48 protein-coding genes (2 of these 48 cut by a window edge) are annotated in these 57671 nt (G+C 43.4%); 21 read left to right on the top strand and 27 right to left on the bottom strand.

Features of this window, described 5'->3' with window-relative positions; translation table 11 throughout:
* Positions 1-7583 carry the 5' portion of a Calx-beta domain-containing protein gene (locus ACRHOZ_RS17045; RefSeq protein ID WP_431128102.1) on the bottom strand. Its footprint begins 2662 nt before the window's first position, so only the first 7583 of its 10245 coding nucleotides appear in the window; the start codon lies at positions 7581-7583; the stop codon falls past the left edge of the window.
* 450 nt (positions 7584-8033) lie between these two features.
* Between ACRHOZ_RS17045 and ACRHOZ_RS17040 the strand changes: the two genes are divergently transcribed.
* Both ACRHOZ_RS17040 and ACRHOZ_RS17035 read left to right on the top strand, forming a co-directional pair.
* Positions 8034-8582 carry a ClpP family protease gene (locus ACRHOZ_RS17040; protein WP_431128099.1) on the top strand — a complete coding sequence of 183 codons (549 nt, stop codon included), beginning with the start codon at positions 8034-8036 and terminating at the stop codon, positions 8580-8582.
* 269 nt (positions 8583-8851) lie between these two features.
* Entirely contained in the window at positions 8852-10210 is a 1359-nt protein-coding gene (locus ACRHOZ_RS17035) for an FAD-dependent oxidoreductase (protein ID WP_431128096.1), read from the top strand.
* 33 nt (positions 10211-10243) lie between these two features.
* On the opposite strand, the gene ACRHOZ_RS17030 is transcribed toward ACRHOZ_RS17035, so the two are convergent.
* Positions 10244-11023: a zinc ribbon domain-containing protein gene (locus ACRHOZ_RS17030; protein ID WP_431128093.1), complete on the bottom strand. Its 780-nt coding sequence runs from the start codon at positions 11021-11023 to the stop codon at positions 10244-10246.
* Between the two features lie 3 nt (positions 11024-11026).
* Positions 11027-12121, bottom strand: a complete 1095-nt coding sequence (locus ACRHOZ_RS17025; protein ID WP_431128090.1) for a Nif3-like dinuclear metal center hexameric protein — start codon at positions 12119-12121, stop codon at positions 11027-11029.
* A 47-nt stretch (positions 12122-12168) separates the two neighbouring features.
* Between ACRHOZ_RS17025 and lpxK the strand changes: the two genes are divergently transcribed.
* On the top strand, positions 12169-13167 hold the full coding sequence (gene lpxK, locus ACRHOZ_RS17020) for a tetraacyldisaccharide 4'-kinase (RefSeq protein ID WP_431128087.1): 999 nt from the start codon (positions 12169-12171) through the stop codon (positions 13165-13167).
* Here lpxK and ACRHOZ_RS17015 read toward each other — a convergent pair.
* The 9 genes from ACRHOZ_RS17015 to ACRHOZ_RS16975 form a co-directional block, all read right to left on the bottom strand.
* Positions 13164-15338: an ATP-binding protein gene (locus tag ACRHOZ_RS17015; RefSeq protein WP_431128084.1), complete on the bottom strand. Its 2175-nt coding sequence runs from the start codon at positions 15336-15338 to the stop codon at positions 13164-13166. The genes lpxK and ACRHOZ_RS17015 overlap by 4 nt on opposite strands.
* Before the next feature lie 44 nt (positions 15339-15382).
* Positions 15383-16393, bottom strand: coding sequence for a type I glyceraldehyde-3-phosphate dehydrogenase (gene gap / locus ACRHOZ_RS17010; RefSeq protein ID WP_431128081.1), 1011 nt, complete (start codon positions 16391-16393; stop codon positions 15383-15385).
* A 26-nt stretch (positions 16394-16419) separates the two neighbouring features.
* A complete protein-coding gene (gene lipA / locus ACRHOZ_RS17005; RefSeq protein ID WP_431128078.1) occupies positions 16420-17295 on the bottom strand; it encodes a lipoyl synthase in 876 nt (291 codons plus the stop codon).
* Between the two features lie 60 nt (positions 17296-17355).
* Positions 17356-17916, bottom strand: coding sequence for an RNA polymerase sigma factor (locus ACRHOZ_RS17000; RefSeq protein WP_431128074.1), 561 nt, complete (start codon positions 17914-17916; stop codon positions 17356-17358).
* Between the two features lie 30 nt (positions 17917-17946).
* The gene (locus ACRHOZ_RS16995) at positions 17947-18156 is read right to left on the bottom strand and encodes a membrane or secreted protein (RefSeq protein WP_420398927.1); all 210 of its coding nucleotides are present in this window, start codon (positions 18154-18156) and stop codon (positions 17947-17949) included.
* Between the two features lie 72 nt (positions 18157-18228).
* A complete protein-coding gene (locus tag ACRHOZ_RS16990; protein WP_431128070.1) occupies positions 18229-18987 on the bottom strand; it encodes an anti-sigma factor domain-containing protein in 759 nt (252 codons plus the stop codon).
* A complete protein-coding gene (locus ACRHOZ_RS16985) occupies positions 18984-19550 on the bottom strand; it encodes an RNA polymerase sigma factor (RefSeq protein WP_138839451.1) in 567 nt (188 codons plus the stop codon). Before ACRHOZ_RS16985 ends, ACRHOZ_RS16990 begins: the two co-directional genes overlap by 4 nt.
* A 192-nt stretch (positions 19551-19742) precedes the next feature.
* Positions 19743-20759, bottom strand: coding sequence for a UDP-N-acetylmuramate dehydrogenase (gene murB, locus ACRHOZ_RS16980; protein ID WP_431128067.1), 1017 nt, complete (start codon positions 20757-20759; stop codon positions 19743-19745).
* Positions 20759-21949 carry a pyridoxal phosphate-dependent aminotransferase gene (locus tag ACRHOZ_RS16975; protein WP_431128064.1) on the bottom strand — a complete coding sequence of 397 codons (1191 nt, stop codon included), beginning with the start codon at positions 21947-21949 and terminating at the stop codon, positions 20759-20761. The genes murB and ACRHOZ_RS16975 overlap by 1 nt, the downstream gene beginning before the upstream one ends.
* A gap of 149 nt (positions 21950-22098) precedes the next feature.
* Between ACRHOZ_RS16975 and ACRHOZ_RS16970 the strand changes: the two genes are divergently transcribed.
* Positions 22099-23436 carry an aspartyl protease family protein gene (locus ACRHOZ_RS16970; protein ID WP_431128062.1) on the top strand — a complete coding sequence of 446 codons (1338 nt, stop codon included), beginning with the start codon at positions 22099-22101 and terminating at the stop codon, positions 23434-23436.
* Between the two features lie 50 nt (positions 23437-23486).
* Here ACRHOZ_RS16970 and ACRHOZ_RS16965 read toward each other — a convergent pair whose 3' ends face one another.
* Positions 23487-23876, bottom strand: a complete 390-nt coding sequence (locus ACRHOZ_RS16965) for a DUF1573 domain-containing protein (protein WP_138839447.1) — start codon at positions 23874-23876, stop codon at positions 23487-23489.
* A gap of 198 nt (positions 23877-24074) precedes the next feature.
* Here ACRHOZ_RS16965 and ACRHOZ_RS16960 point away from each other — a divergent pair, with 198 nt between their 5' ends.
* Entirely contained in the window at positions 24075-26699 is a 2625-nt protein-coding gene (locus tag ACRHOZ_RS16960) for a valine--tRNA ligase (RefSeq protein WP_431128058.1), read from the top strand.
* Positions 26700-26846: 147 nt separating this feature from the next.
* On the opposite strand, the gene ACRHOZ_RS16955 is transcribed toward ACRHOZ_RS16960, so the two are convergent.
* The gene (locus tag ACRHOZ_RS16955) at positions 26847-29225 is read right to left on the bottom strand and encodes a TonB-dependent receptor domain-containing protein (protein ID WP_431128055.1); all 2379 of its coding nucleotides are present in this window, start codon (positions 29223-29225) and stop codon (positions 26847-26849) included.
* 219 nt (positions 29226-29444) lie between these two features.
* Between ACRHOZ_RS16955 and ACRHOZ_RS16950 the strand changes: the two genes are divergently transcribed.
* The 8 genes from ACRHOZ_RS16950 (at position 29445) to ACRHOZ_RS16915 (ending at position 38553) form a co-directional block, all read left to right on the top strand.
* Positions 29445-30446, top strand: coding sequence for a sensor histidine kinase (locus ACRHOZ_RS16950; protein ID WP_431128052.1), 1002 nt, complete (start codon positions 29445-29447; stop codon positions 30444-30446).
* Between the two features lies 1 nt (position 30447).
* Positions 30448-31152 (top strand): LytR/AlgR family response regulator transcription factor, encoded by a 705-nt coding sequence (locus ACRHOZ_RS16945; protein ID WP_431128049.1) that lies wholly within the window; start codon positions 30448-30450, stop codon positions 31150-31152.
* 170 nt (positions 31153-31322) lie between these two features.
* Entirely contained in the window at positions 31323-32711 is a 1389-nt protein-coding gene (locus tag ACRHOZ_RS16940; RefSeq protein WP_431128046.1) for a Gfo/Idh/MocA family protein, read from the top strand.
* Positions 32712-32831: 120 nt separating this feature from the next.
* Positions 32832-33329: a YybH family protein gene (locus tag ACRHOZ_RS16935; protein WP_431128043.1), complete on the top strand. Its 498-nt coding sequence runs from the start codon at positions 32832-32834 to the stop codon at positions 33327-33329.
* Positions 33326-34192: an RNA polymerase sigma factor gene (locus ACRHOZ_RS16930; protein ID WP_431128040.1), complete on the top strand. Its 867-nt coding sequence runs from the start codon at positions 33326-33328 to the stop codon at positions 34190-34192. Before ACRHOZ_RS16935 ends, ACRHOZ_RS16930 begins: the two co-directional genes overlap by 4 nt.
* Before the next feature lie 108 nt (positions 34193-34300).
* Positions 34301-36586, top strand: coding sequence for an FdhF/YdeP family oxidoreductase (locus ACRHOZ_RS16925; RefSeq protein WP_431128037.1), 2286 nt, complete (start codon positions 34301-34303; stop codon positions 36584-36586).
* Between the two features lie 33 nt (positions 36587-36619).
* Complete coding sequence (locus ACRHOZ_RS16920) at positions 36620-37891, top strand: sterol desaturase family protein (RefSeq protein WP_431128034.1); 1272 nt, start codon at positions 36620-36622, stop codon at positions 37889-37891.
* Between the two features lie 62 nt (positions 37892-37953).
* Positions 37954-38553, top strand: a complete 600-nt coding sequence (locus ACRHOZ_RS16915) for an RDD family protein (RefSeq protein ID WP_431128031.1) — start codon at positions 37954-37956, stop codon at positions 38551-38553.
* On the opposite strand, the gene ACRHOZ_RS16910 is transcribed toward ACRHOZ_RS16915, so the two are convergent.
* From ACRHOZ_RS16910 to rsfS, 6 genes are read right to left on the bottom strand one after another with little or no spacing between them, the layout of a single operon-like run.
* Positions 38550-38813: an acyl-CoA-binding protein gene (locus ACRHOZ_RS16910; protein ID WP_431128028.1), complete on the bottom strand. Its 264-nt coding sequence runs from the start codon at positions 38811-38813 to the stop codon at positions 38550-38552. The two genes, ACRHOZ_RS16915 and ACRHOZ_RS16910, sit on opposite strands and share 4 nt — an antisense overlap.
* Positions 38806-39471, bottom strand: coding sequence for a phosphatidylserine decarboxylase family protein (locus ACRHOZ_RS16905; protein WP_431128025.1), 666 nt, complete (start codon positions 39469-39471; stop codon positions 38806-38808). Before ACRHOZ_RS16905 ends, ACRHOZ_RS16910 begins: the two co-directional genes overlap by 8 nt.
* The gene (locus ACRHOZ_RS16900; protein ID WP_431128022.1) at positions 39461-40264 is read right to left on the bottom strand and encodes a phosphatidate cytidylyltransferase; all 804 of its coding nucleotides are present in this window, start codon (positions 40262-40264) and stop codon (positions 39461-39463) included. Before ACRHOZ_RS16900 ends, ACRHOZ_RS16905 begins: the two co-directional genes overlap by 11 nt.
* A gap of 4 nt (positions 40265-40268) precedes the next feature.
* Positions 40269-40877, bottom strand: coding sequence for an LUD domain-containing protein (locus tag ACRHOZ_RS16895; protein ID WP_431128019.1), 609 nt, complete (start codon positions 40875-40877; stop codon positions 40269-40271).
* A gap of 55 nt (positions 40878-40932) precedes the next feature.
* Entirely contained in the window at positions 40933-42879 is a 1947-nt protein-coding gene (gene ftsH, locus ACRHOZ_RS16890; RefSeq protein WP_431128016.1) for an ATP-dependent zinc metalloprotease FtsH, read from the bottom strand.
* A gap of 4 nt (positions 42880-42883) precedes the next feature.
* Positions 42884-43261: a ribosome silencing factor gene (gene rsfS, locus ACRHOZ_RS16885; RefSeq protein ID WP_136466322.1), complete on the bottom strand. Its 378-nt coding sequence runs from the start codon at positions 43259-43261 to the stop codon at positions 42884-42886.
* An 81-nt stretch (positions 43262-43342) separates the two neighbouring features.
* Here rsfS and ACRHOZ_RS16880 point away from each other — a divergent pair, with 81 nt between their 5' ends.
* Entirely contained in the window at positions 43343-44086 is a 744-nt protein-coding gene (locus ACRHOZ_RS16880) for a biotin--[acetyl-CoA-carboxylase] ligase (RefSeq protein WP_431128012.1), read from the top strand.
* A 1-nt stretch (position 44087) separates the two neighbouring features.
* On the opposite strand, the gene ACRHOZ_RS16875 is transcribed toward ACRHOZ_RS16880, so the two are convergent.
* Both ACRHOZ_RS16875 and pyrE read right to left on the bottom strand, forming a co-directional pair.
* Positions 44088-44480 (bottom strand): SRPBCC family protein, encoded by a 393-nt coding sequence (locus ACRHOZ_RS16875; RefSeq protein ID WP_420398949.1) that lies wholly within the window; start codon positions 44478-44480, stop codon positions 44088-44090.
* A gap of 9 nt (positions 44481-44489) precedes the next feature.
* Positions 44490-45128, bottom strand: a complete 639-nt coding sequence (gene pyrE / locus ACRHOZ_RS16870) for an orotate phosphoribosyltransferase (RefSeq protein WP_431128008.1) — start codon at positions 45126-45128, stop codon at positions 44490-44492.
* 7 nt (positions 45129-45135) lie between these two features.
* Here pyrE and ACRHOZ_RS16865 point away from each other — a divergent pair, with 7 nt between their 5' ends.
* Entirely contained in the window at positions 45136-45741 is a 606-nt protein-coding gene (locus ACRHOZ_RS16865) for an NUDIX hydrolase (RefSeq protein ID WP_420398951.1), read from the top strand.
* Here ACRHOZ_RS16865 and ACRHOZ_RS16860 read toward each other — a convergent pair.
* The 5 genes from ACRHOZ_RS16860 to ACRHOZ_RS16840 form a co-directional block, all read right to left on the bottom strand.
* The gene (locus ACRHOZ_RS16860; RefSeq protein WP_431128005.1) at positions 45725-47530 is read right to left on the bottom strand and encodes a M14 family metallopeptidase; all 1806 of its coding nucleotides are present in this window, start codon (positions 47528-47530) and stop codon (positions 45725-45727) included. The two genes, ACRHOZ_RS16865 and ACRHOZ_RS16860, sit on opposite strands and share 17 nt — an antisense overlap.
* A 43-nt stretch (positions 47531-47573) precedes the next feature.
* Positions 47574-47987 carry a response regulator gene (locus ACRHOZ_RS16855; protein WP_420398953.1) on the bottom strand — a complete coding sequence of 138 codons (414 nt, stop codon included), beginning with the start codon at positions 47985-47987 and terminating at the stop codon, positions 47574-47576.
* Complete coding sequence (locus ACRHOZ_RS16850; protein WP_431128001.1) at positions 47971-49809, bottom strand: PAS domain S-box protein; 1839 nt, start codon at positions 49807-49809, stop codon at positions 47971-47973. Before ACRHOZ_RS16850 ends, ACRHOZ_RS16855 begins: the two co-directional genes overlap by 17 nt.
* A gap of 189 nt (positions 49810-49998) precedes the next feature.
* A complete protein-coding gene (gene coaD / locus ACRHOZ_RS16845; protein WP_431127999.1) occupies positions 49999-50460 on the bottom strand; it encodes a pantetheine-phosphate adenylyltransferase in 462 nt (153 codons plus the stop codon).
* A gap of 31 nt (positions 50461-50491) precedes the next feature.
* Positions 50492-51466, bottom strand: a complete 975-nt coding sequence (locus ACRHOZ_RS16840; protein WP_431127996.1) for a D-alanine--D-alanine ligase — start codon at positions 51464-51466, stop codon at positions 50492-50494.
* A gap of 78 nt (positions 51467-51544) precedes the next feature.
* Here ACRHOZ_RS16840 and ACRHOZ_RS16835 point away from each other — a divergent pair, with 78 nt between their 5' ends.
* From ACRHOZ_RS16835 to ACRHOZ_RS16810, 6 genes are all read left to right on the top strand, one after another.
* A complete protein-coding gene (locus ACRHOZ_RS16835; RefSeq protein ID WP_431127993.1) occupies positions 51545-52132 on the top strand; it encodes a PASTA domain-containing protein in 588 nt (195 codons plus the stop codon).
* 2 nt (positions 52133-52134) lie between these two features.
* Positions 52135-53163 (top strand): RluA family pseudouridine synthase, encoded by a 1029-nt coding sequence (locus ACRHOZ_RS16830; protein ID WP_431127990.1) that lies wholly within the window; start codon positions 52135-52137, stop codon positions 53161-53163.
* An 87-nt stretch (positions 53164-53250) separates the two neighbouring features.
* Positions 53251-54012, top strand: a complete 762-nt coding sequence (gene yaaA / locus ACRHOZ_RS16825) for a peroxide stress protein YaaA (protein WP_431127987.1) — start codon at positions 53251-53253, stop codon at positions 54010-54012.
* Positions 54013-54185: 173 nt separating this feature from the next.
* On the top strand, positions 54186-56732 hold the full coding sequence (locus ACRHOZ_RS16820; RefSeq protein WP_431127984.1) for a phosphoenolpyruvate carboxylase: 2547 nt from the start codon (positions 54186-54188) through the stop codon (positions 56730-56732).
* Positions 56733-56828: 96 nt separating this feature from the next.
* Positions 56829-57554 carry a PLDc N-terminal domain-containing protein gene (locus ACRHOZ_RS16815; RefSeq protein ID WP_431127981.1) on the top strand — a complete coding sequence of 242 codons (726 nt, stop codon included), beginning with the start codon at positions 56829-56831 and terminating at the stop codon, positions 57552-57554.
* Positions 57554-57671: the 5' portion of a uracil-DNA glycosylase family protein gene (locus ACRHOZ_RS16810; RefSeq protein WP_431127978.1), read on the top strand. 566 nt of this gene lie beyond the right edge of the window; only the first 118 of its 684 coding nucleotides appear in the window; it begins with the start codon at positions 57554-57556; its stop codon lies beyond the right edge, outside the window. Before ACRHOZ_RS16815 ends, ACRHOZ_RS16810 begins: the two co-directional genes overlap by 1 nt.

Below are 57671 nucleotides of genomic sequence, written 5' to 3'. Positions count from 1 at the left end.
TTTACGCTGAAGCCCGCAACGGACACCCCGTTCCCGGCCCCGCCGTCGTTGTCACCTATCGTTCCCGTTGCATTCCCATCGATGATGGAGATAAGTCCCGTTGAAAGGTTGGAGATGGTTATGGACATATCCTCGCTGCTCTCGATAAGCGTGTCGTCAAGTATGGTGACTGTCACGCTGTGCTGCTCGCCCGCGTTACCCACAAATGCTATGTTCCCGGAGGCGGATGCCACTGTATAGTCGGAACCTGCAATGGCGGTCCCATCGGCAACGTCAAAGTCCACGTCAAAACCTCCCTGAACGTCGGCGTTGAGCGAGAGTACGAAGTCTGCCGTACCGGCGTCCTCGTTTACGCTGAAGCCCGCAACGGACACCCCGTTGCCCGCACCACCGTCGTTGTCGCCTATCGTTCCCGTTGCATTCCCATCGATGATGGAGATAAGTCCCGTTGAAAGGTTGGAAAGTGAGATGGACATATCCTCGCTGTTCTCAATCACTGTATCGTCAAGTATGGTGACGGTCACGCTGTGCTGCTCGCCCGCGTTACCGGCAAATGCGATGTTCCCGGTGGCGGATGCCACTGTATAGTCGGAACCTGCGATGGCGGTGCCATCGGCAACGGCAAAGTCCAGGTCAAATCCTCCCTGTACGTTTGCGTTGAGCGAAAGTACGAAGTCTGCCGTACCCGCGTCCTCGTTCACGCTGAAGCCCGCAACGGACACCCCGTTCCCGGCCCCGCCGTCGTTGTCGTTAATGGTACCTGTGGCGTTGGCGTTCAAAATACCTATAAGCCCCGTTGAAAGGTTTGAAAGTGCGATGGACAGGTCCTCGCTGTTCTCGATAATGCTGTCGTCAAGTATGGTGACTGTCACGCTGTGCTGTTCGCCCGCGTTACCCACAAATGTTATGTTCCCGGTGGCGGAGGCCACGGTATAGTCGGAACCTGCGATGGCCGTACCGTCCGCAACGTCAAAGTCCAGGTCAAAACCTCCCTGTACGTTTGCGTTGAGGGAAAGTACGAAGTCAGCGGTACCTGCGTCCTCGTTCACGCTGAAGCCCGCAACGGACACCCCGTTCCCCGCACCGCCGTCGTTGTCACCTATCGTTCCCGTTGCATTCCCATCTAAAATGGATATGAGCCCGGTTGAAAGGTTGGAGATGGTTATGGACAGGTCCTCGCTGTTCTCTATCAGTGTATCGTCAAGTATGGTCACGGTCACGCTGTGCTGCTCGCCCGCGTTACCGGCAAATGCGATGTTCCCGGTGGCTGAGGTCACGGTATAGTCGTCCCCTGCGATGGCGGTACCATCGGCAACAGAGAAGTCCACGTTGAACCCTCCCTGTACGTCGGCGTTGAGGGAAAGCACGAAGTCGGCCGTACCTGCGTCCTCGTTTACGCTGAAGCCCGCAACGGACACCCCGTTCCCGGCCCCGCCGTCATTGTCGTTGATCGTACCGACCGCGTTGGCGTTCAAAATACCTATGAGCCCGGTGGAAAGGTTGGAGATGGTTATGGACATGTCCTCGCTGTTCTCGATGATCGTATCGTCAAGTATGGTGACGGTCACGCTGTGCTGCTCGCCCGCGTTACCCACAAATGCGATGTTCCCGGAGGCCGAGCCCACGGTATAGTCGGAACCTGAGATGGCCGTACCATCGGCAACAGAGAAGTCCACGTTGAACCCTCCCTGTACGTCGGCGTTGAGGGAAAGCACGAAGTCGGCCGTACCTGCGTCCTCGTTTACGCTGAAGCCCGCAACGGACACCCCGTTCCCGGCCCCGCCGTCGTTGTCATTGATCGTACCAACAGCGTTGGCGTTCAAAATACCTATGAGCCCGGTTGAAAGGTTTGAAAGTGCTATGGACAGGTCCTCGCTGTTCTCGATGATCGTATCGTCAAGTATGGTGACGGTCACGCTGTGCTGTTCCCCGGCGTTACCTGCAAATGCGATGTTCCCGGTGGCGGATGCCACTGTATAGTCGCTGCCCGCAATGGCGGTACCGTCCGCAACGTCAAAGTCCACGTTGAACCCTCCCTGTACGTCGGCGTTCAGTGACAGTACAAAATCTGCGGTACCGGCGTCCTCGTTTACGCTGAAGCCCGCAACGGACACCCCGTTCCCGGCCCCGCCGTCGTTGTCGTTTATGGTACCTGTGGCGTTGGCGCCCACAATGGAGATGAGCCCTGTTGAAAGGTTGGAAAGTGCGATGGACAGGTCCTCGCTGTTCTCGATAATGCTGTCGTCAAGTATGGCAATGGTCACGCTGTGCTGTTCCCCGGCGTTACCCGCGAAGGCGATGTTCCCGGAGGCCGAGGCCACTGTATAATCGGAACCTGTAATGGCGGTACCGTCGGCAACGGCAAAGTCGATGTCAAAGCCTCCCTGAACGTCGGCGTTCAGTGACAGTACAAAATCTGCCGTACCTGCGTCCTCGTCCACGCTGAAGCCCGCAACGGACACCCCGTTGCCCGCACCCCCGTCGTTGTCGTTTATCGTTCCCGTTGCATTCCCATCGATGATGGAGATGAGCCCCGTTGAAAGGTTGGAAAGTGCGATGGACAGGTCCTCGCTGTTCTCGATAAGCGTATCGTCAAGTATGGTGACGGTCACGCTGTGCTGTTCCCCGGCGTTACCGGCAAATGCAATGTTCCCGGTGGCGGATGCCACGGTATAGTCGCTGCCCGCAATGGCGGTACCATCGGCAACGGCAAAGTCGATGTCAAAGCCTCCCTGAACGTCGGCGTTGAGCGAGAGCACGAAGTCTGCGGTACCCGCGTCCTCGTCCACGCTGAAGCCCGCAACGGACACCCCGTTGCCTGCACCCCCGTCGTTGTCGTTTATCGTTCCCGTTGCATTCCCATCGATGATGGAGATAAGCCCCGTTGAAAGGTTTGAAAGTGCGATGGACATATCCTCGCTGTTCTCGATCACTGTATCGTCAAGTATGGCAATGGTCACGCTGTGCTGTTCCCCGGCGTTACCCGCGAAGGCGATGTTCCCGGTGGCGGAGGCCACGGTATAGTCGGAACCTGCAATGGCGGTACCGTCGGCAACGGCAAAGTCGATGTCAAAGCCTCCCTGAACGTCTGCGTTGAGGGAAAGCACGAAGTCAGCGGTACCTGCGTCCTCGTTTACGCTGAAGCCCGCAACGGACACCCCGTTCCCGGCCCCGCCGTCGTTGTCACCTATCGTTCCCGTTGCATTCCCATCGATGATGGAGATAAGCCCCGTTGACAGGTTAGAAAGTGCGATGGACATATCCTCGGTGCTCTCGATAAGGCTGTCGTCGAGTATGGTCACAGTCACGCTGTGCTGTTCGCCCGCGTTACCTGCAAATGCGATGTTCCCGGTGGTGGACGCCACTGTATAGTCGCTGCCCGCAATGGCGGTACCATCGGCAACGTCAAAGTCCAGGTCAAAACCTCCCTGAACGTTTGCGTTGAGGGAAAGCACGAAGTCAGCGGTACCTGCGTCCTCGTTTACGCTGAAGCCCGCAACGGACACCCCGTTGCCCGCACCCCCGTCGTTGTCGTTTATCGTTCCCGTTGCATTCCCATCGATGATGGAGATGAGCCCCGTTGAAAGGTTGGAAAGTGCGATGGACAGGTCCTCGCTGTTCTCGATAAGCGTATCGTCAAGTATGGTGACGGTCACGCTGTGCTGTTCCCCGGCGTTACCGGCAAATGCAATGTTCCCGGTGGCGGATGCCACGGTATAGTCGCTGCCCGCAATGGCGGTACCATCGGCAACGGCAAAGTCGATGTCAAAGCCTCCCTGAACGTCGGCGTTGAGCGAGAGCACGAAGTCTGCGGTACCCGCGTCCTCGTCCACGCTGAAGCCCGCAACGGACACCCCGTTGCCCGCACCCCCGTCGTTGTCATTTATGGTACCTGTGGCATTGGCCCCCACAATGGAGATAAGTCCCGTTGAAAGGTTTGAAAGTGCGATGGACAGGTCCTCGGTGTTCTCGATAAGGCTGTCGTCAAGTATGGTGACGGTCACGCTGTGCTGTTCCCCAGCGTTACCGGCAAATGTTATGTTCCCGGTGGCGGATGCCACGGTATAGTCGTCCCCTGCGATGGCGGTACCGTCGGCAACGGCAAAGTCGATGTCAAACCCTCCCTGAACGTTTGCGTTGAGGGAAAGTACGAAGTCTGCCGTACCGGCGTCCTCGTTTACGCTGAAGCCCGCAACGGACACCCCGTTGCCTGCACCCCCGTCGTTGTCACCTATCGTTCCCGTTGCATTCCCATCGATGATGGAGATGAGCCCGGTCGAAAGGTTTGAAAGTGAGATGGACAGGTCCTCGCTGTTCTCGATAAGGCTGTCGTCAAGTATGGTGACGGTCACGCTGTGCTGTTCGCCCGCGTTACCGGCAAATGTTATGTTCCCGGATGCAGATGCCACGGTATAGTCACTGCCGGCGATGGCGGTACCATCGGCAACGTCAAAGTCCAGGTCAAAACCTCCCTGTACGTCGGCGTTGAGGGAAAGTACGAAGTCTGCCGTGCCCGCGTCCTCGTTTACGCTGAAGCCCGCAACGGACACCCCGTTCCCGGCCCCGCCGTCGTTGTCGTTGATCGTACCAACGGCGTTGGCGCCCACAATGGAGATGAGCCCGGTTGAAAGGTTGGAAAGTGCGATGGACAAGTCCTCGCTGTTCTCTATCAATGTATCGTCAAGTATGGTGACTGTCACGCTGTGCTGTTCCCCGGCGTTACCGGCAAATGCTATGTTCCCGGTGGCGGATGCCACGGTATAGTCGGAACCTGCAAAGGCGGTCCCATCGGCAACGGCAAAGTCCAGGTCAAAACCTCCCTGTACGTTTGCGTTCAGTGACAGTACAAAATCAGCGGTACCGGCGTCCTCGTTTACGCTGAAGCCCGCAATGGACACCCCGTTGCCCGCACCCCTGTCGTTGTCGTTAATGGTAATCTCTCCAGAGTTGTCATTAATAACTGGTGTATTGCTACCATTAGACAATTGGACGGTGAAAGCTTCTGTTGCTTCAATAATGTTGTCGTCATTTATTGGAACTGAAATTGAAACCAATTCCCCATGCGTTCCATTGAAATTCAGTGCACCAGAAGTTAGGCTGTAATCCAAGGATTCTACAGCTGTTCCATCAACAGTAGTATGATTTACTGTAAAACCTCCAATAACTTCACCTACATGGAATACTTCCAATGTGGCATTTCCTGCATCTTCATCCACAGTAATATCACTGATGTACAAACCAACAGGATCTCCATTTTCAGTAACAAAAATTTGTTGGGTATGATCAACGGGATTCCCTGTACAATCGGACGCAGTCCATGTCCTAACAATGGTGTAGGTAGTACTTGTATTATCTCCAATATAAGTTTCTGAAAAACTTACACCGGCATTTGTATCACAATTGTCATTTGCAGTGAGTGTTTCTGCACTTGGAATCGCATTGTAAGCAGCAACTGTGTCCGAAGGAAGCGTTTCCACGAAGGTAGGCGCAGTATTGTCCTCAACAGTAATTGTCTGTACATGCTCCGTAGTGTTTCCAGCACAATCCTCCACAGACCAAGTTCTTGTTATGGTATAATCGGAAGGACAGGAATCACCGTCTGTAATTTGTTCATCAAAGGTTACTGCAACGCTATTGTCACAGTTATCGGTAGCGGTTAATACATCTGCAACCGGTACGCTGTCACAGGAAACAGTGGCATCTGTTGGCAATGTCTCCACAAAGGTTGGTGCAGCGTTATCTTCCACCGTAATGACTTGTGTAAATGTATCACTGGTTCTTCCGCAGGCATCTGTGAAAGTCCAAGTATTAGTGTATGTTCCTTCCCCAGGACAACTTGGGTCTGCAACAAAGCTACCTGTAACCTTGTTCAAAGTAAAATTGCAAAATTCAGTTGCTGGTTCAAGGTTTTGGGCTGCGTTCAACGCATCAGTATCATCACAAGAGACAGTAGTGTCCAGTGCATTGGCCGCTGTTGACCAGTTTACCTGATTGGGTTCATTGATGTCTACCACAGTAGGATCAAAGTTACCGATGCCACAACTGTCCAGTGTTCCTGAACTTTGGGCCACTACTGGATTGGTATTGGTTACCCCACTAAAGGTTGCGGTGGCTTGCATGGCAAAGTTTGCGGAACAAGCTGTTTCCAAGAAATGACATTGGTCCTTGATCTGAACATTGAAATCCAAAGTATACAATGGATCTCCTACATCGGTATTGCCATCAGGAACAAAAAAGCGCAACTCCCTTGTGGAAGTATTAAAATTGTATGTTACTCCAGCGGGCAAAGATTCTGTATTCACAAAATCCACCTCTTGTGGAAGGGTGGTATAAATTTCCAGGTTTTGGATATCATCGTTACCAGAGTTTTCAACGCTAAGTGTCATTTGAACGTTGTCACCTGGGTTAAAACCTGTTCCGGAAGTTGAGGAAGTAAAGTTCAAGGCCCCAAGGCTGGGTTCATAAACTTCAACACTTAATCCGAGCAAATAAAGACCATAACTTTCTTGGTCTGAGGTAATTTTAAGGGTAGCTGATGTTTGGTTGTTGTCTATAAACTTGTTTCCAGTGTTCTGCAAATCAAAAACAGCAGCATCAAAACCTAGGGTGTTGGTACTGGCGGGATTTCTATCCGTGAAATCGGCCCCATCTATGGTAATCCGGCTATTAAAGAAGTTGTTACTATCCCTTATTGGGGTAGATATGTTGGACCAAGTGCTGTTGGTATCGAAGATTTGCAACTGGTCACCAGAGATATCCCTGTCGCCTTCAAAAGATCCAAGAACAATATCTGCATTTACATTTCCAGTAGGAACTGTTTGGAACCCGTTAAAATCAAATTCCACCTCTCCTTGTGTTTGTGTAATGTGCACATAGCCATCAAAAAGGGTGATGTTTTTTCCAATCATGCTCGGGTTTTCATAGACAAACACAATTTGCCATCCTCCCGAGGTACCTGTATGCGATCCTGTATGTGAATATAAATCACCTTCAGTTGCTTTCACATTGGCTACCTGGAAATTTCCATAAGGATTGGCCAAACCAACTACGTCTGATGTAATATCCTTGACACATATGTAAGGATCGTTTACGAAATGTTCATCTCTTCCTCTATATATTACTTCATCAGCGGTAATTGTGCTGTACGAAGATTGACCAGGGAGCATGAGCTTTACCTGGTTGTAATTCCAAACAGGTTCAGAACCACCATTACCTGTATTGTCATCAACAGAATACTCCTTGTCAGCCGCTGCCCAATACAACAAGACCTTTTTGAAATTCAAACAGCTAAGGCTTGGTTCCGGATTGGAGAAATTGGCGCTACTGGAATTAAAGGTGGAGGCATCCGAATCGATATCTACAAAAACATTGTTTGAGAAATCGTGGTTACCATCCGTTCCATTGTACGCATTTGTGGCATGACGTGAAAGTACATTATTGGCGATGATTGTCACATCTCCCTTAATGGTTTCTGAATACCTCGGGGTAAATGCTTTTTTAACCTGCCCCATCATGCTGAACGAGAACAAGAGTAAGAAAGAAACAATTACCGATTTAAATGTAGAAGTAGTTTTGCTCTTCATAGGTTTAGATTTGAGATGATCTGTTGTTGGATCGTCCAAACTTTATGAAAGCTTAACCTACTAGGATTGGGTCACTAAAAATGTGCTTTGAAGTAAATCGCTGTAGGTTAAGGTTTTCACTGTTGGATTGGAATTATTAAGATTTGGGTTCATAATTCGTTTCAAAGAAATGCAGGATGTACTGGAATAGGAAAGTTACACGATATAGGTGTTGGATAAATCGATGTACGACGCCTTTTTCGATAAGGTGACAAAATCATAGATAACTGTCAATCAGGTACTTATATCGCTAGTTTTATCGGTAAACGTGTGCAAATTATCGATGTGGGACACTTTTGCTGGCATTTTTTGCTCATGGATGGGAATCCGTTTAGATATGGATATTTCCTTGGGTTAAGGATTTTGGTACTTATAATTTGATTAATTTTGAAACTTTACAAAACACAAAGAATGAGTTCAAAAAAAGGTAAGGTTAGTGAATTGATCCAAGAGAAATTATTGGATGAGCGCAAGGTGTTTTTATGGGGAATGGTTGATGATGATTCGGCAAAACATGTTATTGATCGCTTGTTGTATTTGGATCTTCAAAGCAATGATGAAATTCAACTGATTATCAATAGCCCTGGTGGGTATGTAACCTCAGGTTTTGCTATTTATGATACCATAAAACAAATTAAAAGTCCAGTGTCAACCGTATGTTCAGGATTGGCAGCTTCCATGGGATCCATTTTACTTTCCGCAGGAGAGAAGGGAAGGCGATTTATCCAACCCCATGCAAGAGTCATGATCCATCAACCTAGCGGTGGTGCTCGAGGCCAGGCTTCCAATATTGAAATACAGGCCAAGGAGATAATCAAGACCAAAGAATTGGGTGCTAAAATTCTAGCGGATAACTGTGGACAGGATTATGACAAGGTGATGAAAGATTTTGATCGCGATTATTGGATGGGTGCCGATGAATCCGTGGAATATGGAATAGTGGACGGCATTTTGGAATAAGACTCTTCTTAAAAGGGAAAAAGTCCTTCGCAATAAATTGTGAAGGACTTTTTATATATAGAGACGCCGAAGCGGAATATTTACTATATATACGGCAACTATGGTGCCAAAAGTTCATCCCTACCCAAAAAAACTTTTCACCATAAATTTTTCTTCAAGAAAAAGACCTGTGCACATTAGGTGGCACTGGTGTCTAAAAGACAATACGGCATTGAATACTACCTATTTTCCGTACTTTTATAGTTTAACTAGAATAGGCCCACGGGCATATGACACAGACTCCAAAAAATATTGCCATCATCGGTTCTGGATTGGTGGGTTCCCTCTTAGCTATATTTTTAAGAAAAAAAGGACATTCGGTAACGGTATTTGATCGTAGACCGGATATCAGAACTATAGAATTTTCAGGTAGGTCCATTAATTTGGCCATGAGCAATAGGGGCTGGAAGTCGCTCCGCAAGGTAGGGCTCGAAGAAAGTATTAGGGAAATAGCAATTCCCATGGACAAACGGGCCATGCATGTCTACGACAAGCCTGTTTATTACCAGAATTACGGCAAAGATGGGGAAGCCATTTGGTCCATATCCAGAGGGATTCTCAATAGAAGAATGATCGATTTGGCGGAAGAGGCAGGGACGCAGTTTCGATTCAACGAAAAAGTGTGGGATGTGGATCTTCCAGAAGCCAAGATATATACCGGGGAAACCGTTAAAAGTGCTTGGAAGGAGTACCAATTTGACCTGATTTTTGGATGTGACGGGGCCTTTTCACGGGTTAGGCATAAAATGCAACGCCGTAGTAGGTTCGATTACTCACAGGATTTTATTGATGTAGGCTACAAGGAGCTTACCATTCCACCCAATCCGGACGGTACCCATAAATTGGGTAAAAACTCATTCCATATTTGGCCAAGAGGCCAGTTTATGCTCATTGCCTTGCCCAATATTGATGGGAGTTTCACCTGTACATTGTTTCTACCTTTTGAAGGGGACGTTTCTTTTGATAAGATAAAAACGGAGGAAGATGCGAAAACTTTTTTCGAAACCTACTTTCCCAACGTTCGGAAGGAAATAGAGAATCTTACCCAGGATTTCTTTAAGAACCCCACCAGTGCCATGGTTACCATGAAGTGTTATCCCTGGACCTATTGGAACAAGGTTGCCCTTGTTGGGGATTCTGCTCATGCCATTGTTCCTTTTTATGGACAGGGTATGAACGCTGGTTTTGAAGATATTTATCAGTTGGATGAGCTCATGGGTCAGTATGGTGATGATTGGGACCGCATTTTTGGGGAGTACCAAAAAATGCGCAAACCCAATGCAGATGCCATTGCCGAGCTCAGTTACCGAAATTTCATGGAAATGAGCAGTAAAACTGCCGACCCCATGTTCTTATTGCAAAAGAAAATTGAAAAACATTTTGCTGCCAAACACCCTGATAAATGGATTCCGGTGTATAGTAGGGTTACTTTTTCAGATAGGCCTTATGCAGAAGCACTGGCCATAGGGGACGAGCAAGAAAAAATTATGCAGGAGGTAATGAAACTTCCCGATATCGAGTCCAAGTGGGATTCTGAAGAAGTTGAAAAACAGATTTTGAAACTGCTCAACAATAAAAAAGCCACCTAAAAAGGTGGCTTAGTTTTTACTTTTCGGCCCAAATTAGATTTTGGTAAACAATTCTTGCATTCTTGCTTGCTCTTCCTCAGCCAATAATGGATCTACCAAGATTCTTCCACTGTGCTCATCAGTAATGATTTTCTTTCTGGAAGCAATCTCTACTTGAACTTGGGGAGGGATGGTAAAGAAAGAACCACCGGAAGCGCCTCTTTCAACAGGAACCACGGCCAAACCGTTTTTCACATTGTGGCGGATTCTCTTGTAGGCCTGAATCAAGCGCTCTTCGATTTTCTCCTCAAATTCCTCTGACTTCTTTAAAAGTGCTTTTTCTTCTTTTTCAGTTTCGGCCAAAATAGCGTCCAACTCACCTTTTTTATGCTTTAGGTGACCTTCTCTTTCGGTCAATTTTTCCTTGGTTTCGGAAATGACCTCTTTTTTCTGCTCTATTTGGGCCTTAAATTCTTTGATGTTCTTTTCAGCCAATTGAATTTCCAATTCCTGGAACTCTACCTCTTTGCTCAAAGAGTTAAACTCACGGCTATTGCGAACATTCTTTTGTTGTTCAGCATATTTTTTGATCAATGCCTTGGACTCCTCAATGAGATTTTTCTTGGCCGCAATCTCAAAATTTACGGTTTCAACGTCGGTCTTTAGCTTGTCCATTCTGGTTTTAAGCCCCAGTACCTCATCTTCCAAGTCTTGCACCTCCAAAGGAAGTTCGCCCCTAACATTGCGTATTTCATCAACCCTGGAATCGATAAGTTGTAGATCATATAAAGCTCTTAACTTTTCTTCCACGGTGTTTTCACTTTTGTTCGCCATATATTATAAATACTTGATGGGATTTGTAATGCTCTCCGATAAAGAGATTGCAAAATTAGGAATTTTTTTGATAAGATAATCAACCAATAAATCTTTTGTAAACTGCTCAGTTTCAAAGTGCCCAATATCGGCAATGACCAATCGCTTTTCGGCCTGATAAAACTCGTGATATTTGATGTCCGAGCTTACAAATATGTCAGCTCCAGACTTTAATGCCGCTTTAATGGCAAATGCTCCACTGCCCCCTAAAACAGCCACTTTTTTCACCTTTTTTCCCAACAACTCGGAATGCCGGACCACAGATGCATTCATTTTTTTCTTCAAGTACTGGAGAAATGCGGTTTCCTCCATTTCATTTTCCAGCGTACCCACCATACCCATACCAATGTCTTGATTAACGTTCTGAAGGGTAGTTATCTCATAGGCAACTTCTTCATAGGGATGGTTGGCAAACAGGGCATTCAGGATGGCTTTTTCCTTTTCAAATGAGAAAATTACATGGATTTGCACCTCTTTTTCATAATGTACTTGGCCAATGCTGCCCACAGAAGGGTTGGTTGAATCACCTGGTTTAAAGCTTCCGGTACCTTCCGTACTGAAACTACAATCGCTATAATTTCCAATTTCACCGGCCCCTGCCTTGAACAAAGCGGATTTAACCGTATCCACAGCTTCCAAAGGTGCATATGTGGTCAGTTTTTTGATGGTTCCTTGTTTCGGTATCAAGATTTTTGGGTTTTGGATACCAAGCACCTCGCAAATTTTGGCATTGACTCCCACTTTACTATTGTCCAATGCCGTGTGCATGCTGAAGATGGCAATGTTATTGGCAATGGCTTTGAGAACCACCCGCTCCACATAAGTACTCCCTGTTATTTTTTTTAGTCCTTTAAATATGATGGGATGAAAGCTAACAATGAGGTTGCAATTCTTGGAGATGGCTTCATCAACAACTGCCTCCAAGGTGTCCAAGGTCACTAATATACCCGAAACTTCTTGGTTGCGATCACCTACCAACAGTCCCACATTGTCAAAATCCTCGGCATGGGAGAGTGGGGCCAGTTCCTCCAGAACATTTGCGATTTCCTGTACGGTCATAGAGTTCTTCTTAATGGGCTAAAGATAAAATATTATATTTTCGCCCTATGCTTCAATTCCTCCGGAAAATAGCGTTTCCGTTTTCCATGATCTATGCGTTGATCGTCCATATCCGCAATTATTTGTTCGATTGGGGTGTTTTTAAGTCGATTTCCTATAGAACACCAACCGTTTGCGTAGGCAATCTAAGTGTGGGAGGAACAGGAAAAACGCCTATGATTGAATACCTCATACGCACTTTGTCAAACCACAAAATTGCTGTTTTGAGTAGGGGATATAAGCGAAAGTCCAAAGGATTTTTGCTGGCAACACCTTTTTCAACGGTTGCGGAATTAGGGGATGAACCTTTTCAAATCCATCAAAAATTCCCGAATGTTTTTGTTGCTGTGGACGCAGACCGAAGAAATGGGATTGCGCAATTGGAAGAATTGGTGCAACCGGATGTAATTCTTTTGGATGATGCCTTCCAACATCGAAAAGTAAAGCCCAAGTTTTCCATTTTGTTGACCGCCTACGGTCAGTTATATCCCAAGGACTGGTATTTGCCAACAGGTAACTTAAGGGATGCCAAGCGTGAAGCGCGAAGGACTGATATTATTGTGGTTACTAAATGCCCTAAAAACCTAGCTAAAACAGAAAAGGATACCATTACAAGTCTTTTGCGTCCAAAACCCCACCAACTGGTTCTTTTCTCCCATCTTTCTTATGCGGAAAAGCTTAAGGATGGCAAAGGTAACGAGCTTGCTCCTTCAGAATTAGGGGACCAGAATATTGCTTTGGTGACTGGAATTGCCTCGCCTGAACCCTTGGTTCAGCATTTAAAGGAATTAGGAATCGATTTTCAGCACTTGGCCTTTGGGGATCATCACAACTTTTCATCTGATGAGATTGAAAAGTTTAAGCAATACGATTCCGTACTCACTACGGAAAAGGATTTCGTTAGGCTTTCTGGAAAAGTTGAGCCTCTATATTACTTGGAAATAGCCCATGAATTTAATCTAGAAGATGGAAATCGGATGAAAGAAGTAGCTGGAAGCCAGCTCTAAACCAGGCCTTCCATTTTTTTCTTGAAGATGTTCTCCCCAATTTTCTGATAGAAAACTTCTGGTTTGAACGGTTTGGTTACTACATCGTTGCACCCAGCCTCATAGAAGCTGTCCAAACTATCATCCAAAGAAATGGCTGTTAGCGCAATAATGGGGATTTCGTCATCAAACTTTCTGATCTGTCTTGTAGCTTCCTCCCCACTAATACCTGGCATATGAATGTCCATCAGAATGGCGTTGTAGGTGTTGGCCTTCGCCAAATCAATGGCTTCATTACCATTGTTGGCAATATCGCAAGTAATTTCCTTTTTTGTAAGCATCTTTTTGGTAATCACCTGATTGATCTTGTTGTCCTCCACAACCAAGAGGTGCAGACCTTTAAAATCGAATTCCTCGGGATTGAGCTCAAAGGCCACCTCGTCCATTGCGTTGTTGTCGCATTTCAAGTCAAGCTCAAAGAAGAAGGAACTACCCTCGCCCAGTTCACTTTCTAGGTGGACCTTGCTACCAAATAACCCTAGAAGACTTTTCACAATGGTCAATCCTAGGCCGGTACCGCCATATTCCCTATTTATCTGAATAGATCCCTGCTCAAAACTGTCAAAGATGTTCTTTTGCTGATCTTCCGAAATTCCAATTCCATTATCCTTGACCTCAAAGTAAAGTTTGACCTCATCTTCCTCCTTGCGCAACATTTTGGCAATGACCTCAACCTTGCCATTTTTGGTAAATTTCAGTGCGTTGCCTACCAAATTCATGAAAATTTGGGAAATCTTGATGGGGTCACCCAAGAGCTGCTGTGGAATATTTGGGTCGTAATCCAGCACTAGAGTGGTTTTGTTTTCACTGGCATTTTGCTGTAGCGAATCCACCACATCGGCCAACACTTTATGTAATTTGAACTCAATATTCAACGGTTCCAGCTTATCCGCATCAATTTTATTGATCTGAAGGATGTCATTGATGAAATTCAGGAGGTAGTCCCCGGAGAATTTAAGGGATTTTAGATGTTCCTTTTGATGATCCGCCGGATTTTCCTCCAAGAGCAAGTGCGTAAGCCCTGTTACCGCATATAGCGGAGTTCGTAACTCGTGGGTCACAGTGGACAAAAAGTTGGTCTTGGCCTCCATGGCAGAAACCGCAGAGTCACGGGCAAGCTCCAATTCCTTGTTCTTGGTATATAATAAATCGTTGGTTTTTAACTTTATCTGGTTGTTTCGGAATAAGGAAACGGCCAAAAGCGAAATTATAGTCAAAAACGCTGATGTTAATATGGCAGTTATCTCAGAACGGTTCTTGGATTCGCTTAATTCCTCATTTTTGGCAGTAAGCTTGTTGATTTCGTTCATTTGGTGCTCAAACCGTATTTTATCGGCGGTCTTGGTCTCCAATTGTACCTTTTCAATATTGAAAATGGAGTCTCTAATTTTCTCAAGTACCTTGGTGTAGTTCAAGGCCTGGCTAAAGTCTCCCGTTTTTTCATAAATGGAGGACAAACTCTGGTTGGCTGCTTTTACTTCCTTGAAAAAACTGTGCTTTTCCGCCAGTTCCAATGCCGCCTGTGAGTGTATCACCCCTTCTTCCAAATCGTTGAGTTCCATGCTTATTTTGGCCAACTGCAGATTGGCCTTGGTAGCCAAATAGGCACGCTCCTTATCATCGGAATTGACAATTAATGCATGGAGATTTTTAATGGCATCCTCGTACTTTTCAATATTGGTGAAGATGTAGGCCTCCAAAAGCAGGATATTATTCCCCAAGTTACGGTTGTTGCTGAGTTTTCTGCTTTCCTCTAAAAGCTTGAGCGATTGAAAATTGTTCCCTTCATCATACCGCAGTGCAGCATCCAGATAATTATGAAATGCTTGTCCGTACGAATAGGAAAGATCCTTTAACAGGATACTGGCTCTGTCCCAATAAAAAATGGTGGTTTCCCGATCCCCTTCTTCAAGGAATAAACGGGCGTATTGATGGTAGGTGTCCAATAAAAGCTTGGCATCCTCATTGTTCTCTGCAATTTCCGCCGCCTGATCCAAGGTTTCCAGGGCTTTTTCAATCTTGTTCTGATGACGATGAACCATGAATTCATCGAAAATAGCCTGTACCTTTTCAGTGGAACTTATATCATTTTGACCAAACGAAATCTGGGTGCAAAGGAAAATGCACAGCATAAAGCATCTTAAAACGCCAAGATGTTTATATATCAGATTCGAGGTCAAACGTAATTTTTCTTAATAAACAAAGCTATTAAATCAATAATTCTGGAACAATATCCAGTTTCATTGTCGTACCATCCGATAATTTTCACCATTTTCCCAATAACGGAGGTCATCAAAGAATCAAACGTACAAGAATAGCAACTATTGTTTATATCGATGGAAACAATGGGGTCTTCGGTAAAATGCAATACGTTTTTAAGTTCGTTATTGGCGTAATACTTAAAAGTACTGTTTATTTCGGCAATTGAGGTATCTTTTTTCACATTGAAGGTAATATCCGTCAACGAGCCATTGGGAACAGGAACTCGAATGCCACAACCTCCAATAACATCAGATAAATCCGGAAAAATCCTGGTCAATGCCTTGGCAGCTCCGGTGGTCGTGGGAATTATGGACTGGCCTGCTGCCCTGGATCTCCGCAAATCTCTATGAGGTCTGTCGTGCAGACTTTGGTCAGATGTATACGAATGTATTGTAGTTATATATGCTTGTTCAATACCACACAGCTCGTTGACCACTTTGATCATGGGGGCTGCATTGTTAGTTGTGCAGGAAGCATTGGACACTATATCGTCCTCTGGCCCTATAAAGTCCTCATTGACCCCGAGAACTACCATTTTGATGTTATCTTCTACGGGTGGAACGGATAAAATCACTTTTTTGGCCCCATTTTTTATGTGAGACTCCAAATCCGATTTGGTTTTGAACTTTCCTGAGGCTTCCACCACAATATCCACTTTGTGCGCATCCCAAGCAATTTGGCTTGGATGATTGTGATTTAGAACGGCAATTCGTTGATTTTCAGTAACAATATGATTCCCTTCTGCGGTTATGTCTTTTGAAAACACACCATGAATGCTATCATACTTTAGAAGATGGGCCAAAGTCTTGGCATCTGTAAGGTCATTAATCGCTACCACATTGATATTGGGGTGCTGTTGCAGTAGTCTAAAAAGTGTTCTACCGATACGTCCAAAGCCATTAATGCCAATGTTGATTTGCTTCATAACAGGAGAAATGTGTAGGGTTGGTCTTAGTGGATATGCTTGTGGGCTTTATAGGAGGAACGTACCAAGGCACCACTTTCCACATGTCTGAAGCCCATTTCCAGACCAATTTCCTCATACTTTTTAAACTGTTCAGGTAAGATGAATTCTTTGACAGGCAAATGTTTTTTTGAGGGTTGGAGGTATTGCCCAATGGTGACCACATCCACATCAACTTTCCGAAGGTCTTCCATGGTCTGGATTACCTCCTCTTCCTGTTCCCCAAGCCCTAGCATAATTCCGGATTTGGTTCTATTGGCTCCATTTTTTTTCAGGTAATTGAGCACTTCCAAACTTCTTTCATATTTGGCCTGGATGCGCACCTCGCGTGTAAGCCTTTTAACCGTTTCCATGTTATGCGAAATCACCTCTGGGGCAACCGCTAGAATACGATCCAAATGTGTTTCGATACCCTGAAAATCGGGAATTAGGGTTTCCAAGGTGGTTTCCGGGTTCATTCTTCGGATTGCTTTCACGGTTTCGGCCCAGATAATGGATCCCATATCCTTTAGGTCGTCCCGATCCACGGAAGTAACCACCGCATGCTTAATATTCATGATTTTAATGGAACGCGCCACCTTTTCCGGCTCGGCCCAGTCCACACTTTCGGGTCTGCCCGTTTTAACGCCACAGAAACCGCAGGAACGGGTGCAAATATTTCCCAGAATCATAAAAGTGGCTGTGCCTTCACCCCAGCATTCACCCATATTGGGGCAGCTACCAGAGGTGCAGATGGTGTGCAAGTCGTACTTGTCCACCAAGCCCCGTAGCTGGGTGTATTTTTTCCCTGTGGGAAGTTTAACCCTTAGCCATTTCGGTTTTCCTTTTGGGGGGAGAACATTTTCTTGAGTGACTGTGCTCATAAAAGAAATTTGAAGTGCAAAGATACGAAACTGGGCAGGAAACCAAGCGCTTTGAACGCGCTAGTGCTTTTGGATAATCTCGGCCAAAAGTTTCTTGGCACGCAGCAATTTTACCTTAATGTTGTTGACAGGTTCATTGAGTTCCTTAGCGATTTCGGCATAACTCAATTCATTGAAATACCGCAGATTGATCACTTTCTGGTAATGGGGCTTCAATTTTTTGATATCACGTAGCAAATTGGCCAAGTTTTGCTCTATGATCAATTGGTCTTCAACGGAAGGGGACTCGTCCAGTACCTTCTTTACTTCATCACCATGACTGTCCATTTCATCCAGTAGGCTTCGCTTGCGTTTTCGGATGAGATCCACATGAAGATTTTTGGAAATGGTGATAAGCCAGGTCTTGAACTCATAGGATTCGTCATAGGAGTCAATCTTATCAAAGGCTTTGGAGAAGGTACGAATGGTGATATCCTCGGCATCGTTCTCATTTTTAGTCCGCGCCAATTGAAAGGCGTATACCTCGTTCCAAAAGGAATCCAACAACAAGCTGAAGGCCATTTGGTTACCATTTTTGGCCTTGTGAATGTTTTCCTTGATGGATTGCTCCGTTTTGTTCAAAAAATTGAGATTTACCAAGTAGGTTACGAGCTATTGCAGCTCAGGAATGGAATCCTTCTTGCATTCCTGCTCACTGGGAAGTTTACCACAATATCCACAGGCCTCTCCTTCTTTGTTCAGATACGGGTTTTGACTTGCACAGGTGCCTGCAAATTTGCCGTCTTTTTTGGACCAAATCTTTATTGCAATTCCAGCAAAGGCAAGTGCTAGGAGACCAATGGTCAATAATGCTAACTTCATATTCCAGCTTTTGCGCAAAGGTACAAAATACCCAGCTAAAGCGGTTACGGTTAACGTATTTTAAACAAATACTTAGTAGTTGATATTGGCTACAATATTCTTAACGGTAGGGGAAGTATTCCCACCTTCTGGCTCAATGGTAATATACCCAATGGCATTGTCTGCATAAGGAAGGGCCAAAAGCTTGTCCTTATCCTCAAATTGCTTGATTACACCAAGGTTTACCAGTTCACCATTGACTTCTGCCCACATCTGGAAGCACTTGTTTTCCGGTAGCTCTGGAACATTGCTCACATTGATGTAGGAAAGCTTCTTAACAGGATTGATGTAGGCCACTGCTTTAAGCTCCTTGCCTTCTTTTTTACCGTTAAGCCTGTATCTTTTGGTGGCGGGGTTGTTCAGGACAATAAATTGGTTACGAACATCCTCCAATTGGTTTTTCATATTCTCCTCCAGATACTTGATCTGGTTGGTCACCAAAGTATTTTCCATCTGCAGGTTTTGGTTTTGGTTCCAGAAGAAATAGGAGGCTCCTGCCAATATAAGAATGGCCACACTGGCGGCTATACCGTAACTAAAGAATTTGCGACTGACCGCTTTTTCCCTTTTTGCGCTGTGCAAAATGATTTCCTTAAGACCTTCAGGGGTTTTTCGGGCATACATTTTGGCAAATGTCTCCAAGTTGTCCTGCAATTGGTTATAGGTATCCCTAACCTCCGGATACATGGTTATATAACGCTCGGCTTGAAGCGTTTCATCCTTGGAAGTTTCACCCAAAAGATATTTTTCCAATATATCGGAATCCAGAAATCGTTGTACTTTTTCTTTCATGACAATAAATTTATTAGTAGGAGAAGGGCCATTGAGGTGCCGTAAATCTTACCAAGCTCCCTCAATCCAATTTTGAGCCTGGACTTGATCGTTCCCAGAGGAATTTCCAGTTCGTCACTGGCCTCTTGCTGTGTCATCCCCTGAAAAAACAGGGCCTCCAGCACTATACGATACTTATCTTCTATTTTATCCAAGTTCTCTTGGACATCCATAAATTCGGGCCTAATGCCACTTACTCCTAGATTATATACGTCAGAAACGTCTATTTGGACTTCCTTGTCCGCTTTATTATTGATACTTCTTAGTTTGTCAATGGCTGTATTTCGTGTAATTCGGAACAACCAGGTAAACAGTTTGGCTTTTGAAGCGTCATAAGAATCCGCTTTTTTCCAGATTTTAACAAAACTCTCCTGCAACACATCCTGGGCCAAATCCTCATCCTTAACCACTTTGTAAGCTACACCAAACAGCGTATCCCCATAATTATCATACAATAGCGAAATCGCCTTATCATCCTTTTCAGCAAGTAAGGAAACAATATGTCTTTCAATTAGTGTACTCATCTAGGGGCTGTTGGCTAAATTTTGGGGGCAAAAATCTAAAATAAGCTTTATCTCGTATATAAGGTAACGCTAAGTTAGAAAATCGATTATTCCACGGCGTTAAATTATTGCTTAAAGAACATACTTGTAGAAGTATTTAAATTTTGGTTAGTTTGGTTTGGTATAACCCCTGTTATTGATGCAATGCAGGGGTTATTTTATGATGTTTACCTCTGGGGTGATTTTAATCTTGAATTTTTTTTCCACCTCTCTCTGGACTTTTTTCGCTAGATCCAAAATTTCCTTGCCCGAGGCGTTTCCATAATTGACCAATACTAGAGCTTGCTTTTCGTGCACACCGGCATCGCCAAATCGCTTGCCCTTAAACCCACATTGTTCGATCAACCATCCAGCGGGAATCTTGAATTGACCATTGTCCACCTGATAAGAAGGAGCATCCGGATTTTTTTTCTTGAATTTTTCAAAGGTTTTCTTGGAGATCACGGGGTTCTTAAAAAAACTTCCGCTATTTCCAATTTCCTTGGGGTCTGGAAGCTTACTTTGTCGAATGGCAATAACAGCATTGGAAATATCCTGAATGGTGGGGTAGATCACCCCATTTTTCTTTAATTCCTCTTCTATGGCTCCATATCCTGTGTTCAGTTGGTGATTTTTCTTGGTCAGCTTTAAGGTTACCGAGGTAATAATGTACTTTCCTTTACCTTCATTCTTAAAAAAAGAATCCCGATAGCCAAAATTGCAAGCTTCTTGGTCAAATGCCACCAACTCCATAGTATCAATTTCCATGGCCGCACAACTCACAAAAACATCCTTGAGTTCCACACCATAAGCACCAATATTTTGGATGGGGGCCGTCCCCACATTTCCTGGAATCAGTGAAAGATTTTCCAAACCTCCAAAACCGTGCTCAAGAGTCCAAAGAACGAGTTCATGCCAGTTTTCCCCAGCCATAACCTTAATCTGTACTTCTTCATCGGTCTCCTCCACCACAGAAATACCCTTGAGGTTGATGTGCATTACCAAAGCATCAATATCCGCAGTAAGCAATACGTTGCTACCGCCACTTAGAATAAACTTGTTGGGATATGCCTTTAACTCCAGGACTCGTTGCAACTGGGCCAAGCCATTGATTTCCACAAAAGAGCGTGCGGCAACATCAATACCAAAGGTATTGTAATTTTTAAGGGATATGTTCTCCGCAATGTTCATTAATTAGTGTACTCTTTCAAGGCCGCACCTAAAATACGGACTGCTTTGACCAATTCTTCTTGTTCCAGCACATAGGCTATTCTAATTTGGTTTTTTCCTAATCCTTCCGAAGCATAGAATCCTGCTGCGGGGGCAACCATAACCGTGGCTCCGTCCATTTCAAACTTTTCCAACAACCATTGCGCAAAATCGTCTGAATTGGAAATAGGCAGTTCTGCAACACAGTAGAATGCGCCTTGGGGAACGGCCACTTTGACCCCTTCAATTTTTTGAAGTTCGGACACCAAAATATTCCTACGTTCCACATATTCGCTGATTACGGCATCAAAATAGGACTGCGGGGTGTCCAATGCAGCTTCACTGGCAATTTGTGCAAAAGTGGGAGGGGATAGGCGGGCTTGGGCAAATTTTAAAGCCGTCTGAATAACCTCTTTGTTTCTGGAGACCAGGCATCCAATACGTGCACCGCACATGCTATAGCGCTTGGAAACCGAATCTACCATAACCGCGTGGTTCTCTAATCCTGGCTCCTGAAGAATGGAATAATGTTCTCTACCATCATAGGCAAATTCTCTGTACACCTCGTCTGCAATGAGAAACAGATTGTGTTTTTTCACCAGCTTTGCCAATTGCTGGATTTCTTCCTTGCTATACAGATATCCCGTTGGATTTCCTGGATTACAAATAAGAATGGCCTTGGTTTTGGGCCCGATCAATTGTTCAAACTCTGCTATTGGTGGTAAGGCAAAATTGCTCTCAATGCTGGATACAATGGGAACAACCTTTACACCTGCCGCCGTGGCAAAACCATTATAATTGGCATAAAAGGGTTCTGGAATGATGATTTCGTCATCTCCATCCATAATGGTGCCCATAACAAAGGAGAGCGCTTCAGATCCACCAGTGGTCACAATAATGTCACTCGCATTAACCGATATGTCGTTTTTGGCATAATAATCTGCAATTTTCTCACGGTAGATCTCAGAGCCTTCCGTCATGCTATAGGCCAATACCTCAATGGTATGGTTCCGTACGGCATCCAAAGCTACTTGGGGCGTCTTGATATCAGGTTGCCCAATATTCAAGTGGATGACATGGGTTCCCCTTTTTTTGGCTGTTTCGGCATATGGAACCAATTTACGGATGGGAGAAGCTGGCATTCGCCTCCCTTTTTCAGAAATAGTTGGCATGCATTAAATTTTAGGCAAAAATGAGAAAACCAATAATCGCAAACAACACATTCATGTAATATTTAAGGGGTTAGGGGAATGTTAAATTAGAATAAATATCTGCATTAATTTGTATATTTAGTAAGCATAACCTGTTATTAACTAGGAATTTGAAAAGAAACCTGCAACTTTTTACACTTCTTCTAATGCTGATGCCTTTCTTGGTTTCGGCACAGGGCTTCAAGTTGCCCAAAAATCAGAAGTTTCAAAGGGTTGGTTTTGAGATGGTGAACAATTTGATCATCATCCCAGTCGAGATAAATGGTGCTGAATTGACGTTTGTCCTGGATTCAGGGGTTAGCAAACCCATTTTGTTCAATCTTTCCGATCAGGATTCCATCCAAATCAACAATGTATCGGAAGTGACCATAAGAGGCCTTGGTGATGGCGAACCCATGAAGGCTTTGAGTTCCATGGGAAATACCTTCAAACTTGGCAATGCCACGAACCATAATCAGGATTTATATGTTGTTTTGGACAAAGGGATAAATTTTTCCACCTCCCTGGGCATTCCCGTGCACGGGATTTTGGGATTTGATTTGTTCCGTGATTTCGTTGTGGAAGTCAATTATGGCACAGGAAATCTGAAATTACACAATCCTAGACTTTATAAACCTCCCAAAAACAGCAAAAAGGCACAGACCATACCCATTTCCATTGAGCGGAAGAAAGCCTATGTGGAAGGAACAGTGCTGATGAAGGATGAAGACAATGTGCCCGTAAAACTTTTGGTGGATACTGGGAGTAGTGATGCATTATGGCTGTTTCACCAGCCCGAAAAGGGATTGGAGATTCCTGAAAAGAACTATGAGGATTACCTGGGACGTGGACTCAGTGGTGACATATTTGGTAAGCGAACCAAGATAAGGGGTGTAAAAATTGGGGATTTTGAACTGAAGGATGCCAAAGCTGCCTTTCCCTATAGGGAATCCTTCGGATATATTAAGAATTTGGGTGACAGAAATGGCAGTGTGGGCGGCGAAATATTAAAGCGATTCAATATTATTTTTAACTATAGGGGTGGAACGGTCACGCTTAAGAAAAATGCCAATTTTAGAACACCGTTTCAGTATAACCTTGCTGGGATTGCCTTGCAGCATAATGGGTTGCGCTATATAGCGGAAAGTATCGCCGATTTCAATGGAGTGGTAAGAAATGATGATGCCAACTTTGGAAACGTTCAGATTTTGTTGGAAAATAAAACCAGGCTTAGTTTGGTTCCAGAAATTATCGTTTCAGGGATTAGGGCTGGAAGCCCAGCGGCAGAAGCTGGGTTACTGGAAGGAGATGTGATTTTGGCCATTAATGGAAAAAGTATCCACCGGTATAAACTCCAGGAGGTGCTAAAAATGCTCAACGAACGGGAAGGTAAACGCGTGAGGGTATTGATAGAGCGCTACAACAGGGATTTGTTGTTTTCCTTTGTCCTTAAAAACGTATTTGAATAAAATAAAAAAGCCCCGATTTATCGGGGCTTTTCTTCTATAAGTTATACGCTTTATTTGGCGCCTTCCGCTTTCACGGTTCCTTTTATTTTCAGCACTTTGGTTGGCGTGTCCGCATTGGAAGTAACCGTAATGGCCTTTCTAATGGGTCCAACCCTTTTGGTATCGTACTTTACTTCAATTTGTCCTGTCTTGCCAGGTAAGATTGGTGCTTCCGGCTTTTTAGGGATGGTACACCCACAGCTGGATTTTACATTACTGATTACCAAAGGCGCGGTCCCTGTGTTGGTAAATTCAAAAACCCGAACACCGTCACTTCCTTTGGCAATTTCACCATAGTCAATGGTCTCGCTCTTAAATTCAATCTTAGCTGTAGCATCCTGGGCATAAATTCCTAGGGAAAGTAGCCCTACAAACAACATGAGTACAGTTTTTTTCATCATTTCTAGTTTTGGGTGAACTTCAAATTTAGATGTTTTCACACCTGCATCCAAAATTCTTTTGTTATGTAATAACGTTACTTATTTTTGTTTCGTATTTCGAGATTGGCCCTCAGCCGAAGAATAGTGTTAATTTAACATGGCGACTCTCCTGCAAAAAATCCAATCCGATTCCTTTAAAGACAAAAACTATACCGAAAAATGGAAATTCCATCAAAATATGAGCCCAAAAGGGTAGAGGAGAACTGGTATTCGTACTGGATGAAGCATGATTTTTTTAGCTCAAAACCTGATGATAGAGAACCTTATACTATAGTAATCCCCCCGCCAAACGTAACAGGGGTGCTGCACATGGGGCACATGCTGAACAATACCCTTCAAGACGTATTGATCCGTAGGGCGCGTTTACTGGGCAAAAATGCATGCTGGGTGCCAGGAATGGATCATGCTTCCATTGCCACCGAGGCCAAAGTGGTGTCCAAATTGAAAGAGGAAGGTATTGACAAAGCTGATTTGTCCCGTGATGAGTTCTTAAAACACGCTTGGGATTGGACCAACGAATATGGTGGGGTTATCCTTCAACAGCTAAAGAAATTGGGCTGTTCCTGTGATTGGGAGCGAACAAAATTCACGATGGATGACGATATGTCAGCCTCCGTAATCAAGGTTTTTGTGGATTTATATGAAAAAGGCTTGATTTACAGGGGTTACCGGATGGTGAATTGGGATCCACAAGCAAAAACAACACTTTCTGACGAGGAAGTAATCTATGAGGAACGTCAAGGTTCCCTGTACTATCTGGAGTATCCTATTGAAGGCTCTGATGAGAAAGTGACCATCGCAACCACCAGACCTGAGACTATTTTGGGAGATACCGCAATCTGTATCAACCCAAACGATGAAAGATATAGTCATTTAAAGGGTAAAAAGGCCATTGTTCCTATTTGTAACCGGGTTATTCCCATTATTGAGGATGAATATGTGGACATGGAATTTGGTACGGGATGCTTAAAAGTTACCCCCGCACACGATGAAAACGATAAGAATTTAGGGGATAAGCACAATTTGGAGGTAGTGGATATTTTCAATGAGGATGCTTCTTTAAATTCCTATGGTTTGCACTATCAAGGCAAGGATCGATTTGTGGTTCGAAAGGAAATCTCCAAAGAACTGGAGGAAAAGGGATTTTTGGTAAAAACAGAACAGCATACGAACAAGGTGGGTACCTCGGAGCGTACCAAGGCCGTCATTGAACCTCGACTTTCCGATCAATGGTTCCTAAAAATGGAAGGTTTGGCAAAACCTGCCCTTGAAGGGGTTCTTAAGACAAATGATATCAAATTGTACCCCAAAAAGTTTGAAAATACCTATCGCCATTGGATGGAAAACATTCGGGATTGGAACATTTCCCGTCAACTGTGGTGGGGTCAGCAGATTCCGGCCTACTATTTTGGTGATGGTAAGGATGATTTTGTAGTGGCCGAAACCAAGGAGGAAGCCCTCCAAAAAGCCCGAACCAAGAATCCAAAAATCCAAGAATCTGATTTACGGCAAGACGCTGATGTATTGGATACCTGGTTCTCTTCCTGGCTATGGCCCATAAGCGTGTTTGGAGGTATTTTGGAACCGGATAACAAGGATATTGGTTATTATTATCCCACAAGTGATTTGGTCACAGGACCGGATATTCTGTTTTTCTGGGTAGCTCGTATGATTATCTCAGGATACGAGTACCAAGGCAAACGTCCCTTTGAAAATGTATACCTAACAGGCTTGGTAAGGGACAAGCAACGTCGAAAAATGTCCAAACAGCTCGGAAATTCGCCAGATGCATTGAAGTTAATCGAGGACTTTGGAGCCGATGGTGTCAGAGTGGGACTTTTATTGAGTTCTGCCGCAGGAAACGACTTGATGTTTGATGAAGCACTTTGTCAACAAGGAAAAAACTTTGCCAACAAGATTTGGAATGCCTTCCGATTGATCAAAGGATGGGAAATTGCCGATTTGGAACAGCCTGAATCTGCAAAAACGGGAATTGATTGGTATACGGCCAGATTCAACCAAGTTTTGGCAGAAATAGAGGATCATTTCTCCAAATATCGTATTTCAGATGCCCTTATGGCCATTTACAAACTGGTGTGGGATGATTTTTGTTCTTGGTTGTTGGAAATTGTTAAACCCGCCTACCAGAAACCCGTTGATCGAGCAACCTATAATGCGGTCATTCATTTGTTCGAGCAGAATCTAAAGATTTTGCATCCGTTTATGCCATTTTTGACCGAGGAAGTCTGGCAGCATATCACAGAACGAACTCCAGAGGAAGCCCTTATTATTTCCAGCTGGCCCAAGGTGGAGAATACAGATGCTACCTTAATCTCCAATTTTGACTTTGCTGCTGAGGTGATTTCCGGTATTCGTACCATTAGAAAGGAAAAGAACATCCCTCAAAAAGAGTCCTTGGAACTTTCTATGGTCAATAGTGAAAATGTGGGGAGTCAAATGGACAGCATCATTACCAAACTGGGGAATATTTCCCAATTGGATACAGTGAACTCCGGCCTGGATGGAGCCTTAAGCTTTAGGGTAAAGAGCAACGAGTACTTTATTCCCATGGGTGGTACAATTGACATAGAGGCCGAGATTAAAAAACTTACTGAGGAGCTTAATTACACCCGAGGATTTTTGCAATCCGTACAGAAAAAGTTGGGTAATGAGCGGTTTGTGAACAATGCTCCTGAAAAAGTAGTGGCCATGGAAAAAAAGAAAGCGGCGGATGCAGAGGCCAAGATTGAAACCTTGGAAAAGAGTTTGGCCAGTTTGGAGTAATTTCTTGAATTTGTTTTGATTTTATTTGCTTGGTACTTGGTACTTGGTACTTGGTACTTGGTACTTGGTACTTGGTACTTGGTACTTGGTACTTGGTACTTGGTGCTTGGAGTCAAGAGTCTAAAGTCTAAAGTCTATAGTCTAAAATCATCTCCTTCTTCCGCCTGAATACTGCATGGCTTCACCCTTGCCAAACCCATAACTAAAACCAAAGGCTATAAAACGCCCTCGTAAACGACGGCTATAGGTTTCAAAATCTACCTGGGCGATTTCATTTTCACTGATTCGGGAGGCAAAAACATCCCTTACACTTAGGTTAAGGATGGCTTTACCTTTCATCATTTTTTTGCGTAGTCCCATATCCATAAAAGCATATCCGTTGGTTTCACCTTGGAATGTCCTGTAGCTGGACCGATAATTTCCAGTCACCTCCATATCAATATCCGCTGGAAATTTCACTTTGGACATTAGCTTGGAAGTCCATCGGTCTGCATTAAAATCAAATACCGTAGTTTCAAACGTACCTTCACGAGTAAATTGAAAATAATTGAAATCCGCGTTCAAGGTCAGCCATTTTGCAGGGCTGTATTTGGTGTTGAATTCAATACCGGTGGTTTTGTTGGTTCCGATATTTTCAGGTCTTCGTGTGGTTACGTTGTTCTCAAAAGTGGACACACGTTCAATTACGTCCGTGGTATATCTGTGATAGACACCAAGATTTAAGGCTGTTTTTCCCACAAAAAAGATACCCGTAAGTTCATAAGAATCGGTGAACTCGGGCATTAGGTTGGGATTCCCCTGACGGATGTTAAAGTTGTTTCTAATGTTGAAAAACGGATTCAAATCCCAAAGCCGGGGTCTATAAATACGCTTGGAGTATCCTGCCTGCACGGACACCTTCTCTGAGAATTTGTAAGAGGAGTGAGCGCTTGGAAATAAATTGGTGTAATTCTGGGAGTTGTCTTCCCCTGTGTTGGTCAATAAGGTGTTCAAATTGGTTTGCTCCAGTCGTATTCCAGCCTTCAATCCCCAAGTTTTGCCTTCATAGGCTCCTGTTCCGTAGGCACCCAAAACCTTTTGGTCAAATTCAAAATTGTTGGTCAACCCCGGGTCTGTCACAAATTCGCCATTGATCCAATTTTGTACCTCATAATCGTTGCTCACATCGTTGATTACGTATTGTGCTCCAGTTTCCAAGGTCCATTCTTCAGTAAAAGGCTTGGTGTAATCCAACTTGAACGTAAAAACGGCTTCTTTGAAATCCGTTCGAGTCAATTGTGAATCATCATTGTTTTCTCCGGAAATAGTGGTGTCTATAAACTCTGAGGATTGATCTTTCCCAAAGAAATTCCCCAAAGCACTGAACAGTAAAGTGTGATCCTCATTGCCCTCAAAATCCTTTTTGTACTGCAGCTCATACCTGAATTTGGGATTGGTGGCATCCGTGACCTCGGTGCGCTCCCATTCAGAAGTTACGGTTTGGTTACCTTCCAAGGTGGCAAAATTGGTAGTAGAGGGCTGATCTTCGATTTCCAAGGCAAAATTTCCAGACAAAGTCAAGACGCTGGTAGGATCAAAATAATAGTCCGTCCCCAATACAAAGTTGTAGTAGGTTTCATTCCGAAATTCCTCACCAGATGATATTACCGAGGTATTGTTCACCAAATCGGTATTTCTACTTTCCACTTCGTTCGGCCCTTCGCGGTAACCCGCACCCAATTGTGTAAACAGATTGAATTTTTCGGTCCGGCGATTCAAGCTAATCCCAACACTATGACTATCTGGAGCACCAGTATTTACAGAAACCGATCCGTTTAAACCTTTTCGTTGTTCCTTTTTGATAACAATGTTGATGATTCCAGAGGTGCCTTCGGCATCATACTTGGCTGAAGGATTGGTGATGACTTCCACCCGATCGATCATATCTGCGGTAATGGTGCCTAGAGCGTTGCTTTCATCACTGGATATGATAGAAGGTTTTCCGTTGATAAGTACCTGGACTCCCTGACTCCCACGCAAACTGATCTGACCTTCAATATTTACATTGACGCTGGGAACATTATTAAGCACTTCCAGCGCACTTGCCCCGGTACTGCTCAAGTCCTTGCCAACGTTGAACACACGTTTGTCCAATTTGAACACGGTTTTTGAGACTTCGCCCTCCACAACAACCTCTTCCAATTGTTGGGCGTCCTCGCTGATTTGGATGGTTCCCAAATCGATTCTACCACCAGCTGATGCCTTTGGCTCCACAATTTTCTTCTGATATCCGATAAAACTAATTTCCAGGTAAAAGTTCGTAGCATTGGTTTCCAAAACAAACGAACCATCTTCCAAGGTGGTGGTTCCTGATATTCCTTGTTTGGTAGTGTTGTCCGCAACCATTACAGTGGCGTAGGCCACGGGTTGACCACTGGATCTGTCCACTACCTTACCTCTAAAAACGGTTGTCTTTTGCTGTGCCGGACAAGATAAAATGCCGAAGGTCATAAAAAGAATGGAAAGGAATATCAATCTGGATCGCATAATCAACTCAGTATAATTTGAAATAGTATTCCAAAGATGCTACGGAATCTCCATGGTCGACCTTTAAATTCTGCGAACAACCGAGTTGATACCGTAATCGACAGACTTTTCAAATAACGGGCTAGGATGCCGATTGCAGACCTAGTTGGGTTGTTGGCAGGATTATTTTTCTTTTGTTACCTTATGATGGATAGTTTTGGTGAATTTAAAATTTCAAACTTGATTCCACGTAGAGAGCTTATTTTTCAGGTCATCCTCCATATACTGGTCTTTGTGTTCTACTCATATGACCGGCGCCATCCGGAAATTGACATTTATGAGGTGACCTTTTTCTTGACCTATGTGGTGGCTGGGATATTGATTAACTATTATTTGATGCCTAAGTTCCTGTACCAAAAGAAGCACTGGAAATTTTTTGGCAGTGTGCTGTTGGTCATTATAGGGTTGATATTACTGGAGGAGCTGGTATTGGAACAGATATTTTTCCCCGGAACCAGACGGGCTAGGGCTTTCCCAGGTGTATATTATGCTTTATTTGAGGTAGTTCCGGTTATAGCCATCCTTAGCGGATTTAAGTTTGCATGGGATGCGTTGCAGAAGCAGAAACAGATAGATGAGTTAAAAAGCACGGTCAAAGAAAGCGAGCTTCAATTTCTCCGATCTCAGATCAACCCGCATTTCTTGTTCAACAACTTAAACAATCTGTACTCCTACGCACTTGAAAACTCCCCTAAAACCCCTGAGATAATTTTGGAAATGAGTGGGGTATTGCGGTATATGCTTTATGAGTGCAAGGAGAAATTTGTTCCGCTGAAAAAGGAAATTGAGCAATTGGACAACTTTATCAAATTGTATAAACTGCAAATTGAGGATAGGGGCAAGGTTCGCTTTGAAGCGCATCGGATAAAATCTGGATATAAGGTGGCCCCCTTAATTTTGATTGTTTTTATCGAAAATGCTTTCAAACATAGCCAAGCGGGTCAGTCGTCCAATATTTCCATTGACATCAATGTGAGCCAAAAAGGAAATCAATTGCAATTTTCCTGCAGGAATAATTTTGAGGAGGCAAAGGAACTGGATACTTTGGCCAATGGTATTGGACTCAGCAATGTTAAAAAGCGTTTGCAGTTGTTGTATCCCAACCGACATGAACTTGAGATCAGGAAAGAGAGCAACCAATTTTCGGTGTTGTTGACCATGGAGTTGGAAAAATCGGAATGAGATGAAGTGTATCATTATTGAAGATCAGCCACCTGCCCAAAGGATTTTGAAAAAATTCATTGAGGATGTGGATGCATTGGAGTTGAAAGGTGTTTTTTCAGATGCCTTACAAGCCATGGAATTTCTCAATTCGGAACCTATCAACCTCTTGTTTTTGGACATCCATTTACCTAAGATATCAGGATTGGATTTTTTAAAATCCCTGCCCAATCCCCCGCATGTTATACTCACCACGGCCTTTTCAGAGTACGCTCTGGAAAGTTACGATCTCAATGTTGTGGATTATTTATTGAAACCCTTCTCTTTTCAACGCTTTTTAAAAGCTGTGGCCAAAGTCCCCGTCGTTAACGCAACCCATGTATTGACGGGTGACAAAGAAATGGCTATGGCACCTAAAAGCCACATCTACATTAAGTCGGGGTATGAACATATCAAAATTCATCTGGATGATATTTTGCATATTGACTCCGATTCGGATTATACCGAGGTTATAACCCTGGAACGGAAATACTTATCCAGTGAGCCATTACGGTTTTGGTTGGAAGCCTTACCAGGTACAAATTTTATCAGAACGCATAAGTCCCACATCATCAATACGGATAAAATTGATAAGATCATGGGCAATCAGATTTATTTGGAAGGCGGGCATACCATTCCCATTGGCAGGGCATATAAAGAGCATTTTTTGAAAGTTATTCTTAAATAGGGCCAATAAACTCAGTTTTAGTGGGCTTTACATATCCAATTCAGCCTTAGAAATAGCTCATAATCTAGCGTACAATAAAGTATTTTGACCAATAAGATGGAACAAATGTCATTTTTTCATACATTCGATATATAAAAGTGTTAACGTTAACATTTTAAACCAAAAGCACCATGAAAAACTTTGATCGCCGTAATTTTCTTAAAAAGACCTCGCTGTCGGCAGCAGCCATTTCAGTAATGCCCAGCTACTTAAAAGCTGATATGGAAAGACCTTCCCAAGCTACGTATATGGGTGATTTTGCTGCCCCCAAATTGGATTTGATTAGGGCGGCATTTATTGGAGTGGGTGCACGAGGGGGCGATCACTTAAAGTTTTTTGCTGCATTGGATGGTACCGAAGTGGTTGCCATTTGCGATTTGTATGAAGACTTGGTCGATCAAAAGATAGGATGGGTAAGGGAAGTTGCCAGTAAAAAAAGACATAAGAATATTGCCAAATACTCGGGAGACGAAAACCAATGGAAAAAAATGTTGGTAGAGATCAAACCCGATGTGGTTTTTATAGCTACGAACTGGTTAAGTCATGCCCCCATGGCCATCGAAGCTATGAATCAGGGTGCCCATGCCTTTGTAGAGGTTCCCATTGCCGTAGGTTTGGACGAGATGTGGGATATTGTTGATGCTTCGGAACGAACCCAGAAGCATTGTATGATGATGGAAAACGTGAACTACGGTCGAGATGAACTCATGTTTCTAAATATGTGCAGACAAGGTGTGCTAGGAGAGATTTTGCATGCCGAAGCTGCCTACATCCACGAACTTCGAGGGCAGATGGAGGAACAAAAAAGAGGAACAGGCTCTTGGAGAACCTATCACTATGCCCATAGAAATGGAAACCTATACCCAACCCATGGTCTGGGGCCGGTTGCACAATACATGAATTTGGGAAGAACAGATGACAATTTTGGAAGTTTGGTCTCCTTTTCCACACCCGCCATAGGAAGAAGCGCTTATGCTAAAAAGAACTACCCAGCGGATCACAAATGGAACCAATTGGACTATAAAGGAGGTGATTTGAATACCTCAATCATTAAAACCACTTTAGGTAGAACCGTAATGGTGCAATGGGATGAAACCAGCCCCAGACCGTATAGCAGATTAAACCTTGTCCAGGGAACCAAGGGTACTTTGGCTGGTTTTCCTACCCGCGTAGCTTTGGAAGGTGGTGTGGAAGGAATAACCAAAGACCATCATTCTTGGGCGCAGGGCGACCAATTGGCTGCGGTGTATGAAAAATATGATCACCCCTTGTACAAAAGATTAAACGAAAGCACCAAAGGCAGTGGACATGGCGGTATGGATGGTATCATGATGTATCGCATTGTGGAATGTTTGCAAAAGGGATTGCCATTGGATCAAAATGTTTACGAGGGATGCTTCTGGAGTGCCGTAGCTCCCTTGAGTGAGCGTTCTGTGGCCAGTGGCGGCGCTCCACAACCTTTTCCGGATTTTACCAGAGGTAGTTGGAAAAGTACTGATCCGTTGACTATCGTGGAATAGCTTTCCAGGTTTTATACTTCAAGCTTTATCTGATTTCAAAATGTAGTTGATCGCATAATTTTTAGGGTACAACTGTAACAGTTGGTATTTGGGATGTGTCCAAATCATAAAGCAATTAATATGATAATTAAAAGACACATGTACGTAATCTTGGTCATTGGCTTTGGAATGACCACAAGTATGAAATCCCAAAAACAAAAAGTTATGCAAACAACAATTTCAAAAGAAGAACAAGCAGTATTGGGTGCAGTGGCCTCCATGACAAAATCGTTCAATAATGCGGATATTGAAGGAGTCATGTCCAGTTACCAGGAAGGAGCCTTGGTGGTTTTTGAACCGGAAATGCGTGTTACCAATAAAAAACAGCTTCGGGAACTATTTTTGGCAGCCTTTGCCATTAAGCCACAATTTGAATACCCCAACGGCCATGAGGTCTTTGTGAATGGAAATTCGGCCACACATATTGCACCCTGGATCATGAAGGGTACCGCTCCAGATGGGACAGCGGTCACCCAAAGTGGACTTTCCGTGGCCCATCTACAGAAACAATCCAATGGCAAATGGTTACTTATCTTTGATAACCCACATGGAAGTTATCTCATGTCCAAGAAACCATGAAAGAGGATTCCAAAGAAGACAGTTCAGAAGAAAAACTGATATCAAAGGCCTTATCTGGGGATAAGGCCTCCCTGGAATTGTTGATTACCAGAAATCAAGATTGGATTTACAATGTAGCATTGACCTTTGTTGGTGATGCGGATGAGGCGGCCGACCTTACCCAAGAAGTGCTGATCAAAGTGATAACCAAATTGGACACCTTTGAACAACGCAGCAGCTTTAGAACATGGATGTACCGTATTTTAAAGAACCATTTTCTGAATATGAAACGGGGAAGGCATGAGGTAAATCCACCAACTTTTGAACAATTTGGTGAAGGGTTGGACAAATTGCCCGACGAATCACTTTCCAGTTATACCTATGAGGTTGAGGAGAAATTGTTGGTCAATGAGGCCAAGATAAGTTGTATGAAGGGCATGCTGTTGTGTTTGGATAGGGAACAGCGACTCATATTTATCATAGGGGAATTGTTCGAATTTCCAGATTCCGTGGGTAGTGAGATTATGGAAATGAGTAAACAAAACTTCAGGGTTAAACTTCATAGGGCCAAAAAGCAATTGTACAATTTTATGGACAATAAATGCGGCTTGATCAATAAGTCTAATCCCTGTAGGTGTCACCGTAAAACAGCGGGTTTTATCAAAATGGGTTATGTGGATCCAAAGGCGCTCCACTTTCAAAAAGATGTTGTTGCCAAAATCAATGAAGTGGTAGGAAGCAAGGTGGATACCTATTCCAACGAAGTGTTGTCCGAATATCAAAAACTATATCAACAACATCCATTTTTAAGAGCGCCTGATAAACTTGCCTCGATCAAAAAGTTACTTTCCACGGATAGCATCAAGGAGACTTTTAACCTATAAGGGAGTTACAGCCACTGATTCTTTCGTAACAAGGAAGGGTTTGGCTTTTAGAACCATTAAAAAGAAGTGCGCAATTCCTATCTTTAGGCATACAGCTTTGGATGGATTATGGAAAAAAAGGAAAAGCGCAATATTTCGGTTACGGGAGACATCTCTTTTGCAGATTTAAAGGTATCTGAACCTAAGGCATTTGCTGCAGGAATGCCCGCCATAAAGGTGGCACTGGAGCATGTGAACAAGGAGTCAGGCCTATTTCGCTCTATCAAGACCTTATCCAAAATGAACCAAAAGCACGGATTTGATTGCCCCGGATGCGCTTGGCCCGATCCAGATAAACCTTCCAAACTGGGGGAATATTGTGAAAATGGGGTCAAGGCCATTGCCGAGGAAACCACATTTGAGCGCGTAAATCGTGATTTCTTTCAAAAATACTCGGTGGAAGAACTATCCACATGGACGGACTTCCAAATTGGCAAAAGTGGAAGGATTACCGAACCGTTTATACTTAGACCTGGTTCCATTTATTATGAGCCCATTTCATGGGACGATGCCTATATTGCCATTGCGGAACACTTGAAAACGCTGGACAATCCCGATGAAGCGGTGTTCTACACTTCAGGACGGTCCAGCAATGAGGCCGCTTTTCTTTATGGGCTTTTTGCGCGAGCCTTTGGAACCAACAATATGCCAGATTGCTCCAATATGTGCCATGAATCCAGTGGGGTGGCACTATCCGAAACATTGGGTATTGGGAAGGGGTCTGTGGTTTTAGAGGATTTTGATGAGGCTGAAGTGGTGATCGTCATAGGCCAAAACCCAGGAACCAACCACCCAAGAATGTTGTCCGCACTGCAAAAATGCAAACAAAATGGTGGAAAGATCATAACAGTGAATCCACTTTCCGAAAGTGGGCTGAATCGATTTAAAAATCCGCAAAAGGTCAGCGGCATTTTGGGAAAGGGTACCACCTTGACTGATATTTTTCTGCAGGTTAAAGTCAACCAAGATGTACCGCTGCTAAAACTGATCATGAAACGATTGGCGGAAAAGCAGAAATCTGACCAAAAGATTTTCGACTTGGATTTTATTTCAACCAAGACCCACGGGTACCAAGAACTTTTAGCAGATTTGGAACAGCAAGACGAGTTGGATTTACTCAATCGCTGTGGGGTGGATTCCGATAAAGTGGATCAGGCAGTTGAGGTTCTGGCCAAAAACTCAAAAATTATCATTTGTTGGGCCATGGGGCTAACCCAGCACAAAAATGGGGTGGACAACATCAAAGAATGTGTTAATCTATTGCTCCTCAAGGGCAGTATCGGCAAAAAAGGAGCGGGTACATGTCCCGTTAGAGGTCATAGTAACGTGCAGGGGGATCGCAGTGTGGGTATTATGCACCATGTTTCCGAATCTCTTAATAATGCACTAAAGGACGAATTTGACTTTGAACCACCATCAGAGGAAGGATTGGATACGGTCAATGCAATTCAAGCCATGTACGAAGGTAGGGCCAAAGTTTTTGTGGCCTTGGGAGGAAACTTTGTGTCCGCTGCTTCAGATACAGCCTATACCGCAGAAGCATTACAACGCTGCACACTAACGGTTTCGGTAAGTACCAAATTGAATAGAACACATCTTACGGCTGGGCAAACTTCATTGATACTGCCTACTTTGGGAAGAACGGAGCAAGATCAAGGTAGGTTTGTGACCGTGGAGAATAGCATGGGAAAAGTACATCAAAGCAAGGGGAGATTAAAACCGGCGAGTAAGCATCTAAGGAGCGAACCCGAAATCGTGGCCCGACTTGCGGATGCCTATTTTGGTGGAAAGTCAGGCATTGATTGGAACGAATTAGGGTCAAACTATGATTTGATCCGTGATAAAATTGAAAAAGTTTTGAGCGGTTATCACAACTATTCCAATAGATCATCAGGTTCTGGATTTTATTTGCCCAACAATGCCCGAGTGGCGGATTTTTCCAAATTACCTGGAGGGAAAGCGCAATTCTCCGTTTGCAGACTTCCGGATATTGAATTAAAAGCGGATGAATTTCTGTTAATGACTGTTCGCAGCCATGACCAGTTCAATACCACCATTTATGGCATGGATGATAGATATAGAGGAATCTACGGCGAGCGTAGGGTGGTTTTTATGAATCAAACGGATATGCTTCAAAAGGGGTTTCATTCGCAACAGGTAGTGGATTTGGTGAGCAATTACAATGGGGTAGAAAGAAGAGCCCAAAACTTTAAGGTCATACCCTATGACATTCCATCCCAAAACCTCTGTGCCTACTTTCCCGAGACCAATGTCCTGGTTCCCATTGATCTATATGCTGATAAAAGCCAGACGCCAGTAAGTAAATCTGTGGTGGTAAGGGTAGAAGCGGTATAGCTTATTTCTTTCTGGTTTTATATCTTTAGAGTTATGGAAACCTACGCTACAGCCTTATTATATGCCATTCCCTTTTTTGTAGGTTTGGTACTTTTTGAAGTCATTTATGGGTATTTTGTAAAGAATCAGAAACACAATGTCATGGACACGGTGAGCAGTCTGAGCTCTGGTCTAACCAATGTGGTGAAAGACTCTCTTGGGCTGGGTGTGGTCTTGGTCACTTATCCCTATTTGCTGGAACATTTGGCCCTGATGGAAATCCAGACCACCTGGGTAGTTTGGGTGCTTGGATTCTTGGCCCTGGACTTTGCTGGGTACTGGAACCACAGATTGAGTCATCGCATCAATTTCTTTTGGAACCAACATGTAATCCACCATAGCAGTGAAGAATTTAATCTGGCCTGTGCCTTGCGTCAGTCCATCTCCAATTTGCTGGTTTATTTTCCGCTATTAATGATTCCGGCTGCATTATTAGGGGTACCGCACAAAGTGGTGGCCATTTTGGGCCCGCTACATCTCTTTGCCCAATTCTGGTATCATACCCAACATATTGGCAAAATGGGCTGGTTGGAATACATTATAATTACTCCATCGCAACACAGGGTGCACCATGCCATTAATCCTGAATACATTGATAAGAATTTGGGACAGATTTTTAGCTTTTGGGATCGGATGTTCGGTACTTTTCAAGAAGAAATGGAAGAAGTGCCTCCCCAGTATGGCGTTTTAAAGCCTGCCAATACTTGGAACCCCATCTTGATCAATTTCCAACACCTTTGGAGACTGATTAAAGATGCATGGAGAACCCAAAGTTATTGGGACAAACTTCGAATATGGTTTATGCCAACAGGTTGGCGTCCCACAGATGTTGCAGAGAAATATCCCATCCAGATTATTGATGATGTATACAATTTTCAGAAGTACATGCCAGCAGCTTCTCCTGCATTAAAGGGATATTCCATTTATCAATTGCTCGCCAATACGGGCTTGATGCTCTTTATGTTTTACAACTATGCTGAAATTGGATTCGATGGGCTGTTGTTGTTCGGAGCCTTTGTGTTCATTGGAATTTATGGCTATACATCGCTGATGGACAAGGCATCTTTTGCCATTTGGATTGAATTTTTTAGAGCTTTGGCAGGACTACTCTTCATTTACTTTACAGGGGATTGGTTTGGACTAAATGCCTATTTGTTCTTTGGTAGTTATTTGGTAGGGATTTATTTTCTGAGCACGATAGCTGGTGCAGTCTATTTCGCCTATTTTGAAAACACATCTCTGGATAAAGAACAATTGGCAGTTTAGTTTTAAGGGTGTACAATGAAAAGGAACTTTCAAGCGTTTAAGCTTGATAACTCCAACCAACTATGACCCGACAACAACAGCTGGCTTTTTGCAAGATTTGCACACACAGAAAAAATGATTTTGAACGCGGTATCCTTTGTGGGATAACCAATGAACTTGCCGATTTCGAAAGCGAATGTCCCTCTTTTGAAAAAGACGAAAATCTTTCACCCAGAAGTTTTGGAAGCATGTATTCGGATGAGGTTCATTTGCCAACGGCCAGTGCTGGCAAGCGGTTCATCAATTATCTTATAGATTACCTTTTTATTGTTGGCCTCGGCGCACTTGTGGGTGGGTTAATTGGACTTGTACTGAATTATGTGGCTCCTGAGAAGCTATATCTCTTGGATCAGGACAACAAGTTGGTGGACTATGCCCTGGGCGCTGTCCTGCTTTTAGTGTACTACACCTTTTTTGAAGGATTTACGGGAAGATCCATAGGAAAGTTCTTTACCAAGACCAAGGTGGTTTTGGAAAATGGTGAAAAGCCTACTTTCAATGATATCTTGGTGCGTAGTTTCTGCCGCATTATTCCTTTTGAAGCATTTTCTTTTTTGGGAAAAGATGCCATAGGATGGCATGACACTCTTTCAAAAACCAGGGTAGTGGAGATACAGGACTAGTTTTCCCTTAACTCATTGTCCACGAGCTCGATGTAGTTGCGCATGGCTTCATCCGCACCAATATTTTGTGCTTGGATCAGGGCATTGGCCTTAAAGGCATTGATCAAAGGGGTTTTACTTCCAGGATTGCTGAAATTCTTATTGGCTATTTTGTAATAGGCGTACAGTTTGAGGAGCAAATCGGCAGGCATGGGTTCGGTATAGCTGTTTACAAAAGCTACAGCCTCTTCAAATTGCTTATGTAATTCCTCATCAGTCATCCTGCTTTCTTAGCGATGCAATACATGTTTTGGCGCCTACTACTTTTTGATTTAGTTTAACGGTGATATCACAATCCAGGGGCAGTAATAAATCCACCCTAGAGCCAAACTTGATAAATCCAGCATCTTGCCCCTGGGTCACTTGTTCTCCTTCTTCCGCATAATTCACAATACGACGTGCCAAGGCTCCAGCTATTTGGCGATACCCAATCTCACCAAATTTAGGGGTATGCAGAACCACGGTGGTACGTTCGTTCTCGGTGCTGGATTTTGGATGCCATGCCACCAAGTATTTTCCTGGGTGATATTGGGAATAGGTTACGGTGCCGCTGGCGGCATATCGAGTTACATGCACGTTCACCGGCGACATAAATATGGAGACTTGCTTGCGTTTTCCCTTAAAATATTCAGGCTCGTCCACTTCTTCAATAACAACCACCTTACCATCCACAGGGGCCAAAATCTCGTCAAAATTGGGGGTCACGGGTCGTTTTGGGTTTCTAAAGAATTGCAAGACCAAAATCAATAGCACAAGCCCACCTATCTGGATTCCTAATCGTAGCCATTCCAATGACACGTAAAACTGGGCGGCAAGAATTATGGCGACAACCAGAAAAAAGGTGATAGTAATTATTTTTTGGCCTTCTCTATGAAACATATGAAAATATATTAAGTGTCAAATACGCGAAGGGTGCTGCAAATACCAAGCTATCCAAACGATCCCAAATGCCACCATGACCGGGCAATATGGCCCCACTGTCCTTAACTTGGGCAATTCGTTTAAACTTGGATTCCAATAAATCCCCTAAACTTCCTGCTATTACAATCACAGTGGCTAAAACCATCCACTGCATGAGTGTCAAACTAGGCTCATACTTTGCCAGGAAGTATGCTGCTAACAATGCAAAAATAAAACCTCCTATGGAACCTTCCACAGTTTTTTTTGGAGAAACTGACGGATAAAGTTTGGTTCTGCCAATACTTCTACCCACCAAATAAGCAAAAGTGTCGTTTACCCATATCAAAATAAAAATGCCGACAATCAGAAATTGGGAGAAACTATTTTGTTTATAGGGAATCATGGTTAGAAAAATGCAACCACCCCCAAGATAGAGTACCGCAATGATAAATTTTTGGGCGGTGTTAAAGGTTTGGGACTTTTTGGAAAAGAGAAAGACCAGAAGGGCAAGGTTCACTGTAATGGTCAGTAGCATCAAGCCTGTGATGATCAATTTGTCCGTAACAAAATAAATAAAGGCCCACCAAAGCGCTAGATAGGCCACATATACGTAGTAGTTTTTTAGATGTACGATTCGTTTAAATTCGTACAAACAGGCCAATCCAAAAACCATAAAAAGGAAATCAAAGGCATCGGAGCTTAAAAAAACGGTTCCCATGAGGAGTACCACATAAATAACCCCTGTTATGCCACGCCTAAGAATTTCTTTCATGTAATCAGTAGTCTTCTAGCAGCAAAAGATATACATTTTTTGAGGCACTTCCGTAGGAAAGAAAATCATTTTTATTCTCTGGCGTGGGTTGGAAGTGTTTTAGGGTAGTGATATTGTTTGGAATGTTCTTTTTATATTTTTCCTTGATGACTTTCAAAGCTTCGCTTATGGAATCCACCAATTGACTGGTAGTTGCAAAGACAATGAGATTTGATGGGAGTTCATCCAACTTTTTTTCCCTGATTTGATTGGAGCATACCAAAATGGAACCATTGTGTGCCACTAAATGTTCGCAAGTGGTAAAGAAAATATCACTTTCCTTTCTGTTTTGGGTAAATCCGATTTTTTCCGAAGCAAACCTACTTTCCAGTCGAGGATCCAGGGTATAGAAAAAATGTTGCTGCCAGTTGTTTTCAGAGATGATATTTTGAAGAGCTTGGGAAATTTCGATATCATCCTCACAATAGATGAATTTTCCGCCGTTTTTCTTGAAGTAGATGGTGAACTTTTCGTCAACGGGAATTTTAAGGTCGGGCATGTGCTCCCCACGAGTTTCCAGGGTTTCCTTGGAAACCTTTTTTCCACCACCAAAAAGTTTATCAAAAACTCCCATTTACGGTTTCAAAAATACAAGTACTTGGGAAATAATTATCCCTGTGCCCTAAAATTTACTCAGCAGTTTCCAGCTCCTCTTCTTCCTTCTCAAAAGGTCTCTTTCCAAAAATCTTTTCCAAGTCGTCCTTAAAGATAACTTCTTTTTCCAAGAGCCTTTCTGCAAGTTCCGTTAATTTGTCCTTGTTTTCATTCAACAAATTAATGGCCCTGTTGTACTGCTCCTCTATGATTTTTGAAATCTCTTCGTCAATTTTTTGTGCGGTTTCCTCGCTATAGGGCTTGGTGAATCCGTATTCGTTCTGTCCTGAGGAATCGTAATAAGTGATATTGCCCAGTTGATCGTTAAGTCCATAAATAGTAACCATGGCCCTGGCTTGTTTGGTAACTTTTTCCAAATCACTGAGGGCTCCAGTGGAAATCTTGTTGAACACCACTTTTTCAGCAGCCCTACCACCCATGGTGGCGCACATTTCATCCAACATTTGCTCTGGACGAACAATCAGTCGCTCTTCTGGCAAGTACCAAGCTGCTCCCAAGGATTGACCTCTGGGTACAATGGTAACTTTCACTAGCGGAGCGGCATGTTCCAACATCCAGCTTACGGTAGCGTGTCCAGCTTCATGGAATGCGATGGTCTTTTTCTCTTCCGGGGTTATAATTTTGTTCTTCTTCTCCAGTCCACCCACAATACGATCAACCGCATCCAAGAAATCCTGTTTGTTCACCGCTTTTTTCTCTTTACGGGCAGCAATCAAGGCCGCTTCGTTACAGACATTGGCGATATCAGCTCCAGAAAAACCTGGGGTTTGCTTGGCCAAAAAGTCCAAATCCAGGGTTTCCGCTGTCTTAATGGGGCGCAAATGGACTTCAAAAATCTCCTTACGCTCCCTTAAATCGGGAAGGTCTACATAAATCTGACGGTCAAAACGTCCGGCACGCATCAAGGCCTTGTCCAAAACATCCGCCCTGTTGGTGGCCGCCAACACTATTACATTGGTATTGGTGCCAAAACCATCCATTTCGGTCAAAAGCTGGTTTAGGGTGTTTTCCCTTTCATCGTTGGAACCAGTGAAGTTGTTTTTACCCCTTGCACGTCCGATGGCATCAATTTCATCAATAAAAATGATGGCGGGGGATTTATCCTTGGCTTGCTTGAAGAGATCACGGACACGGGAAGCTCCCACACCAACAAACATCTCCACAAAATCAGAACCGGATAGGGAAAAGAACGGAACCTTGGCCTCCCCAGCTACGGCCTTGGCCAAAAGTGTCTTACCCGTTCCGGGAGGGCCTACCAAGAGCGCTCCTTTTGGAATCTTACCTCCCAAAGAGGTGTATTTATCCGGATTTTTAAGGAATTCCACAATTTCTTGTACTTCTTCCTTGGCTCCTTCAAGTCCAGCCACATCTTTAAAAGAAGTACGAGTATCTGTTTTTTCGTCAAATAGTTTTGCCTTGGATTTTCCAATGTTGAAAATCTGACCACCAGCGCCTCCACCGGCACCACCGGACATCCTTCGCATGAGGTAAATCCATATTCCTATAATAAGCGCAAACGGAAGCAAGGAAAGCAACAGTTCACCCAACACATTGGATTCGGTATCAAAATCGACAATGGTATCGAGGTTGTTTTCTTTTTTGATGCTCTTTATCTCGTCTTCAAAGTTTTGCAGGTCACCATAATCCAAGATATACTGTGGAATTTTCCCTGTGGAAAAATTAAAGGGACTATCAGCCACATTTCGGTGAACATCCTTTTGAAGGGCTTCTTCCGTAAGGAACACCTTGGCCTGCCTGGCATTGGTGATGATCAGAATTTCTGAAATATCCCCGTTTCTTAGGTATTCCTGAAGTTCGGAGGTTGTGGTTTTTTCAGTACTGGAGAAACTGTTTCCGCCAAAAAACTGAAATCCAATGATCAATGCAATGACCACACCATAGATCCACCAGGAACTAAAACGAGGTTTCTTAGGGGTATTCGAATTGTTTTCTTTTGCCATTTTTTTAAGAATTATAGCTGCTCTCCACCATGGTGACCTTGGCATCTCCCCAAAGTCCTTCTATGTCGTAGAATTCCCTAATATGTTTCTGAAATACATGCACAACAACGTTTACATAGTCCATTAGGACCCACTCTGCATTTTCCGAACCCTCAACATGCCAAGGTTTATCTTGGATGGCTTTGCTTACGGTTTTTTGGATAGAGGAAACAATTGCATTTACATGCGTGTTGGAAGTACCATTGCAGATTATAAAGTAGTCACAAACTGTATTTTCAATTTCCCTTAAATCGAGGAGATTTATATCTACTCCCTTCACTTCTTCAATTCCATGTAAAATTAAGGCAATCAGTTCATCTGCGCTAGCTTTCGTTTTCTGCATTCAAAAATTTTAGTTTCTACAAAGTTATATTTTTTTTGTTTTCTTAGCCCTAGATTTTAACATAACCTTGGACGCACCACATTGGGAGAACACTCACAAATAATCAAACTTGATGCCACGGACTCCACAAATTTGTATTTAAGGTCCATGGCCCGTGCCAAAAACTTGGAAGATTACACTTGTGTGGTTACCCGTGCCCAAGAGAAGGGAAGGGGTCAAATGGGAACCAGCTGGCAGTCCCAACCCGGTAAAAACCTTACGTTTAGTGTGTTGAAGAAGTTTGTGGCATTGCCGGCAGGGCAGCAGTTCAAGATCAATATTGGGGTTTCTCTTGCAATTTACGACACGTTGGACAAGCTGAACATTCCTAATTTAAAGGTAAAATGGCCCAACGACATTATGTCAGGTTCGGACAAAATTTGCGGGATTTTGATAGAAAATGTCCTGAAAGGACAGTCCATTCAAAACTCAATTATAGGAATTGGGTTAAACGTGAATCAAACCGAGTTTGACGACTTAGGAAAGGTAGCCTCCTTAAAATCTATTTTGGGTCATAGCCTGGAGTTGGAAGAATTGCTTCACAAACTGCTCGCCCGACTTAAGTTTCAATTACACGATATTGAAAACAAGACCGTCGCGGAATTGCTCCCGCAGTATACAAAAAAACTCTTTCGAAAAGACAAACCATCCACCTTTAAAGATGAACAAGGGGAGGTGTTTATGGGTTTTATCCGAGGTGTTTCCCATCAGGGGAAATTGGTACTGGAATTAGAAGACCAAATCTTTAGGGAATATGGACTAAAAGAGGTTGCCCTGCTCTCCTGACCTATATTCTATCCATATTGGCAGAAAGTGTTTCCATAAAATTGGTGATCGGGGCCTTGATCATCATGGCCATCATGGCATTGAATTCCCCTTCAAAACTTAGGCCCACTTCACTTTCCGAATCACCTAAGGATTCAATGTTTCCAGTGAGGGTAAAGGGCAATTTGTCACTTGCCGCACCTAAGACCACTTTGTCATGGGGTTGCTGCTCTTTTAGCCGCATCACAATTTCGGGCATTCCTTTCAAGGCAAATCGGAAGGTTTTTTCATCCAGTACCTCAAATTTGTCAATATTGTCAGGCATTAAGGTTTCAAAGTTTTTAACATCGGTCAAAAACTCAAAAACTTCCTGGGCGCTTTTGCCCACTTTCTTTTTAGCTACTTCAACGTGCATAATATGAGGTTATTTCCATTGCTGTGGATTGGACTTCCACTGCAACAAGGTTTGCATTTGTGATTCTTCAATATAACTGGTTTCGGAAGCTTGCTCAATTAAATGGGCATAATCCGACAAGGTGTGCAAGTTCAGCTTTTCTTCGGCAAAATTGGCCTCCGCCAAGGAAAACCCGTAAGTGAAAACAGCAATCATTCCTTTAACATCAACCTGTTGGGAACGCAATGCCCGTACGGCATTAAGGCTGCTTTTTCCGGTACTGATCAAATCTTCTATGACCACTACCGATTGACCTGCTTCCAGATGACCCTCTACCTGGTTTTGTCTGCCATGCGATTTGGGTTCTGGCCGTACATACACAAAAGGAAGTCCAAGGGCATCCGCAACCAAAATCCCAATCCCAATAGCTCCTGTGGCAACCCCGGCAATGACATCGGGTTTACCATACAATTCCTCGACCTGTTTGGCCATTTCCTTACGTACAAAATCCCTGATATCAGGATAGGATAGCATTACTCTGTTGTCACAGTAGATGGGGGATTTCCAACCAGAAGCCCATGTGAATGGATTTTCTGGTTCCAACTTAATTGCATTAATTTGCAGCAGAAGCTCGGCTGTTTTTTTAGCAGTATCCTTGTTTAAAACCATTGCGCAAATGTATAAAGTTTTTGTTAATGAGTCCCCACTGATTTTAACAAATGAGCGCCAGGACAACACCAATGGAAATCTCTTTTCGCTCGATGGCGATTCTATATTAATGGCCATAGATTCCTTGTCCAAAGGTAGACTCAAGGAAGCTTACATTTACCACCCAGACGAAGAAAAAATCCTGGATGTTTTTATGCATAAAATCCCTGTGGTGGTAGCAGGGGGCGGTTTTGTTACCAATGCAAAGGATAAAGTGCTTTTTATCTTTAGAAACGGCAAGTGGGATCTACCCAAAGGAAAGGTGGACAAAGGAGAGTCCATAGAAAAGGCCGCAATCCGGGAAGTGGAGGAGGAGACAGGAGTAAAGGATTTGGTCATCGAGAAGTTTTTGAGAACCACATATCATGTCTTCAAAAGAAATGGGGAATACCGTTTAAAGCAGGTGCACTGGTTTAGAATGAGCACCACCTATACGGGGAAGTTGGTGGGCCAAGAGGCTGAAGGTATTTTAAAGGTAAAATGGAAGGGAGCCAAAAAAACGAAGAAAGCACTGGAAAACTCCTATCACAATATCAAAATCCTATTCAAGGATTGGTTTATTCCTTCGGAATAAGCGTTGCCGCTTTACTGCCCTTGGCTATTCTAAAAATTGGATACCTTAAATAAGGTTTCTCACGATATTTGGAACGTTGATACACCCAATCCAACTGGGCGTACCAATTCTGGGCGAATTCTTCATCCAATTCCTTTTTGGTCAAGAAGTTCTTGCGAAGCACAGAATCTTTCTTTAGCATATCCAAAGCCACATCCTCAAAAACGTAAGGGGAAAACCCTTCTTTTTGTTGAAGCACCGTATCAAAGAAATTCCAGTTGAAAAAGGAATCGGCTGCCTGTGGCTCCAGCGTTTCCAATACATACCTAGCTCCTATTTGATTGGTTGGAACAATAAGATCCCCTTCCCTAAGCGCTACATTGTCCAAACGTTTTTCAACTTGGGTATTATAATGCAGATAATGCCCCTCGTAAGGATTGTCCCTAGTGTCATAGCTGGAGATGGTATAGGTTTCCAAGAGCAATTCCATGTCTTCCGTTACTTCCGTGTATTGTATCTGATTCGCATCCAATCGCTCCACGATGTTCTTCCAACTCTGGGGTACTACGTAAGCTACTGGAACTGTTATGGTATCGCTTGGACTAAAATAGTTATGGTATACTGTTTCCCTGGTGAAAGGTTGGTCACGGTTATATTTTAGCCTTGGGAAACCGGTTATTTCACTTTCCAACTGTGCTGCTTCAAAACCTTTAAACTCAAGGGTGGTTGTTTGCGAGGTATCCACTTGCCAATTGAAATAGTACTTCTGCAGATCAACAATTTCTTCCTGGGTCTTATTTCGGATTTTTTTTATGGTCTTATGATCTTTTTCTACAATGCCTACCATACTTTCCATTAATGCATAAGTACCTTCCACCCGTTGCTTGTAGGGTTTAAGCATGTGGGTTTCCACCATCATTCCCAAGGTGTTCCACAAGGTGGTATAACCCGTGGAATATCGAGGGTGATCCATAAATTGGGTAAAGCCCAGCTCAGGAGGACGATTGAACACATTTACATAAGGCGTTATATCCCATTCCTTGTCAGCTAGGGATTTTTCCAGTTTTGGGTGCAGTTCCTGATGGAGATATTCACCCAGTTTCCCCCCCAATTTGTTGTGTTGGGTAAACAAATGTGTCAATACGTACTGATAGTCCGCTCCATTGCTCACATGGTTGTCTATGAACACATCAGGTTTTACCAAATGGAAAATTTGGGTAAAGGTTTTGGCGTTTTTGGTATCCATTTTAACAAAATCCCTATTGAGGTCGTAGTTCTTGGCATTTCCCCTAAAACCATAAGCTTCTGGACCATTTTGGTTGGCCCGGGTATTGGAGTTTCTATAGAGTGCCCCGCCAATATTATAGATGGGGATGGTGGCCAAAATGACATTTTTTGGGTGTTTCAGTTGGTTGGTGGCCAAATCCCTAAAGAGCATCATAGTGGCATCAATTCCATCACTTTCGCCTGGGTGAATGCCGTTGTTGATCAAGATTATGGCCTTATCTGCCCTAATATGTTCAAAATTGAAGTCGCCATCAGGATTGAAAGTAACCAAGTGAAGCGGATAACCGCTATCGGTTTCGCCAATGGTCTGTATATTGATTTCTGGAAAGTCCTTGGCCAATCTGATGTAAAAATCGATGGTTTGCTGGTAGGTGGCCGTTTCCGTACCGTCAGACACCTCATAATGAGTTTCATATGAGGTAGTTGTATCCTGCGTAACTGTCTCGCAAGAAATAAAAAGCGTCAAAGCTGATATGAAAGCAAAGAGCTTATAGTTGGATTTGGTTTTGTATAAAGCTTGCATGGAATTCCCCATTACAGAACCTTAAAAATAAGGAATATTATGGTCATGAGGCCAAATGCACCCTACTCAAGTCTGTGGCTTCCAATTTGTAAAGCGGTTTATTCTTGAAATTGAGATAATGCCAGCAGTTCAATCTAAAATCGTTCCACCGTTTATAATCAATGGGGTCTATGGATGAGGTAATTACATTGATGATTATTTTCTCTGGAATGTTCAAGGATACCAGTTCTTCCAAAAATTCCCACCCATCCATAATGGGCATGTTTATGTCCAAAAAGATAACCTCTGGGCAGGGTATTTTGAGCTCAATTCTTTTTTTTAAGGCTTCCAAGGCCAATCTTCCATTTTCAAAATCCGTGATGTCCTTGCATATAGTTATGGTCTTCAACATTTTTCTTAAACCAAAAACAGTGATGGGGTCATCATCAATGATATAGATGCTATTCAGTTTCTTCATTGAAATACACGTTGAATGTAGAACCCGTATCCACTTCACTAGTAACGGAAATGCTACCGTCCATAGCCTCAATTTGATTTTTTATGATGTACAGTCCCAATCCCCGGGCATCCTTGTTGTTGTGGAAGGTCTTGTACATCCCAAAAATCTTGTCCCCATATCGGTTTAGGTCTATACCCAGTCCATTGTCGGTGACACTGAACATCACATTTTTATCTTGTTTTATGGCTCTTAATTCAACCACCGGGCGCCTCTCAGGATGGCGATATTTAACGGCATTGGTCACGAGGTTAAGCAGAATACTTTCCAAATAGGCCGGTACGCTGGACACCATTAGGTCGTCAGGAACATGGTTTTCAAATTCTACCTGGTTTTCTTCCAAAAAGGCCGAAAGATTTTGCTGCATTTTGGTAATGTGCTCACTAAGGTTCAAGGATTTTTTGTCCAAATTGACATTGGTGCTGATATCCACAACCTCATTCAGGTTTTCCAAGGTATCCAGGAGATTGTCAGAGGCGTGGAACAACATTTTCATGATCCGTTGTTTTTCCTTTTCATCCGACTCCCGGATAAGGAAATCCAGCAGCATGGAGAAGTTGGCCGTATGGGACCTTAGATTATGTGAGACGATGTGCGCAAAGTTGATGAGCTTTTTATTTTGAATGGCCGTAACATTGATCAAGTTATGGAGTTGGTCCTCCTTTTGTTTGATATGTGTAATATCCATGCTCATACCTATAAGACCATAGGCTTTCCCTTTCAAATCCAGCAAGGGGATTTTGGAGGTCAAGAAATTGGTGGCGGTACCATCTTTTCTTACGTTAATGGTCTCCCTGCCTATCATAGGTTCTTGGGTCCGCATAACTTCCAGGTCCTCATCCCTTGAAATTTGGGCCACGGCCTCATCATAAAGATCAAAATCAGTTTTACCCAAAAGGGTATCGGGAGTGGTACCCAAATAGTCACATTCCGCTTTGTTGACCAGTATTTTTCTGGAATCCTTGTCCTTTACAAACACATTAATGGGCAAGTTATCTATCAAGGTGGTGAGTAATTGTTCACTTTCCCTGATTTTTTTGTCTGCCATCATCTGTTCGTCAATGTCCTGAAAGGTTCCAAATATCTTGTGGATTTCCCCATTTTTCCGGATGGCTTTACCGGCAGCGGCTACCCAGCGTTCTTTGCCATTTTTTGTAATGATGGTCAATTTCTCATGGAATGGGGTGCCATTTTCCAGCGCTTTGTGAAAAAGCATGGAAATCCGATTTCTGCTGTATCCTTGTTTGTAGAATGCTATGGCTTCCGTAACCGTGGGTTGATAATCAGCCTGAACCTCGTGTATTTTTTGGGTTTCCTCGCACCAATGGAGTTCCTCGGTTTCCAGATTATATTCCCAACTCCCTACTTTGGCCACTTCAGATTTGGTCTTCAATAGGGTAGTGATTCGTTCCAGTTCCTGCTCTTTTTCTACCAGCTGTGAAATATCATCGGTCTGGATAATGGTGCCCAGATGGTTTTCATCTTCGTCAAACCACGGGGTGCAGATGCTTTCATACCATTGTTCTAGACCGTTAACTAGTTTTTTATGTCGAAATGACCCTCCAGAAGGGGTGGCTATACACTTCTTAAAAGTTACCGTATCAATTTCCAGATGATTTTGGTACCAGAGCTGGATATCTTTGTCAGAGCCTTGGAAGTCATCAAAAATGGCATACCAAGCATCCGAGGCATCGACTAAAAAAGAGTTTTTGTTGACCAAAGCTGTAGGCTTCGGTAGCTGTTTCAAAACATACTGATGGTGTAGGGTTTCGGTGGTTTTCAAATTTTGGGGGAAGGTTTGGGTTAGCGATATTATACGAATTTTCCTACTAAAATATAGGTATTGGAGCTGCTCCCGTAGTATTTGTTGTGAATCAACAAAAAAATGTGGTTTCTTCGACGAATGGAATTAAGCGCTAGCCAAGAAGAAAGTTGGAATCGGTAAGAAGTCCAACATGTTGGAGGAATGTTACTATTTCAGTCCAACCCGCACCGTGTCCGGCACCAATCCAGTATAATCCCCGCCATTTCTGATTACATCCCGTACAATGGAAGAACTGATATACGATTTACCGGAAGAGGTCAATAAAAAAACAGTTTCAATCTCCGAAAGCTGACGGTTGGTATGGGCAATAGCTTTCTCAAACTCAAAATCGGCCGGATTACGGAGTCCCCGTAAAATAAAGTCTGCATCTACCTGTTTGCAAAAATCCACTGTGAGACCTTCATAGGTAACCACCTTTATTTTGGGCTCGTGCTTAAAAGCTTCGGAAATAAATCGGGTCCTTTCCTCAAGGGAGAACATGTACTTTTTGTCCGCATTGATACCTATGGCGATCAACAACTCATCAAACAGCGTAATCCCTCTTTGGATAATGTCATAATGACCTAGGGTTAGCGGGTCAAATGAACCTGGGAAAATAGCGCGTCTCATGATTTTTGGTTTGGTTAAAAATACTGAATTTCTATTGTAAAGCTTCTTCTATGGCACTGCTAAATAGTTGCTCCAAACTTATCCCTGCGGTATTGGCCTGTTGGGGAAGTATGCTTTCTTCCGTTAATCCAGGAGTGGTATTCACTTCCAACAAATAAGGTTCGTCACCAATAAATATAAACTCACTTCGGGTATAGCCTTTTAACCCTAAAGTTTTATATATGAATTCAGCCAGATAGGTCACCTTCTTTTGCTGGATTTCGGAGATTCGGGCTGGGGTTATTTCTTGGGATTTCCCCAAATATTTGGCCTCGTAATCAAAAAAATCATTTTCAGAAACGATTTCCGTAATTGGAAGTACAGAGACTTTTCCTTTATAGGTGATGACACCTACCGAAACCTCTGTCCCTTCCAAAAAGGACTCGATGATAATCTCACTGTCCTCCTTAAACGCCTTGTCAATGGCTGATTTTATTTCCTCCTGTTTGTACACCTTGCTAATGCCGTAACTACTCCCGGCCCTATTGGCCTTTACAAAACAGGGCAATCCTACTTTTTTAACAATTTGGGCCGTATCAACGGTATCTCCTTCATTCAAAAAATAGGAGGTGGCACAGGGAACACCATAAGGTTTTAATGCGCTCAACAGATCCCTTTTATTAAAGGTAAGTGCAGCTTGATAGTGATTGCACGAAGTGTGCGGTATGTTCAACAATTCAAAATAAGCCTGGAGCAAACCATCTTCTCCCGGAGTTCCATGTATAGCATTGAACACACAGTCAAAATGAATTTTATCCCCATGGGGTGAAATGGTAAAATCCGATTTATCCACAGGAAACTCGGTGTTGTTACCGTCCACATAAACCCAGCTTTCTTGGGTAATTTTGATGGGAAATGCATTGTACTTGGAGCTGTCCAAAAACTTTTGGACCACCTTGCCGCTTTTAATGGAGATTTCGTACTCGCTGGAGTAACCACCCATAATGATGGCAATGTTTTTTTTCATCGGCTTATCGAATATGGCAAGGCCAAAGTAAAGAAAAATGACTGGCTTTCCTATATTTGTCCAGTTAAGGAAAAGTAGATGAAACATTTTTTGAGCTTTTTAAAAAGTAAAACATTTTTTATCCAATTGGGCCTTGCTGTAGTGGTGGCCGTACTATTGGTGTTTATCACCTTGAAGTGGCTCAAAAGTTCCACGAATCACGGTGAGTTTGTGGAAGTGCCGGATTTCTCAAGAATGTCGGTAATGGAGATGCGTGATGCCGTTGAAGACGCAGGCTTGCGTTATCAGGTATTGGATTCTTCCAACTACAACCCCGATTTCCCTAGATTTTCCATTTTGGAACAGGATCCCCCTGCAGGAAACAAGGTGAAAGCCAATCGTAAAATATACTTTACCGTTAATCCTTCAGGGTATAAAAAAGTGTCGGTTCCTGATATTATCCAGGTTACCCAACGCAATGCAAGAACCATGCTGCAGGCCGTGGGCTTAGAGGTGCAACGGGTTACCTATATAGATGAGCTTGGAAGGGACATGGTGTATCGAATGAAGCATAAAGGGAAACACGTTAAACCTGGGGATAAATTGCCCAAAACTTCCAAGATAGAACTGATTTGTGGCAATGGTACCATTCCAGGTAGTGCCAGGGTGCAGGCAGAATCGCAATAAGCATGGACACTCCCGAAAATCCTGAATTATCACAGGAAGAACTCTTTGAACACCATAAGTTTGTTGCTTCCAAGGGTCAAGAACCTTTGCGTGTGGACAAGTTCTTGATGAACTTCATTGAAAATGCCACCCGAAACAAGATCCAACAAGCTGCCAAGCAAGGACATATTTGGGTCAACGATGCCATCGTAAAACAGAACTACAAGGTTAAGGCAGGAGATGAAGTGAAGGTATTGTTTGAACATCCACCGTATGAATTTCTGTTGACTCCTGAAGACATTCCACTCGATATTGTTTATGAGGATGATTCCCTACTGGTGGTGAACAAGCCAGCTGGCATGGTAGTTCATCCCGGACATGGAAATTATTCGGGCACCCTGATCAATGCCCTGGTACATCATTTTGACCATCTTCCAAAGAACAGTTCGGAACGCCCCGGGCTTGTGCATCGGATAGATAAAGACACTTCGGGCCTTTTGGTGATTGCCAAAACGGAGCAAGCCATGACCCATTTGGCCAAACAATTCTTTGACAAGAGCAGCGAGCGGGAGTATTTGGCATTGGTATGGGGAAATGTTACCGATGATGAGGGTATTGTGGAAGGTCATATCGCCAGAAATCCGAAAAACCGCTTGCAGATGATGGTCTTTCCGGAAGGTGATCAAGGGAAGGATGCGGTGACCCGTTATAAGGTAATAGAGCGATTGGGCTATGTGACCTTGATTTCATGCAAACTGGAAACAGGAAGGACCCATCAGATTCGGGTGCATATGAAATATATTGGCCATACCCTGTTCAATGATGAGCGATATGGCGGAGATAAAATTTTGAAGGGAACCACCTTTACCAAGTACAAACAATTTGTGGAAAATGCCTTTAAGATTCTTCCAAGACAGGCCCTACACGCCAAAACCTTGGGTTTTGAACACCCGGTAAACGGAGAGTTCATGCGATTTGATTCTGAATTGCCCGACGATATGACCCTCTGCATTGAAAAGTGGAGGAACTATGCCAAACATAGTGAATCATAAGCTTATTCAATCCAATGATTGATAAGACCTTTGGAAGGCTGTTTCCAGAATCCGATTTCCTCATTATTTTTACAAAAATCAAAAGTTATGAAAATCGTCATCTCGCCTGCTAAATCACTTGACTTTGAAACAGCCTTACCGACCTCAAAATATAGTCAACCACAGTTTTTGGAGCAATCCCAAAAATTGAATGCCGTCTTGGTAAAGAAAAAACCAAGGGCACTCTCCAAACTGATGTCCATTTCGGACAAGTTGGCCGAATTGAATTGGCAGCGAAACCAAGAATTTTCAACACCATTTACATCTGAAAATGCCAGACCAGCGGTATATTCTTTCAATGGGGATGTATACCAAGGCTTGGATGCCTATACCATTCCAGAATCCAAATTGGAGCAACTTCAAGGTACCCTACGGATTCTTTCAGGGCTTTATGGCATCTTAAAGCCGTTGGACCTAATTCAACCGTATCGGTTGGAAATGGGCACCCAGCTAAAAGTGGCTCGTAAAAAGAACTTGTACGAATTCTGGCAAAAACAGCTTACATCCCACCTTAATGAGGAAATGGAAGAAGGGGAACTCTTTATTAATCTAGCCAGCAATGAATACTTTGGTGCCATTGACCCCAAAACGCTCAAAGTTCCCGTGATTACCCCAATTTTTAAGGATTGGAAAAATGACAAGCTGAAAGTCATAAGCTTTTTTGCCAAAAAAGCCAGAGGTTCCATGGTGAGGTACATTTTGGACAAGGATGCCAAAACTTTGGACGACATTAAAGGATTTAACTACGATGGCTACATTTTTAGTGCTGAGCATACGCTAAAGGAAAACGAACCCGTCTTCATCCGATAAATTATTGGCTGGATAACCTAGGTGCAACTTTGGCTTTGCACAAATGCAATTTAGAGATGTTAAGTTTGTGGGGTGCCTGTCTTAAATTGTGATGTGCATAAATTTGGGGTGCTCATTCAGCATTTATCACGATCTTAGCCCTTCGGCAAAACATTAACCATACCATTTGATCCATGCAGCATTCAAGACGTCTGGAAGAATTTAGAAAATCGGTGACCAACAAGTTCAACGTGTACAATAGTTTGTTCTTGAGCTTACCGTATAGGGATATAGAAAATGTTGGAATGTTGATTCCCTTGTTATTGGATCAGTGCGAACTGGGTCTCAGGGCTGGGAAAAAACCCCAAGAGATATTGGAGACTTTTTTCACCAATTTCATGGATATAAAAGATGAGCGGGAGCGGCTGGATTTTATGTTCAAGATCATTCAGTACGTGGAACGCCAAGTGGTACTTTACGATAGTGTGGAGGATTCGGCATTTCCAAAGCTTCAGGAATATACCAATTCCCTTTCGGTGAAGGATTATTTTGAGTTGGTGAACCAGACCAAAAACTGGGACAAAATAGCCAAAAACCTTTCCAGCTTTAGCGCTCGGTTTGTGCTTACAGCGCATCCTACGCAATTTTATACCCCGGCAGTATTGGACATTATAGCCGAGCTCAGAAAGTTGATTGATAAGGATAAAATTGACGATATTGACCTTACCCTACAACAATTGGGCTTGACCTCTTTGGTGAATTCGAAGAAACCTACCCCTTTGGATGAAGCCAAGAACATCATCTATATTTTAAGAAATACCTATTACGACGCCATTGGGGAGCTTTTCGAATACATCAAAAGCAATATTAGGGACGAGGATTTTGCCAACTATAATATCATAAAGCTTGGATTTTGGCCAGGAGGTGACCGTGATGGCAACCCATTTGTTACCGCGGATATTACCAGAAAGGTGGCGGACGAGCTGAGGCTCACCTTGATGAAGTGCTACTACAACGAATTGAAGGCGCTTCGGAAGAAATTGACCTTTAAAAGTATCCAAGAGGATTTACTCACCTTGAGTGGTAGACTCTACAAGGCCATGTTTGATGTCAAATCCATTATCAGCTATCCTGAGATCATGGAACGATTGGACGCCATCCGCGAAAAATTGGAGGCCAATCACCATGGGCTGTATTTGAAAGAATTGGACAGGTTTATCAACAAGGCGCATATTTTCAAAACCCATTTTGCCACCTTGGACATCCGCCAAGATCACAGCAAGCATTATTTAACGGTGGAGACCATTCTTAAGCAACAAGGGGCAATCAAAGAATCATTGGATGAATTGAGCCAGGAAGAATTGGTGCACTGGCTGTTGGAAAAGGATTTAAAACTGGATCCTTCGGATTACGAAGAAGATATTGTTAGAGATACTTTGACCAATATTGGGCAGTTGAAAGAAATTCAGCAAAGCAATGGGGAAGAAGGCTGCAATAGATATATCATCAGTAATTCCGAAGATATTTATTCGGTTTTCTTTGTATTTGGACTTTTCAGATGGTGTGGTTGGAAAGCTGAGGAAATAACATTTGATATTATTCCCCTCTTTGAAACCATGAAGGGTATGGAAGCCTCCGAAGAGGTTATGCAAACCTTCTTTGACACCCCAATTTACAGAGCCCATTTGGAACGCAGGAATAACAAGCATACTATTATGCTAGGCTTCTCGGACGGAACCAAGGATGGCGGTTATCTTAAAGCTAATTGGTCCATTCTCAGAACCAAGGAAACCCTGAGCAAGGTCTGCAAAAGAAATGGGATAAAAGCTATCTTTTTTGACGGTAGGGGAGGACCACCAGCAAGGGGAGGTGGTAAGACACATCGATTTTATGCTGCCCAGACCAACGATGTGGCCAACCATGAAATCCAGATGACCATCCAAGGGCAGACCATTACCAGTACCTATGGTACCAAGGAACAGTTTATGCACAATTCCGAGCAGTTGCTTACTGCGGGATTGAGCAATGATCTCTATGGAAAGGAACATGTAATTTCTTCGGAGCAGCGGAAACTAATTGAAACGCTTTCGGAAATGAGCTTCGATAAATACAATGCCCTTAAGCAACATGAAAAGTTCATCCCGTATTTGGAGCATAGGAGTACCCTAAAATTTTATACCAAGGCCAATATTGGAAGCCGTCCCGGAAAGCGGGGCAGTAAAAAACAATTGACCCTGTCCGATTTGAGGGCGATTTCCTTTGTAGGTTCCTGGAGCCAGTTGAAGCAAAATGTCCCTGGCTATTTTGGGATAGGAACGGCCATTCAAAATTTGAAGGATCAAGGAAAATTGAATGAGGTCAAAAAATTGTATAAAGAGGTGCCATTCTTTAGGGCTTTGATGCACAACAGTATGATGTCCCTAGCAAAGACCAATTTTGATTTGACCAGCTATATGGCAGAAGATGCAGAGTTCGGCGAATTTTGGAACATTCTACATGACGAATTTTTATTGTCCAAGAAGATGTTGTTACAGATTTCCGGTCAAAAGATTCTGATGGAGAATGAGGCGGTATCCCGTGAATCGGTAAAGATCAGGGAACAAATTGTGCTGCCGTTACTGGTAATACAACAAAACGCCCTGTACCACATCACCAAAAAATCCAAATACCAAGAGCTGTACGAGAAAATCGTTACGCGTTCCCTTTACGGAAACATTAATGCGAGTAGAAACTCGGCTTAAAATGCCAACTTTCTGATTTTTAAAGAGGTACTTTTGAGCGGATGAAAATGCCTTGAACAAGCTTGGTATTTGCCTATTACTTTTTATTTTTAGGCAATGTACTACTACGCCATAATTGCTCTCCAGGGATTTTGTGTTTACCATTGTTATACCAATAGAAATAATTACTATTGGATTTTTGCCATCATTTTTCTTCCTGTGATAGGATGTATTCTGTATCTCTTCACGAATGTGTTTCAAAAGAGGGATATTGAAAAGGTCCAGGAAAGTTTGGTAACCGCAATTAATCCTTCAAAAAAAATCACGGATTTGGAAAAGAAACTGAAATTTTCCGAAACCTTTGAGAATAGAGTTGCCTTGGCAGATGCCTATTTGGAGGAAGGACTGTACCCTGAAGCAATTTCTTATTACGAATCTTCCTTGAAAGATGTTTTTTCCAAAGATTTTTACGTGATTTCAAAACTGTTGGAAGCACAGTATCATAACTCCAATCCGGAAGAGGTTGTAGTTTGCGCCGAAAAGATTTTGGACAATCCCAAGTTTCGGAAATCCAAAGCATCATTCCTTTATGCCTTAACACTGGAGAAAATGGGAAAAATACAAGCGGCAGAGGAAGTGCTGCGGACATTTGATGCACCCTATTCCAATTTTTCGGAACGACTGGAGCTTGCCCGTTTCTTGCAGCGACAGGGAAAACTGGAAGATGCAAAGGAGCTGTATCAAGAAATGGTCTCGGAATTCGAAAATATGTCCAAACCCAACTTTAGACAAAACCGACATCTAATTAAAATAATAAGAGAGGAACTACAGGCACTTCTATAATGTTTTTGCACACCCATCCCTACGAACCCTTTTTGTTTCAAGAAGCCACCAAGGTTATTGTGGGAACGCTTCCGCCACCTCGTTTTACCACAGGAGAACTGAAACCGGATGATGTTG

The organism is Flagellimonas flava (genome assembly GCF_050617915.1).
Classification (GTDB): domain Bacteria; phylum Bacteroidota; class Bacteroidia; order Flavobacteriales; family Flavobacteriaceae; genus Flagellimonas; species Flagellimonas flava_A.
This window is presented reverse-complemented; position numbering and strand designations above follow the sequence as displayed.

What these genes read in the sequence shown, in the direction of transcription:
- ACRHOZ_RS16815 (WP_431127981.1), top strand. Translation starts at nt 56,829, where the DNA reads ATGTACTACTACGCCATAATTGCTCTCCAGGGATTTTGTGTTTACCAT.
- ACRHOZ_RS16835 (WP_431127993.1), top strand. Translation starts at nt 51,545, where the DNA reads ATGAAACATTTTTTGAGCTTTTTAAAAAGTAAAACATTTTTTATCCAA.
- lipA (WP_431128078.1), bottom strand. Translation starts at nt 17,295, where the DNA reads ATGAGCACAGTCACTCAAGAAAATGTTCTCCCCCCAAAAGGAAAACCG.
- gap (WP_431128081.1), bottom strand. Translation starts at nt 16,393, where the DNA reads ATGAAGCAAATCAACATTGGCATTAATGGCTTTGGACGTATCGGTAGA.
- ftsH (WP_431128016.1), bottom strand. Translation starts at nt 42,879, where the DNA reads ATGGCAAAAGAAAACAATTCGAATACCCCTAAGAAACCTCGTTTTAGT.
- ACRHOZ_RS16830 (WP_431127990.1), top strand. Translation starts at nt 52,135, where the DNA reads ATGGACACTCCCGAAAATCCTGAATTATCACAGGAAGAACTCTTTGAA.
- pyrE (WP_431128008.1), bottom strand. Translation starts at nt 45,128, where the DNA reads ATGGTTTTAAACAAGGATACTGCTAAAAAAACAGCCGAGCTTCTGCTG.
- ACRHOZ_RS16990 (WP_431128070.1), bottom strand. Translation starts at nt 18,987, where the DNA reads ATGAAAGAAAAAGTACAACGATTTCTGGATTCCGATATATTGGAAAAA.
- yaaA (WP_431127987.1), top strand. Translation starts at nt 53,251, where the DNA reads ATGAAAATCGTCATCTCGCCTGCTAAATCACTTGACTTTGAAACAGCC.
- ACRHOZ_RS16860 (WP_431128005.1), bottom strand. Translation starts at nt 47,530, where the DNA reads ATGCAAGCTTTATACAAAACCAAATCCAACTATAAGCTCTTTGCTTTC.
- lpxK (WP_431128087.1), top strand. Translation starts at nt 12,169, where the DNA reads ATGCTTCAATTCCTCCGGAAAATAGCGTTTCCGTTTTCCATGATCTAT.
- ACRHOZ_RS16945 (WP_431128049.1), top strand. Translation starts at nt 30,448, where the DNA reads ATGAAGTGTATCATTATTGAAGATCAGCCACCTGCCCAAAGGATTTTG.
- ACRHOZ_RS16985 (WP_138839451.1), bottom strand. Translation starts at nt 19,550, where the DNA reads ATGAGTACACTAATTGAAAGACATATTGTTTCCTTACTTGCTGAAAAG.
- ACRHOZ_RS16895 (WP_431128019.1), bottom strand. Translation starts at nt 40,877, where the DNA reads ATGGGAGTTTTTGATAAACTTTTTGGTGGTGGAAAAAAGGTTTCCAAG.
- ACRHOZ_RS17040 (WP_431128099.1), top strand. Translation starts at nt 8,034, where the DNA reads ATGAGTTCAAAAAAAGGTAAGGTTAGTGAATTGATCCAAGAGAAATTA.
- ACRHOZ_RS16855 (WP_420398953.1), bottom strand. Translation starts at nt 47,987, where the DNA reads ATGAAGAAACTGAATAGCATCTATATCATTGATGATGACCCCATCACT.
- ACRHOZ_RS17035 (WP_431128096.1), top strand. Translation starts at nt 8,852, where the DNA reads ATGACACAGACTCCAAAAAATATTGCCATCATCGGTTCTGGATTGGTG.
- murB (WP_431128067.1), bottom strand. Translation starts at nt 20,759, where the DNA reads ATGAACATTGCGGAGAACATATCCCTTAAAAATTACAATACCTTTGGT.
- ACRHOZ_RS16955 (WP_431128055.1), bottom strand. Translation starts at nt 29,225, where the DNA reads ATGCGATCCAGATTGATATTCCTTTCCATTCTTTTTATGACCTTCGGC.
- ACRHOZ_RS16975 (WP_431128064.1), bottom strand. Translation starts at nt 21,949, where the DNA reads ATGCCAACTATTTCTGAAAAAGGGAGGCGAATGCCAGCTTCTCCCATC.
- ACRHOZ_RS17025 (WP_431128090.1), bottom strand. Translation starts at nt 12,121, where the DNA reads ATGACCGTACAGGAAATCGCAAATGTTCTGGAGGAACTGGCCCCACTC.
- rsfS (WP_136466322.1), bottom strand. Translation starts at nt 43,261, where the DNA reads ATGCAGAAAACGAAAGCTAGCGCAGATGAACTGATTGCCTTAATTTTA.
- ACRHOZ_RS16900 (WP_431128022.1), bottom strand. Translation starts at nt 40,264, where the DNA reads ATGAAAGAAATTCTTAGGCGTGGCATAACAGGGGTTATTTATGTGGTA.
- ACRHOZ_RS16930 (WP_431128040.1), top strand. Translation starts at nt 33,326, where the DNA reads ATGAAAGAGGATTCCAAAGAAGACAGTTCAGAAGAAAAACTGATATCA.
- ACRHOZ_RS16965 (WP_138839447.1), bottom strand. Translation starts at nt 23,876, where the DNA reads ATGATGAAAAAAACTGTACTCATGTTGTTTGTAGGGCTACTTTCCCTA.
- ACRHOZ_RS16960 (WP_431128058.1), top strand. Translation starts at nt 24,075, where the DNA reads ATGGAAATTCCATCAAAATATGAGCCCAAAAGGGTAGAGGAGAACTGG.
- ACRHOZ_RS16920 (WP_431128034.1), top strand. Translation starts at nt 36,620, where the DNA reads ATGGAAACCTACGCTACAGCCTTATTATATGCCATTCCCTTTTTTGTA.
- ACRHOZ_RS16875 (WP_420398949.1), bottom strand. Translation starts at nt 44,480, where the DNA reads ATGCACGTTGAAGTAGCTAAAAAGAAAGTGGGCAAAAGCGCCCAGGAA.
- ACRHOZ_RS16915 (WP_431128031.1), top strand. Translation starts at nt 37,954, where the DNA reads ATGACCCGACAACAACAGCTGGCTTTTTGCAAGATTTGCACACACAGA.
- ACRHOZ_RS16905 (WP_431128025.1), bottom strand. Translation starts at nt 39,471, where the DNA reads ATGTTTCATAGAGAAGGCCAAAAAATAATTACTATCACCTTTTTTCTG.
- ACRHOZ_RS16820 (WP_431127984.1), top strand. Translation starts at nt 54,186, where the DNA reads ATGCAGCATTCAAGACGTCTGGAAGAATTTAGAAAATCGGTGACCAAC.
- ACRHOZ_RS16935 (WP_431128043.1), top strand. Translation starts at nt 32,832, where the DNA reads ATGATAATTAAAAGACACATGTACGTAATCTTGGTCATTGGCTTTGGA.
- ACRHOZ_RS16910 (WP_431128028.1), bottom strand. Translation starts at nt 38,813, where the DNA reads ATGACTGATGAGGAATTACATAAGCAATTTGAAGAGGCTGTAGCTTTT.
- ACRHOZ_RS16995 (WP_420398927.1), bottom strand. Translation starts at nt 18,156, where the DNA reads ATGAAGTTAGCATTATTGACCATTGGTCTCCTAGCACTTGCCTTTGCT.
- coaD (WP_431127999.1), bottom strand. Translation starts at nt 50,460, where the DNA reads ATGAGACGCGCTATTTTCCCAGGTTCATTTGACCCGCTAACCCTAGGT.
- ACRHOZ_RS17030 (WP_431128093.1), bottom strand. Translation starts at nt 11,023, where the DNA reads ATGGCGAACAAAAGTGAAAACACCGTGGAAGAAAAGTTAAGAGCTTTA.
- ACRHOZ_RS16940 (WP_431128046.1), top strand. Translation starts at nt 31,323, where the DNA reads ATGAAAAACTTTGATCGCCGTAATTTTCTTAAAAAGACCTCGCTGTCG.
- ACRHOZ_RS16840 (WP_431127996.1), bottom strand. Translation starts at nt 51,466, where the DNA reads ATGAAAAAAAACATTGCCATCATTATGGGTGGTTACTCCAGCGAGTAC.
- ACRHOZ_RS16925 (WP_431128037.1), top strand. Translation starts at nt 34,301, where the DNA reads ATGGAAAAAAAGGAAAAGCGCAATATTTCGGTTACGGGAGACATCTCT.
- ACRHOZ_RS16865 (WP_420398951.1), top strand. Translation starts at nt 45,136, where the DNA reads ATGTATAAAGTTTTTGTTAATGAGTCCCCACTGATTTTAACAAATGAG.
- ACRHOZ_RS17015 (WP_431128084.1), bottom strand. Translation starts at nt 15,338, where the DNA reads ATGCTGTGCATTTTCCTTTGCACCCAGATTTCGTTTGGTCAAAATGAT.